The 56880-nt window shown below is 63.7% G+C and carries 51 protein-coding genes and 4 pseudogenes; 24 read left to right on the forward strand and 31 right to left on the reverse strand.

Features of this window, described 5'->3' with window-relative positions; all coding sequences use genetic code 11:
• Positions 1–1338 (reverse strand): FUSC family protein (locus AB3X99_RS24065; RefSeq protein WP_368618369.1); only part of this gene is annotated, 1338 nt, incomplete at its 3' end.
• Positions 1339–1727: 389 nt separating this feature from the next.
• Between AB3X99_RS24065 and AB3X99_RS24070 the strand changes: the two genes are divergently transcribed.
• From AB3X99_RS24070 to AB3X99_RS24100, 7 genes are all read left to right on the forward strand, one after another.
• Positions 1728–2693 (forward strand): LysR family transcriptional regulator, encoded by a 966-nt coding sequence (locus tag AB3X99_RS24070; protein ID WP_368618370.1) that lies wholly within the window; start codon positions 1728–1730, stop codon positions 2691–2693.
• A gap of 189 nt (positions 2694–2882) precedes the next feature.
• Positions 2883–3242 carry a response regulator transcription factor gene (locus AB3X99_RS24075; RefSeq protein WP_368618371.1) on the forward strand — a complete coding sequence of 120 codons (360 nt, stop codon included), beginning with the start codon at positions 2883–2885 and terminating at the stop codon, positions 3240–3242.
• Entirely contained in the window at positions 3212–5455 is a 2244-nt protein-coding gene (locus tag AB3X99_RS24080; protein WP_368618372.1) for a PAS domain S-box protein, read from the forward strand. The genes AB3X99_RS24075 and AB3X99_RS24080 overlap by 31 nt, the downstream gene beginning before the upstream one ends.
• The gene (locus tag AB3X99_RS24085; protein WP_254316569.1) at positions 5452–6108 is read left to right on the forward strand and encodes a response regulator transcription factor; all 657 of its coding nucleotides are present in this window, start codon (positions 5452–5454) and stop codon (positions 6106–6108) included. Before AB3X99_RS24080 ends, AB3X99_RS24085 begins: the two co-directional genes overlap by 4 nt.
• Positions 6109–6525: 417 nt before the next feature.
• On the forward strand, positions 6526–7455 hold the full coding sequence (locus AB3X99_RS24090; protein ID WP_254316568.1) for a helix-turn-helix domain-containing protein: 930 nt from the start codon (positions 6526–6528) through the stop codon (positions 7453–7455).
• Positions 7442–7633, forward strand: a complete 192-nt coding sequence (locus AB3X99_RS24095) for a hypothetical protein (RefSeq protein ID WP_368602962.1) — start codon at positions 7442–7444, stop codon at positions 7631–7633. Before AB3X99_RS24090 ends, AB3X99_RS24095 begins: the two co-directional genes overlap by 14 nt.
• A 100-nt stretch (positions 7634–7733) precedes the next feature.
• Complete coding sequence (locus AB3X99_RS24100; protein WP_368618373.1) at positions 7734–8132, forward strand: DUF3331 domain-containing protein; 399 nt, start codon at positions 7734–7736, stop codon at positions 8130–8132.
• Positions 8133–8235: 103 nt separating this feature from the next.
• Here the strand turns inward: AB3X99_RS24100 and AB3X99_RS24105 are convergent, their stop codons facing one another.
• The 3 genes from AB3X99_RS24105 to AB3X99_RS24115 are packed head-to-tail and all read right to left on the reverse strand — an operon-like array spanning position 8236 to position 12973.
• A complete protein-coding gene (locus tag AB3X99_RS24105) occupies positions 8236–9231 on the reverse strand; it encodes a cytochrome d ubiquinol oxidase subunit II (protein ID WP_368618374.1) in 996 nt (331 codons plus the stop codon).
• Between the two features lie 36 nt (positions 9232–9267).
• On the reverse strand, positions 9268–10665 hold the full coding sequence (locus AB3X99_RS24110) for a cytochrome ubiquinol oxidase subunit I (protein ID WP_368618375.1): 1398 nt from the start codon (positions 10663–10665) through the stop codon (positions 9268–9270).
• Positions 10652–12973, reverse strand: a complete 2322-nt coding sequence (locus AB3X99_RS24115) for an FdhF/YdeP family oxidoreductase (protein ID WP_368602965.1) — start codon at positions 12971–12973, stop codon at positions 10652–10654. Before AB3X99_RS24115 ends, AB3X99_RS24110 begins: the two co-directional genes overlap by 14 nt.
• 351 nt (positions 12974–13324) lie before the next feature.
• Between AB3X99_RS24115 and AB3X99_RS24120 the strand changes: the two genes are divergently transcribed.
• Positions 13325–13804 carry a hypothetical protein gene (locus AB3X99_RS24120; RefSeq protein ID WP_368602966.1) on the forward strand — a complete coding sequence of 160 codons (480 nt, stop codon included), beginning with the start codon at positions 13325–13327 and terminating at the stop codon, positions 13802–13804.
• Between the two features lie 108 nt (positions 13805–13912).
• Here AB3X99_RS24120 and AB3X99_RS24125 read toward each other — a convergent pair whose 3' ends face one another.
• On the reverse strand, positions 13913–14179 hold the full coding sequence (locus tag AB3X99_RS24125) for a XapX domain-containing protein (protein ID WP_368602967.1): 267 nt from the start codon (positions 14177–14179) through the stop codon (positions 13913–13915).
• A 287-nt stretch (positions 14180–14466) separates the two neighbouring features.
• Between AB3X99_RS24125 and AB3X99_RS24130 the strand changes: the two genes are divergently transcribed.
• From AB3X99_RS24130 to AB3X99_RS24175, 10 genes and pseudogenes are all read left to right on the forward strand, one after another.
• Positions 14467–15153: a hydrolase gene (locus tag AB3X99_RS24130; protein ID WP_254316560.1), complete on the forward strand. Its 687-nt coding sequence runs from the start codon at positions 14467–14469 to the stop codon at positions 15151–15153.
• 233 nt (positions 15154–15386) lie between these two features.
• Complete coding sequence (locus AB3X99_RS24135; protein WP_254316618.1) at positions 15387–15554, forward strand: DUF1427 family protein; 168 nt, start codon at positions 15387–15389, stop codon at positions 15552–15554.
• Between the two features lie 19 nt (positions 15555–15573).
• A complete protein-coding gene (locus tag AB3X99_RS24140) occupies positions 15574–17463 on the forward strand; it encodes an amidohydrolase (protein ID WP_368602968.1) in 1890 nt (629 codons plus the stop codon).
• Between the two features lies 1 nt (position 17464).
• On the forward strand, positions 17465–17890 hold the full coding sequence (locus AB3X99_RS24145) for a DoxX family protein (protein WP_368618376.1): 426 nt from the start codon (positions 17465–17467) through the stop codon (positions 17888–17890).
• A gap of 37 nt (positions 17891–17927) precedes the next feature.
• The gene (locus AB3X99_RS24150) at positions 17928–18842 is read left to right on the forward strand and encodes a glyoxalase (protein ID WP_368602970.1); all 915 of its coding nucleotides are present in this window, start codon (positions 17928–17930) and stop codon (positions 18840–18842) included.
• Positions 18839–19534 (forward strand): YoaK family protein, encoded by a 696-nt coding sequence (locus AB3X99_RS24155; protein ID WP_368602971.1) that lies wholly within the window; start codon positions 18839–18841, stop codon positions 19532–19534. The genes AB3X99_RS24150 and AB3X99_RS24155 overlap by 4 nt, the downstream gene beginning before the upstream one ends.
• 155 nt (positions 19535–19689) lie before the next feature.
• Entirely contained in the window at positions 19690–21075 is a 1386-nt protein-coding gene (locus AB3X99_RS24160; RefSeq protein WP_368618491.1) for an alginate export family protein, read from the forward strand.
• A 24-nt stretch (positions 21076–21099) separates the two neighbouring features.
• Positions 21100–21411: a hypothetical protein gene (locus AB3X99_RS24165; protein ID WP_254316556.1), complete on the forward strand. Its 312-nt coding sequence runs from the start codon at positions 21100–21102 to the stop codon at positions 21409–21411.
• A gap of 294 nt (positions 21412–21705) precedes the next feature.
• Positions 21706–22488, forward strand: coding sequence for a helix-turn-helix domain-containing protein (locus AB3X99_RS24170; RefSeq protein WP_368618377.1), 783 nt, complete (start codon positions 21706–21708; stop codon positions 22486–22488).
• 1 nt (position 22489) lies between these two features.
• Positions 22490–22663: pseudogene (locus AB3X99_RS24175) on the forward strand (IS110 family transposase); the annotation flags it as partial.
• A gap of 26 nt (positions 22664–22689) precedes the next feature.
• On the opposite strand, the gene AB3X99_RS24180 reads toward AB3X99_RS24175, so the two are convergent.
• From AB3X99_RS24180 to AB3X99_RS24190, 3 genes are all read right to left on the reverse strand, one after another.
• Positions 22690–23163 (reverse strand): helix-turn-helix transcriptional regulator, encoded by a 474-nt coding sequence (locus AB3X99_RS24180; protein ID WP_368602973.1) that lies wholly within the window; start codon positions 23161–23163, stop codon positions 22690–22692.
• Between the two features lie 384 nt (positions 23164–23547).
• Positions 23548–24732 (reverse strand): endo-1,4-beta-xylanase, encoded by a 1185-nt coding sequence (locus AB3X99_RS24185; RefSeq protein WP_368618378.1) that lies wholly within the window; start codon positions 24730–24732, stop codon positions 23548–23550.
• 239 nt (positions 24733–24971) lie between these two features.
• Positions 24972–28760: an autotransporter outer membrane beta-barrel domain-containing protein gene (locus AB3X99_RS24190; protein WP_368618379.1), complete on the reverse strand. Its 3789-nt coding sequence runs from the start codon at positions 28758–28760 to the stop codon at positions 24972–24974.
• A 629-nt stretch (positions 28761–29389) separates the two neighbouring features.
• Between AB3X99_RS24190 and AB3X99_RS24195 the strand changes: the two genes are divergently transcribed.
• Positions 29390–30109, forward strand: coding sequence for an alpha/beta family hydrolase (locus tag AB3X99_RS24195; protein WP_368618380.1), 720 nt, complete (start codon positions 29390–29392; stop codon positions 30107–30109).
• A gap of 411 nt (positions 30110–30520) precedes the next feature.
• On the opposite strand, the gene AB3X99_RS24200 is transcribed toward AB3X99_RS24195, so the two are convergent.
• The 9 genes and pseudogenes from AB3X99_RS24200 to AB3X99_RS24240 form a co-directional block, all read right to left on the reverse strand.
• Positions 30521–32713, reverse strand: coding sequence for an ATP-binding protein (locus AB3X99_RS24200; protein ID WP_368618381.1), 2193 nt, complete (start codon positions 32711–32713; stop codon positions 30521–30523).
• 231 nt (positions 32714–32944) lie between these two features.
• Positions 32945–33538, reverse strand: coding sequence for a hypothetical protein (locus tag AB3X99_RS24205; protein ID WP_368618382.1), 594 nt, complete (start codon positions 33536–33538; stop codon positions 32945–32947).
• A gap of 32 nt (positions 33539–33570) precedes the next feature.
• A complete protein-coding gene (locus AB3X99_RS24210) occupies positions 33571–33813 on the reverse strand; it encodes a hypothetical protein (protein WP_069266262.1) in 243 nt (80 codons plus the stop codon).
• A 233-nt stretch (positions 33814–34046) separates the two neighbouring features.
• Positions 34047–34355 carry a hypothetical protein gene (locus AB3X99_RS24215; protein ID WP_256094838.1) on the reverse strand — a complete coding sequence of 103 codons (309 nt, stop codon included), beginning with the start codon at positions 34353–34355 and terminating at the stop codon, positions 34047–34049.
• A 105-nt stretch (positions 34356–34460) separates the two neighbouring features.
• On the reverse strand, positions 34461–34742 hold the full coding sequence (locus AB3X99_RS24220) for a DUF6566 family protein (RefSeq protein ID WP_069266263.1): 282 nt from the start codon (positions 34740–34742) through the stop codon (positions 34461–34463).
• Between the two features lie 80 nt (positions 34743–34822).
• Positions 34823–35236, reverse strand: a complete 414-nt coding sequence (locus AB3X99_RS24225; protein ID WP_368618383.1) for an Hsp20/alpha crystallin family protein — start codon at positions 35234–35236, stop codon at positions 34823–34825.
• Between the two features lie 40 nt (positions 35237–35276).
• Positions 35277–35564 (reverse strand): annotated as a pseudogene (locus AB3X99_RS24230) (Hsp20/alpha crystallin family protein); the annotation flags it as partial.
• Positions 35565–35600: 36 nt separating this feature from the next.
• Positions 35601–36008, reverse strand: a complete 408-nt coding sequence (locus tag AB3X99_RS24235) for an Hsp20/alpha crystallin family protein (protein ID WP_069266266.1) — start codon at positions 36006–36008, stop codon at positions 35601–35603.
• A gap of 15 nt (positions 36009–36023) precedes the next feature.
• On the reverse strand, positions 36024–36464 hold the full coding sequence (locus tag AB3X99_RS24240; RefSeq protein WP_368618384.1) for an Hsp20/alpha crystallin family protein: 441 nt from the start codon (positions 36462–36464) through the stop codon (positions 36024–36026).
• Between the two features lie 246 nt (positions 36465–36710).
• On the opposite strand from AB3X99_RS24240, the gene AB3X99_RS24245 reads away from it, so the two are divergent.
• Positions 36711–37094, forward strand: coding sequence for a hypothetical protein (locus tag AB3X99_RS24245; protein WP_368618385.1), 384 nt, complete (start codon positions 36711–36713; stop codon positions 37092–37094).
• Between the two features lie 193 nt (positions 37095–37287).
• On the opposite strand, the gene AB3X99_RS24250 is transcribed toward AB3X99_RS24245, so the two are convergent.
• The gene (locus AB3X99_RS24250; RefSeq protein ID WP_368618386.1) at positions 37288–38508 is read right to left on the reverse strand and encodes a sensor histidine kinase; all 1221 of its coding nucleotides are present in this window, start codon (positions 38506–38508) and stop codon (positions 37288–37290) included.
• A 774-nt stretch (positions 38509–39282) separates the two neighbouring features.
• Here AB3X99_RS24250 and AB3X99_RS24255 point away from each other — a divergent pair.
• Positions 39283–39423 (forward strand): hypothetical protein, encoded by a 141-nt coding sequence (locus AB3X99_RS24255; RefSeq protein ID WP_368618387.1) that lies wholly within the window; start codon positions 39283–39285, stop codon positions 39421–39423.
• 254 nt (positions 39424–39677) lie between these two features.
• Positions 39678–40160, forward strand: a complete 483-nt coding sequence (locus AB3X99_RS24260) for a hypothetical protein (RefSeq protein WP_368602984.1) — start codon at positions 39678–39680, stop codon at positions 40158–40160.
• Positions 40161–40344: 184 nt separating this feature from the next.
• Here AB3X99_RS24260 and AB3X99_RS24265 read toward each other — a convergent pair whose 3' ends face one another.
• The 10 genes from AB3X99_RS24265 to AB3X99_RS24310 all read right to left on the reverse strand — a co-directional run bounded on the left by AB3X99_RS24265 (position 40345) and on the right by AB3X99_RS24310 (position 51526).
• Positions 40345–41223 carry an amidohydrolase gene (locus AB3X99_RS24265; RefSeq protein ID WP_368618388.1) on the reverse strand — a complete coding sequence of 293 codons (879 nt, stop codon included), beginning with the start codon at positions 41221–41223 and terminating at the stop codon, positions 40345–40347.
• A 61-nt stretch (positions 41224–41284) separates the two neighbouring features.
• Complete coding sequence (locus AB3X99_RS24270; RefSeq protein ID WP_368618389.1) at positions 41285–42613, reverse strand: MFS transporter; 1329 nt, start codon at positions 42611–42613, stop codon at positions 41285–41287.
• Positions 42614–42630: 17 nt separating this feature from the next.
• Positions 42631–43875: an MFS transporter gene (locus AB3X99_RS24275; protein WP_368618390.1), complete on the reverse strand. Its 1245-nt coding sequence runs from the start codon at positions 43873–43875 to the stop codon at positions 42631–42633.
• A complete protein-coding gene (locus AB3X99_RS24280; RefSeq protein ID WP_368618391.1) occupies positions 43872–45149 on the reverse strand; it encodes an MFS transporter in 1278 nt (425 codons plus the stop codon). Before AB3X99_RS24280 ends, AB3X99_RS24275 begins: the two co-directional genes overlap by 4 nt.
• A complete protein-coding gene (locus tag AB3X99_RS24285) occupies positions 45150–46193 on the reverse strand; it encodes an amidohydrolase (protein WP_368618392.1) in 1044 nt (347 codons plus the stop codon).
• A gap of 11 nt (positions 46194–46204) precedes the next feature.
• A complete protein-coding gene (locus tag AB3X99_RS24290) occupies positions 46205–47377 on the reverse strand; it encodes a porin (protein ID WP_368618393.1) in 1173 nt (390 codons plus the stop codon).
• Between the two features lie 74 nt (positions 47378–47451).
• Positions 47452–48828 (reverse strand): MFS transporter, encoded by a 1377-nt coding sequence (locus AB3X99_RS24295; RefSeq protein WP_368602989.1) that lies wholly within the window; start codon positions 48826–48828, stop codon positions 47452–47454.
• Between the two features lie 82 nt (positions 48829–48910).
• Positions 48911–49849 carry an SMP-30/gluconolactonase/LRE family protein gene (locus AB3X99_RS24300; RefSeq protein WP_368618394.1) on the reverse strand — a complete coding sequence of 313 codons (939 nt, stop codon included), beginning with the start codon at positions 49847–49849 and terminating at the stop codon, positions 48911–48913.
• A 19-nt stretch (positions 49850–49868) separates the two neighbouring features.
• Positions 49869–50825: a hydroxyacid dehydrogenase gene (locus AB3X99_RS24305; RefSeq protein WP_368618395.1), complete on the reverse strand. Its 957-nt coding sequence runs from the start codon at positions 50823–50825 to the stop codon at positions 49869–49871.
• Positions 50825–51526, reverse strand: coding sequence for an RraA family protein (locus AB3X99_RS24310; protein WP_069266278.1), 702 nt, complete (start codon positions 51524–51526; stop codon positions 50825–50827). The genes AB3X99_RS24305 and AB3X99_RS24310 overlap by 1 nt, the downstream gene beginning before the upstream one ends.
• A gap of 195 nt (positions 51527–51721) precedes the next feature.
• Between AB3X99_RS24310 and AB3X99_RS24315 the strand changes: the two genes are divergently transcribed.
• Both AB3X99_RS24315 and AB3X99_RS24320 read left to right on the forward strand, forming a co-directional pair.
• Entirely contained in the window at positions 51722–52462 is a 741-nt protein-coding gene (locus tag AB3X99_RS24315) for an IclR family transcriptional regulator (RefSeq protein ID WP_069266279.1), read from the forward strand.
• 349 nt (positions 52463–52811) lie between these two features.
• Entirely contained in the window at positions 52812–53051 is a 240-nt protein-coding gene (locus AB3X99_RS24320) for a hypothetical protein (RefSeq protein ID WP_368618396.1), read from the forward strand.
• Positions 53052–53076: 25 nt separating this feature from the next.
• On the opposite strand, the pseudogene AB3X99_RS24325 reads toward AB3X99_RS24320, so the two are convergent.
• From AB3X99_RS24325 to AB3X99_RS24335, 3 genes and pseudogenes are all read right to left on the reverse strand, one after another.
• Positions 53077–53202 (reverse strand): annotated as a pseudogene (locus AB3X99_RS24325) (nitric oxide dioxygenase); the annotation flags it as partial.
• Positions 53203–53247: 45 nt separating this feature from the next.
• Positions 53248–53919, reverse strand: a pseudogene (locus tag AB3X99_RS24330) (substrate binding domain-containing protein); the annotation flags it as partial.
• Positions 53920–54036: 117 nt separating this feature from the next.
• A complete protein-coding gene (locus AB3X99_RS24335; RefSeq protein WP_368618397.1) occupies positions 54037–56844 on the reverse strand; it encodes an ATP-dependent Clp protease ATP-binding subunit in 2808 nt (935 codons plus the stop codon).
• Between the last annotated feature and the right edge of the window lie 36 nt (positions 56845–56880).

The following is a 56880-nucleotide window of genomic DNA, read 5'->3' on the forward strand; positions in this document are numbered from 1 at the left end:
CAGCGTACTCGTGATGGCCACCGCGACGATCGCGGTCGCGCCGCCAACCCAGCCCGAGGCAACCCACACGGCGCCGACCAGCAGGACTGCGAGCGCCGCGCGAGCGCCTGCGACCAGCGCGGCCGTGCGGTTAGCCACCGCGTGCTGGCGCGCGATACGGCTGATCGCCTGAAGCACGGAGACGTTCCAGGGCAGGCGGTCGGCGTTGCGCGCTTCGATATAGCGGCGGCAGAGCAGGCGCAGATCCGCTGTCATGAAAAGGAGCGCGGCACCGGTGCTCGCCACGACCCGGCGTTGCGATGGCGGCAGATCCGCGAGCGCTTGCAGTTGCGCGGCGAGCCGCGCGGGCAGCGCCGCTTCGAACGCGTCGAGTTGGGGGAGCAAGGCGGCCACGGCGGCGTCCGTGATGCCTGGCGCGCCCGCCTGCGCAGGCATGAGCGCGAGCGTCGCGTCGGTCAGCGCCGCGATGGCGGCCTGCGCGCGGGGATGCGCGTCGGCGATCGCGTGCGCCTTGAGGCGTTGCAGTGCGTAGAGCCACGTGACAGTGTCGAGAAAGCTGCGGTCGAGATCGAGAAAAACGGAATGCAGGAACCGCATCGACGGATCTTCGAATAGCGCGCCGGTGCGCAGCAACTCGACGTTCGCGCGCTCGCTGATAAGGCCCAGCAGCGCGTCCGCCTGCGGAGCGGCCGACGAGGGCGTCTGCGGCATCGACGTCGCGTGTTCGAGCGTCGTGCGCAGGGCGCCCAGCAGATGCGTGAAGCTCACGCGGCTTGCCGCAGCGAGCGCCGGCGCGACGTTACGCGGCAGCACGATCGAACTCACCACGCTCGCGCACACCACGCCGATCACGACCTCGCTGATCGTATAGACCACGTTGTCGAATACGCCGTACGGATTCGATATCGCGGGCATCGCCGTGATCGCCGTGGCGAAGCCGGTGAGCACGAGACCGTAGGACTGGAAATTGCGAAAGTACGCCGAGCCAAACGCGCACAGTCCGATCCACGCCGCGAGCGCGAGAAAGAAGGGCAACGGCTGCTGGGCGAATAACGCGATCAGAACGAGGCCCGCGAGGCTCCCGCCCACCATGCCGAGCCCGCGATAGAAACCGCGCGCGATCACGATGCCGCTTTGCTGGTGCATCATCACGATTACACAGGAAAGCATGGCCGTGGCCGGCGAGCGCAACTCGAGGCGCATGCACAGGCCCATCGAAAGCGCGACCGCGAGGCCCACCTTGACGATGTGCAGAAAGCGCGGCGCGTCGTCTTTCCAGTACGCGAGCCATTCGTCGCGCAGGCGCGGCGGTGTGGCGCCTGCGGGCGTCACGTTCATGGGTGTCCTTTTCAATGTCGGTTGCGCGTGCGTCATGCCGGCGTGGTCCGCCGGCAATTCAACCTGTCCGGTGCATCAGTCGATGCGCGTCCGGAAGAATTGCACAGGGCAAAAATGTTTGCGCTTAAGCGCCGGGCGCGGCTTCGGTAGCCAGTCCAACGATAGCAACGCGCTTGCGCCGGCACCATCAGCCTCTGATATGTCCGTTTCAGACCATCGATTGACGTTCCATACCTTGGTTTAGGTTGGGCGCACGGCGTCGTTCGAATCTGAAAACGCCGGCAGAAATCACGCACCTCGACTCGCCGGGCTGTCCATCATCCACCTCGTCGCCAGGTTACGAGTCCCGGCATGCGCTACGGCGCCATTCACAAGTGGAGAGTCTCGCTATGGACATGTTCAAGTCACTCAAGGCATTTATCGCTGTCGGGCAACTGGGAAGCTTCACGCAAGCCGCGCGTGCGTCGGGCTTGTCGACGCCCGCCGTGAGTCGTGCCGTGTCCGACCTCGAAGGCGCGCTCAAGGTACGGCTGTTGAACCGGTCCACCCGCAAGGTGAGTTTCACGGAAGAGGGCGCGCTTTTTTTTGCGCCGCTGCTCGAAGGGATTCAATTGATCGAATCGGGCATGAGCGACGTGTGCCGCTCGAACGCGGCCCTGCGCGGCGTGATTCGAATCGGCGCGCCACCGGTGATAGCGGGCACCATGCTCTCGCCGCTCATCGCGGCCTTCAGCGAGTTGCATCCTGAGATTGAATTCGATGTGTCGATCGACGAACGCCACAACGAAACGCTCGACGAACAGATCGACGTGGCCGTGCGCGTGGGCGTGGAGCCGGACTGTAGCTGGATCGTGCGCGCGCTCGGCACGCTCAAGCTGGTGCAATGCGCCGCGCCCGCGTATCTGCGCCGGCGCGGCGCGCCGCGCACGCCCGATGAACTGGCGCGACATCGCTGCATCGGGCTAAGGGGCTCGCGCGGTTCGCGCGGTTCGCTTGCCCAGGCCTGGGAGTTCGCCGCGAGCGGCGTGCCGCTTAGTTGCCCGATCCAGGCGGTCGCCACCTTCAACGAGGTGAGTGCCATCGTGCATGCGGCGCGCGCGGGGGTGGGCATTGCGCAGCTTCCGCAGTATCTCGTGCGCGGCGATCTTGCGGCGGGGCGTCTGGTGAGCGTGCTGCCCGACTATGCGAGCGAGCGCCGCAAGGTGCTGCTCTGCTATCCCAGGCGCGCGCCCATGCCCATGCGGGTGCGAAGTTTCATCGATTTCGCCTTCGCGCGCCTGAGCGACGAACTGCACGGCGCGCCACGACCCGCCATGCTCCCGCAGCACGCGCCGCAGGACATGGCGCTTGCGTGAGGGCAGCGCCGCTCGAGGCCCGACGAGTGAAACGTTACCCGCTTCATACTTAGATATAGTTGTCACACATCGAGATATAGTGTTACTCGACGACGCCCCTATCTAAGATAACGAACATGAGCGGTCAGCACTTCTCGAGCCCCGCCCGAAACGCTGTACTGGACGAGGACCATTCGCTTGCAAACCCCCATGATAGTTTCCATCGTCGACGATGACGAAAACGTGCGTCTCGCGACTTGCAGCCTGCTGAGGTCGCTGGGTTGCGACGTTCGGGTGTATGCATCGGCTGAGGCGTTTCTGGATTCCGGCCGCCTTGGCGACGTAAACTGCGTGATTTCCGACGTGCAGATGCCCGGCATGGGCGGCATCGAGATGCAGCGCAAGCTCGCCGAACTGGGGTCGGCCGCGCCCATTATCTTTATCAGCGCATTCGGCTCCGAGGCGCGGCGCAAGGAAGCGCTCGCCAATGGCGCGCTGTGTTTTCTCGACAAGCCGGTCAACGGGGATGCGATCCTCGCATGCCTGGAAAAACTCAGTCGTTCCACTTGAACGCCACGCTCATCCGATCCGACGCCATTCGGCATCGGCCCGAAGGGGGCCTGGTCCTCTGGCTCGCCGCGCTCGTCGCGCTCGGCGTATTCTGCGTCGACGCGTTCACGCCGCTCGATATCGCCGTGGCCGTCTTCTATGTCGTGGTCGTGCTGCTCGTCGCGTCGAGCGGATCGAGCATGGCCGTGGTGGGCACCGCGGTCACCGTCGGCGTGCTCACACTCGCGGGCTTCCTCTTCTCGCACGGCAGCGACTATACGGGCAGCTCGATCGCGCGTTGCGTGGTGAGCCTGCTCGCGATTGGCTCGACCTCGTTCCTCTCGCTGCGTAATCTCGCGAAAACCGCGCAATTGCACGAGCAGATCGATATGCTCAACCTCACGCACGACGCGATCCTCGTCTACGACCTGGGCGGCAAGATCATGTTCTGGAATCACGGCGCGGAAGCGCTCTATGGCTGGAGCGCAGCACAGGCCGTCGGCCAGCGCATCCACGATCTCACGCAAACTCGAGCCGCCGCGCCGCTCGACGAGATTGACGCCGCGCCGCTGAGCAACGGTCACTGGTCGGGCGAACTGCAACGCGTGCGCCGCGACGGTCGCGCCGTGAGCGTCATGAGCCGGCTTGCCGTATGGCGCGACGCCAAGGGCGAGCCGCGCGCGATACTCGCGACGAACAACGACATCACGCTGCAAAAGCAGATGGGTGAGGAACTCGCGGCGCAGCAGAGGGAATTGCGTGCGGCGATTGACGCGATTCCGGGCATGGTTTGGAGCGCTTCGAACGAAGGCGACGTGGTGTTCGTGAACCGGCGCTGGCAGGAGTCCGGCATCGACACGAAGGACCGGGACATGGACCTGTGGGCGGCCCTCGTGCATCCGGACGACTTGAGCCGCATGCGCGGCGACTGGCGGGCCTCGGTCGCTTCCGGCCGGCCGCTCGACAATCTCTCGCGCGTACGCCAGCGCGACGGGCGCTACCGCTGGATGCATATCGCCGCCGAGCCGCAGCGCGACGCGAGCGGCGCGGTGCGCCGCTGGTATGGCGTGAACACCGATATCGAGGCGCGCAAGCGCGCGGAGGATGCGCTCACGCGCAGCGAGGCCTTCCTCGTCGACGCGCAGCGGCTGAGCAAGACCGGCAGTATTGGCTTCGCGCCCGCGAACGGCGAGATGATCTGGTCGAACGAGGCCTGGCGCATCTTCGGCTACGACCCCGCATCGGAGATGACGCCAAGCCTTGCGCTCATTTTCGCGCGCACGCACCCCGACGACCGCGCCCAGGTCGAAGCCGCGCACGGCGGCGGCGCCACGCTCGCGCCGCTGATCGATCTGGAGTACCGGCTGGTGATGCCGGACGGCGCGCTCAAATACGTGCACTATGTCGCGCATCTAGGGCCGCCTGCATCGACCGGTCTCGCCTATGTGGGCGCGCTCATGGACATCACCGACTCGCGCCAGACGCAGGAGGTACTCGCGCGCTCGATGGCAGAACTCGCGCACGTGACGCGCATGACCACGCTCGGTGAAATGGCGGCCTCGATGGCGCACGAAGTCACGCAGCCCATGGCGGCCGTGGTCACGTCTGGCGACGCCGCGCTGCGCTGGCTCAACCGCATCGAGCCCGATGTCGACGAGGCGGCGCGCTCGATCGGGCAGATGATCAAATCGGCGCGGCGGGCCAACGAGATCGTGCGCCAGATACGCGCCATGGCGCAAAAGTGTCCTGCAGCATTCACCTGCATCGCGCTGGACGACGTCGTGGACGAAGCCGTGGAACTGATGGCGCGCGAATTCCAGCGCAACGGCGTGTGCTGCGACGTGCAGCGCGCGCGTGAAAAAGCATTCGTTCATGCGGATAATGTCCAGTTGCAGCAGGTAGTCATCAATCTGCTGATGAACGCGGTGCAGGCGATGGCCGAACGCGAGCGCGCGCCGCGCCGCGTTGTCGTCGCAACCCATAGGCTGAACGAACAGGAGGTGCAATTGAGTATCGAGGATTCCGGCCCCGGTATCCGCGAGCAAGATCGCGAACGCCTGTTCAATCCATTCTTTACAACAAAGGCAAACGGCATGGGCATGGGACTGTCAATCTGCCGCTCGATCGTCGAAGCGCATGGCGGCAGCATTGGCCTTGACGCGCCGGCGGCTCACGGGGCGCGCTTTTTGATTACACTGCCGCTGGAATCCGCACAAGAGGAGCTTGTCACATGAACGTTCAGCGCGATGCAGGGGGCTTGGCGCCGGGCCGGCTTGTCTACGTGGTCGACGACGACGACTTGATGCGCGAGGCCGTGGGCACCTTGCTGCGCTCGGTTGATCTGCCGGTGCAGACGTTCGCATCGGCGCGCGAATTTCTCGCCTTCGAGCGGCCCGACGTACCGAGCTGCCTGATTCTCGACGTGCGCCTCAAAGGGCAGAGCGGCCTTGCGGTGCAGGAGCAGATTGCGCAGAGCGATCTGCGCATTCCCATCATCTTCATGACCGCACACGGCGATATCGCCATGACGGTCAAGGCCATGAAGGCGGGCGCCACGGACTTTCTCGCCAAGCCGTTTCGCGATCAGGACATGCTCGACGCCGTCGATCACGCGCTCGCGGCCGATGAAAAGCGGCGCAGCGCCGATCGCTCCGTTTCGGACCTGCGCAAATGCTATGGATCGCTGACGCAGCGCGAGCGCGAAGTGATGGCGCTGGTGGCCTCGGGGCTGCGCAATAAACAGATTGCCGCCGAAATGAATTTGAGCGAAATCACCGTGAAGATTCATCGCGGCCAGGCGATGCGAAAAATGGAATCGAATTCATTCGCCGATTTCGTGCTCAAGGCGAAGACGCTTGGCATTAGCGCGTCCGCCGACGAATCCTGAATCGCAACGCTCCTCATATCTCCCGTTTTCCACGCTTGCACGCCCGCCGATTTCCGCCAATGCGCGAATGACCGGGCGCGCCGCCGTTCATGGAATTTTCAATTCCTTCTACCACGCTTTTTATCGGCGGCTCATACCAAGGTATGAGCGGATCAGTGCACGGGGAATAAGCGGCCGACGGAAATACGGCGCGCGTGGGGTACCTCGTCCTTCATTTCGTACTACGGGATATTTAGACGGGCATTGGGTTAAACGTCGGTATGAGTGCCTCAAACATTCACGCCAAAGGCGCAATCCATTGTACGACTAGTGGGCGCGATATTCGTCGGGTAAGGTGGAGCCTGATCACATTACTCATCGTCGTGGCGCTTCAGGTCGGAACTTGGACACGACGGCGGCGAGAAAGGAGCGAATCTCATGAGCAATCTGTCCGACTGTCTTGTGCCGTCGCGCGCGGCGCGCCAGCCGATCGACGCGGAAGCCGAATGGCGCGTACCGGGCGACAAGCTGCAAACGTCGCCCGAGATGCGGGTCCTGCGCTGGTCGCGCAGGCCGCGCGTGCCGCTCGATGTCGTGAGCGATGGGCATGCGTCGATGCATTGCGTGGCACTCAATCTCAAGTGCACCGTGGTCGATTTCGATTACGGCGCGCGTCCGCTGATTCGTGGGCGCGTGTCGGCGGGCGTCGCGCATGTGGGCGCGCCCGGTGTTGCCGCGCGGGCGTGCTTTTTGTCGCCATGCGACGTGCTGCATCTGTACGTGGCGCAAAAGGTGCTCGAGGAATGCTACGCGGACCTGTTCGAGCACGCGCACAACGGCGACCTCGTGCTTGGCGACGGCCGCTTGCTGCGCGACCCCGCGATCGAGCGCCTGAGCCAGGCGCTAGCGGTTTCGCAGACCAGCGACGCCGCGCTTGGCAAGGTCTTTACGGACAGCGTAAGCCTCGCCATCGTTTCTCGCCTCGTGAGCCGCCAGTACGCGGGAACGTCGCGCAGCGCGCGCGTCGCGGCCGAGTTGCCGAAATGGCGCATGACGCGCGTGATGGAGTACGTCGACGCGCATCTCGGCGACCCCATCGGGCTCGCGGAAATGGCGCAGAGCGCGGGTCTTACGCGCATGCACTTCGCGGCGCAGTTTCGCGAGGCTTGCGGCCTGCGCCCGCATGAATACCTGCTGCGCCGGCGCATCGACCACGCACAGTCGCTGCTGCTCGGCTCGCAGCACAACGTGCTCGACGTCGCGCTCGCCTGCGGCTTTCGCTCGCAGGCGCACTTCACGACCGTCTTCAAGCGTTTCGTGGGAGAGACGCCATATTCCTGGAGGAAAAGCAACGATGGGCTTCGATAGCGACCTCGTGCGCTTCATGGCGCACAGCACGCAGTATCTGCTCGGTCATCTTCCCACGGAAGCGGCGCACGAGCCGAAGGTGGAAACGGCGGTGCTCCCGTCGCCCGCCGAGTGCTTGCCGGGTGTCGAGTCGCCGCATGGATTTGGCGGCATCGAAGCGGAACCTCTCCTCGTCTGAAGCTTGACCGTTTACGCTGCCGCCGCGAATGGAACTTTGGCGCAGCGAGATCCCAGAATCCACAGCAAAGTTGAACGCGGTTACAACAGGAGTCCGAAATATGGAAGCGCAAACGCAAGTTGTCGACCCGTGGCAAATGACGATTGGCCTGCTTGGGTTGTTGTCGGGCGAGACGTGTCCGAGCCAGCCTGTTCCGGCGGCGCGCAAGCCCGCTTCGCGCCGCAACGCCGACAAGCCCGTGCCCGGCCTCACGATCCGTGTGCTGGAGCGCGCCACGGCCACGCGCGTCACGCTCGCCTGGCGCGATCCCGCGCGGTGCGCGTATTGCGATCAGGAGTGGTATCGCACCCGCGCGCGCCGCTCGGGCGTGTGCGCAGTGAGCGGGCGCGAGATCCGGCGCGGCGAGCACGTCTATCGCCCGCGCCCGATGCGTCCGCAGGCGCTCAACGCCGACGCGATGATCCATAGCCTCGTTCTCGACGAAGCGGCGCGCACTTGAGGTGGAAACCACGCCCTAGCGCGATAAGAGGCGAACATGAAAGAGGGGCGCTCCGCACGGAGCGCCCCTCTTTCATTGGGCGTTCGGAACAAACGCCCGCGTCTCAAGCGTTTTCCTCCGCGTGTGCGGGCATGCTGACCTTGCCGCGGAAGATGTAGTACTGGTAGAGGTTGTAGCCGATCATGACCGGAAACACGAAACCGATGCCGATCAGCATGAAGGTGAGCGTCGCGCTATCGGAAGCGGCGTCGATAATGCGCAGCTTGCCCGGCACGAAGTCGGGAAAGAGGCTGATGGCGAGACCCAGAAACGAAATCAGGAACATCGCGATGGTGGCGCGAAACGGCAGGGCCGACGCCGTGCGCCGCAAGCCGACCAGGATCGCGACGAAGGCCAGCGCCGCGAGCAGGCCGAGCGCGCCAAGCATGTGCACGACCGGTGCTTGCGACCAGCGGTCGTGGCCCACGCTGCTGTAGAGCCAGGTCGCGGCGCTCAGCGCGAGTGCCGCCGCCACGCACACCTTGGCGTACACGTTTGCCGCGCCGCGCGCCCACTGCTCGAGCGGGCCCTGAGTCTTCTGGATGAGCCATGTTGCGCCCAGCAGACAGTAGCCCGCGATCACGCCCACCGCCGAACAGGCGACGAAGAGCGCGCTCACGGGCCCGGGTTCGAGCGCGGTGATGACCTTGCCGAGAATGACGCCCTGCGCGGCGGCCGCCACGACGCTGCCGAAGCCGAACACGCGGTCCCAGAGGGCGCCGCGCGTCGCGCTGTGGCGGAATTCGATGGCCGCGCCCCGCATGATGAGGCCCGCGATCAACACCATCACGGGCACATAGAGCGCTTGCATGAGGAGGGCGTAGGCGAGCGGAAAGGCGCCGAAGAGTGCGCCGCCCACCACGACGAGCCAGGTTTCGTTGGCGTCCCATACGTGGCCGATCGAGGCGACCATCACGTCGTGATCGGCACGCTCGCGGCGCAGGATCGTGAGGATGCCGACGCCGAGATCGAAGCCGTCGGTGACGACGTAGAACGCGAGCATGAGACCGATGAGGCTGAACCAGGTATAGGCCAGCATGACATGCGTGGAAGTATCCATGAGGGTTCCTTCGTCCTTCAGCGAGAGGCGGTGGCTTCAGCCCACCGTGGTGTGTGAATCGGCCGCTTGCGATGCGGCGCGCGTCGGAGCGATGAGCAGGTCCGGTCCCGTGCACAGCCAGCGGCGCGCGAGCAGGAAGAACGTGAGGATCAGCACGAGGTAGAACGAGAGGAACATGACGGTGCTGGCTGCGACATGGCCGGGCGGCACGGCCGAGACGGCATCGCGCGTGCGCAGCAGGCCATAGACGACCCACGGCTGGCGGCCCACCTCGCGCACGATCCAGCCCGCCTCGACGGCGATATACGGCAGCGGGATCGCCGCTACCCACGCGCGCAGCAGCCAGCGGCGCTGAAGCAGCGCGTCGAGCCTGCCGTGTACGCGCCGCAGGCACCAGGCGGTCCACAGCGCGAGCGCCACGAACAGAAAGCCGATGCCCGCCATCACGCGAAACGCGTAGTAGAGCAGTGGCAGCATGGGCGGCTGGTCCTCGCGCGCGAAGTCGGCGAGCCCCTTCACGGTGCCGTGCAGCGTATGGGTGCCCAGCACGCTCAGCATGCCCGGCACCTCGATCGACCAGTCGTTGCGCTGCGCAGCCTGATCGGGCCAGGCGAGCAGCGACCACGACGCGCCCGTGCCCGGCGCATTGGTGTGCCAGTGGCCTTCGATCGCCGCGCCCTTGGCGGGCTGGGTGGCGAATACGCTCACGCCGCTCGAATCGCCGAGCCACACCTGCAAGGGCGCCGCGACGAGCAGCACCGCGAGCGCGAGCTTGAACGAGCGCGCGAAGAATTCGGCTTGACGCGCGCGCAGCATTTGCCACGCGGAAATACCCGCGACCACGAACATGCCCGTTTCGATCGCGGCCACCCACATATGGCCCACGCCCCAAGCGACATCGGGGTTGAAGATCGCGTGCAGATAACTGCTGACGACGATCTTGCCGTCGACGACTTCGATGCCCGCCGGCGTCTGCATCCACGAGTTCGCGACCATGATCCAGAACGCGGAGAGGCTGGAGCCTAGCGCGACCATCGCCGTTGCGAACAGATGCACGCCACGCGGCACGCGGTCCCAGCCGAGCAGCATCACGCCGATGAAGCCTGCTTCGAGCATGAAGGCCATCGCGCCTTCAAAGCCGAGAATGTTGCCGATGAATTGCCCGCTGTACTGCGCGAAGCCTGCCCAGTTGGTGCCGAACTGGAACTCCATGGGAATGCCGCTCACCACGCCCACGGCGAAGTTCAGGATCAGGAGCTTCGACCAGAAGCGTGCGTGCCGGTAATACGCGAGATCGCCCGTGCGCAGCCACAGGGCCTTCACGAGCAGGACGAAGGCCGCGAGGCTGATCGTGAGGATCGGCCAGAGAATGTGGAAGATGGCCGTGAGCGCGAATTGCAGGCGCGAGAGGGCGAGCGTGTCAAACAGTTCCATGGAGGCTTCCTTGTTGCGCAGCGGCGCCGGCACGCCGGATCTTCACGGGCACGCCCTTATAGGAAGGCGTGCGGCTTTGCGGGTCGTAGGCATAGAGCGGCACGAGCGGATTCGCCTCGGGGTAGTAGGCGCCGCAGCAGCCGTCGGGCAACGCATATTCCACAAGCGTCAGGCCGCGCACGACGCGCTCGATGCCGTCGTGCGACAGGGCGACGAGGTCCACGCGCTCGCCCGCGTGCATCTCGCGGCGGCGCAGTTCCTCGGCGTTCACGAAGACCACGTCGCGTTGGCCAAATACGCCGCGATAGCGGTCCGAATGCGAATAGAGCGTAGTGTTGTACTGGTCGTGGCTGCGCATGGTGGTGAGCCAGAGCGCGTCGGAGTCGCCGTGCGCGGGATCTTCGTCGAGCCCCTGAAACACGAGAAAATTGGCCTTGCCCGTGGCCGTGGCCCAGATGCGATCGCGTGCGGTCGAGCCCAGATGGAAGCCGCCTGGCACGCGAATGCGCGCGTTGTACGCCTGGAATGCGGGAAACACGATTTCAATGGCCTCGCGAATGCGGTCGTAGTCGGCCACCAGGTGCTCCCAAGGCACGCGCGAGCGCGCGCCGAGCGTGGCGCGCGCGATGCCCGCGACGATTGCGGGTTCGCTGCGCAGGTCCGGCGAGGCGGGCGGGTTGCGGCCCGCCGAAGCGTGCACCATCGACATCGAATCTTCCACCGTGATCGATTGCGGGCCGTTCGCCTGCACGTCGATTTCGGTACGGCCGAGGCAGGGAAGGATCAGCGCGTCCTTGCCGTGCACGAGATGGCTGCGATTGAGCTTGGTCGCGATGTGCACCGTGAGCGCGAGGTTGCGCATTGCCGCCTGTACGCGCGGCCAGTCGGGCACAGCCGCCGCGAAGTTGCCGCCCAGGCCGATGAAAACCTTCGACTCGCCCTTGAGCATGGCCTCGATGGTCGCGACGACATCGCGGCCATGTTCGGCGCTCGGCCGAAAGCCGAAGGCGCGCTCGATGCCGTCGATGAGCGCCGCATGCGGCTTTTCCGTGATACCGACCGTGCGGTTGCCTTGCACGTTCGAATGGCCGCGCACGGGGCACAGGCCCGCGCCTGGGCGGCCCACATTGCCGCGCATGAGTGCGAGGTTCGCGACCTGCTGCACATTGGCGGTCCCGCAGTGATGCTGGGTGATGCCCATGCCGTAGACGAGGATCGCGTTCTTCGCCGCCGCGTAAAGGCTCGCGGCCGATTCGATGTCAGCCTGCGCGAGGCCGCTATGGGCGGCGATCGATTTCCATGACGTCGCGCGCAAGTCCGCTTCGAGCGTCTCGAAGCCCAGGGTATGGCCCGCGATGAATTCGGTATCGAGAATGCGCGGGCGGTCGTGTGCCACAGCGGCGTCGTCCATTTCGAGCAGCGCCTTCATCATGCCTTTGAGCACGGCCGCGTCGCCACCGACCTTCACTTGATAGAGACAGGTGCTGATGGGCGTCGAGCTGAAGGTGGCCATTTCGATCGGGTTCTGCGGCGCTGCGAAGCGCTCGAGCGCGCGCTCGCGAAACGGATTGAACGAGACGATGCTCGCGCCGCGGCGAGAGGCCGCGTGCAGGTCGCTCATCATGCGCGGGCTGTTGGTGCCGGGGTTCTGCCCGAAGATGAAGATGGCGTCCGCGTGCTCGAAGTCCTCCAGCAGCACCGTGCCTTTGCCGACGCCGATCGACTGCGGCAGGCCCACGCTGGTCGCTTCGTGGCACATGTTTGAGCAGTCGGGGAAGTTGTTGGTGCCGAATTCGCGCACGAACACCTGGTAGAGAAAAGCGGCCTCGTTCGAGGCGCGCCCCGACGTGTAGAAGTCCGCTTCGTTCGGGCTCTCCAGCGCGTTCAGATGCGTGCCGATCAGCGCAAATGCTTCGTCCCAGCCGATGGGCACGTAACGGTCGGTGGCGGCGTCGTAGCGCATGGGGTGGGTGAGGCGGCCGACCATTTCAAGGTCGTAGTCGTCCCACGCGGCGAGCGCACTCACGCTGTGCGCGGCGAAAAATTCCGGCGTGCAGCGCTTGTCCGTGGCCTCCCAGGCCACGGCCTTCGCGCCGTTCTCGCAGAATTCGAACGAGGAAGTGTGCTTCGGATCGGGCCACGCGCAGCCGGGGCAGTCGAAGCCCTCGGGCTGGTTCATGCGCAGCAACGTGCGCGCGCCGGAGACCGCCACGCCCTGCAGCGCGAGCGCTTCGCCCGTGGCGCGCAATGCGCCCCAGCCGCCCGCCGGTTCTGTATAGATGCGGATTGTTTTTTTGTCGCTAGCCATGTCGATTCCTTCGCGGCGAGGGAGGACGCCACGTGTGCGAAGGGTGACGCGTTTGCGCCGCCGCAGCTTGCGGCGCACGGCTGGCGATTTCGAAATCGCACGGCGATGCATGCGGGGGTTTTCGAGCGGGGTTGCTCAGGTGTGGGCTGGCGGCCCAGATGAGCGTGCGAATCCTGAAAGACATCGTGCATTGAGAACACCGGTCCAGTTGCGCGCGCCGATACTGCAACGCAATGCCGACGCGACCGATCCTTGAAAGTCGCGGCTCCGGCCGTTAAAGACCGAAGCAACCTTACCTGGCTTATCTGGCTGACGCTTCACGCGCGGCGATCACGGTGCGGAGACACGACTATGAATCACGATGAAGCTTTGAACCGCGCCACTGCCGACGCGCGCACGATAGATGAAGCGCCTGAGTTCGCCCGCTTCTCGGCGTGGCTGCGCGGGCGCGGAACGGCTGTTGCAAGCGACGCAAGGGCGACCGGGCTCACCGGCGCGTGGACCCGCAGGCTCGTGAAATTCTCGGCGCTCTGGGCGCTGGTCGAGTTGCCCGTTGCGTACTGGAGCGCGGCTGACGACCTGGAGCGCGCGGCGCTCGCGGCGTCGACGGTGATCTGGCTTGCGATCGTGGTTCGCGTGCTCAAGGGCGGCGTAACGGCGCGCGGGGTATTCGTTTTTCTCTGTGCGCTCAGTCTCCTTGCCGTCGCGCCCGCGCTGCCCGCCGAATACGCGAACTTTCGCATCGCGTTCTGGCTCTCACTCGTGGAATGTGCTGTGAAATGCGGGCTGTTCGTGGTGTTCGTCTCGCGCTATATCGCTATGGAGCCGTGAGCACGAGAGCCGCGGTAGACCGAAATAGGCAAAACGCATGGCGTCATAGATCATTATGACGCCCGTATGTCACACAGAAAAAGCGATTGCCAGGACGCCTCGTGAAGATTATCGATCTTCCTTTCCTGCATCGGGGATACGACCGCCGGGCAGCGCGCCAAACATGTGCTGGCTGCATTTCGCCTCACGCCATGCTGCACCGGGCTTGAGCCCCGATATGATTCGCCTCGCAACGGGCAGTATCTGCTCTCCAGCCAGAATGCCAAGCAGGCCTACCAGAGCAATAGCGGGAGGGGCGGGCGATTGCACGCCGATCAGACTGTAAACGACCCCCGCAAGAATGCCTGCGAGGAGTGAAAATAAGTATGCGTTCATCGGACGATTTCCCTGTGTCGCAGTGAAAGTGATATTCGATAATGTTCGATAAAGGTATCAGATTGCTTTTGGATGGAGGAGGCTAATTCAGAATACTTCAGGAAGTTTGCGCTGGCCGGGAATTCAACATCAGATCTCTTCAGAATTCTTCAGAGCCACTGGCTGGTGATTGCGTGTCAAATGGCGGCTAGCTGGAGTGTCGAACTCCAGGCAGAAGACAGACGGAAATTCGGCTGTCCCGCCCAAGAGGCGGTCTACCTATTCCTCGATCAAAGGACGCAAGCACCATGAGCAACGCCAAACTTGAAGTACTCACCCCGCAAAACAGCCAGATGATCTTCATCGATCAGCAGCCGCAAATGGCCTTTGGTGTTCAGTCGATCGACCGCCAGGTCCTGAAGAACAACGTCGTTGGGCTGGCCAAGGCGGCGAAGGTCTTCAACATTCCCACCACGATCACGACGGTCGAGTCGGAGAGCTTCTCCGGCTATACGTACCCGGAACTGCTCGACGTGTTCCCGGACCACAAGCTGCTCGAACGTACGTCGATGAACTCGTGGGACGACCAGAAAGTGCGCGACGCGCTTGCCGCGAACGGCCGCAAGAAGGTGGTCGTTGCCGGTCTGTGGACGGAAGTCTGCAACACGACCTTCGCGCTGTGCGCGATGCTCGAAGGCGACTACGAGATCTACATGGTTGCCGACGCATCGGGGGGCACCTCGAAAGACGCGCACGACTTCTCCATGCAGCGCATGATTCAGGCCGGCGTCGTGCCGGTCACGTGGCAGCAGGTCATGCTCGAATGGCAGCGCGACTGGGCGCGCCGCGAGACCTATGACGCCGTGATGAAGATCGCGAAGGAGCACTCGGGCGCGTACGGCATGGGCGTCGATTACGCGTACACGATGGTTCACAAGTCGCCGCAGCGCACGTCCGCGCCGCATGAAATTCTCCCGGCGGTTCCGGCCCGCTGATCGGCGTCTCTGTGATTGTGGACATTGATGCGGCGCGCTCCAGGCGGGGGCGCCGCGTCTTCTTCCACTAGTTGGCAGCGTGCTCGCGCTGGGTTCGGGATTCGATGAATCTCCGGCGCGCCTGTCACATCAATCAGGACAACCAACCGATGCCGGAACTGCTGCAAACGGAACCTCCGTGGGTTCCCCGGCAGCCATGTCCCGCATTCCAATCCGACCGCGAGGCCGACCGCATGGAATCTTATCTGGTGTCACTGGGCGCGGGCGTGCTCATCGGCGTGATCTACAGCGTGATCAGGGTCCGCTCGCCCGCGCCGCCGCTGATCGCCCTGGTTGGCTTGCTGGGCATGGTGATCGGCGCGCAGGCCGTTCCCGCCCTGAAGCCGCTGCTGGGTCTTTAATCAACGTGAGGAAACGCCCGTGAGCGCAACCGACAGCCACCCCGATCTCATTCTTCATAACGCACGCATCACCACGCTGGACCGCTCCAACCCGCTCGTCAGCGCCGTGGCCATCGCCAACGGCCGCTTCGTCGCGGTTGGCGGCGAGGCGGACGTCATGCCGCTCGCGGGACGCGGCACGCGCGTCATCGACTTGCAGGGGCGCCCCGTGCTGCCCGGCCTGATCGACAATCACCTGCACCTCATCCGCGGCGGCCTGAACTACAACATGGAACTGCGCTGGGACGGCGTGCGCTCGCTCGCCGTTGCCATGGAGATGCTCAAGCAGCAGGTTGCGATCACGCCCGCGCCACAATGGGTGCGCGTGGTCGGCGGCTTTACGGAGCACCAGTTCGCCGAGAAACGCCTGCCCACGATCGAGGAACTCAACGCGGCCGCGCCGGACACGCCCGTGTTCATCCTGCACCTGTACGATCGTGCGCTGCTGAACGCCGCCGCGCTGCGCGTGGTGGGCTACACGAAGGACACGCCGGAGCCGCCGGGCGGCACGATCCTGCGCGACGCCACGGGCACGCCCACCGGCCTGCTGCTCGCCAATCCGAACGCGACGATCCTCTACGCGACGCTCGCCAAGGGGCCGAAGCTGCCAGCCGAGTACCAGTACAACTCGACGCGTCATTTCATGCGCGAACTGAACCGCCTGGGCGTGACGGGCGCGATCGACGCGGGCGGTGGTTCGCAGAACTATCCGGACGACTACGAAGTCATCCGCAAGCTGCACGACGCGGGCGAGATGACGGTGCGCATCGCGTACAACCTCTTCACGCAGAAGCCGGACGCGGAAAAGGAAGACTTCGTGAACTGGACGCAGAGCGTCAAGTATCACGATGGCTCGGATTACTTCCGGCATAACGGCGCGGGCGAGATGCTCGTGTTCTCGGCGGCCGACTTCGAGGACTTCCGCGTGGCGCGCCCTGAATTGCCGCCGGAGATGGAGGGCGAGCTCGAAGGCGTCGTGCGCGTGCTCGCGCAGAACCGCTGGCCGTGGCGTCTGCACGCCACTTATGACGAAACCATCAGCCGCGCGCTGGACGTGTTCGAGAAGGTCAACCGCGACATTCCGCTCGAAGGGCTGAACTGGTTCTTCGATCACGCGGAAACCGTTTCGGATCGCTCGCTCGACCGCATCGCGGCGCTGGGCGGCGGCATCGCCGTGCAGCACCGCATGGCGTACCAGGGCGAATATTTCGTCGAACGATATGGTGCGCGCGCGGCCGAGGCCACGCCGCCCGTCGCGAAGATGCTCGCCAAAGGCATCAAGGTCTCCGCGGGCACCGACGCCACACGCGTGGCGTCGTACAACCCGTGGGTGTCGCTTGCGTGGCTCGTGAGCGGCAAGACGGTGGGCGGCCTGCGCCTGTATCCGCAGCGCGATCTGCTCGATCGGGAAACGGCGCTGCGCATGTGGACCGAGTACGTCACGTGGTTCTCGAATGAAGAGGGCAAGAAGGGCCGTATTGCGGTGGGGCAGCTTGCCGACCTGATGGTGCCGGACCGCGACTTCTTCGCCTGCGCCGAGGACGATATCGCCGACACCACAGCGCTGCTTACGGTGGTGGACGGCCGGATCGTGTGGGGCGCGGGTCCGTTCTCGGAGCACGACGCGCCGATCCCGCCCGCGATGCCCGACTGGTCGCCGGTGCGCCAGTACGGCGGCTACGGCGGCTGGGGCGCGACGCAGCAGACTGGCGCGCCATTGCAGCGCGCGGCCGCGGCGGCGCTATGCGCCTGTGCGAGCGCGTGCAACCTGCATGGCCATGCGCACGGGAGCGCATGGGGCAGCGCGCTGCCGACCTCGGATGCGAAGGGCTTCTGGGGCGCGTTCGGTTGTTCGTGCTGGGCGATCTGACGTGGCGGCGTTCACGGGCCGGGGCAACCCGGCGTGGATTCGCGCGTTGCTTGCGCAGCCATGGGTTGCGCCGCTCGTGCGCGTTGCGCTGGTTTCCGCATGGCTGATCGGTGGCGTGGACAAGCTGCTGGACTTCGACGCGGCCATTGCGGAGCAGGCGCATTTCGGCCTGCATCCGCCCGCGCTGTGGGCCGCGCTTGCGATCGTGGTGGAGATCGGCGGCTCGCTGTGCGTGGTGTTGCGCCGCTTCACGTGGCTCGGTGCGGGCGCGCTGGGTGTGCTCACGCTCGTGGCCATGCTGGTCGCCAACGACTTCTGGAACCATACGGGCGCCGCGCATTTCATGGCGCTGAACAGTTTTTTTGAGCACCTCGGGCTGATCGCGGCACTCGTGCTGGCCACGCTGCTGGAAGATATCCGCGACTGACCGGCACAAACCAATGATGAAACAAGGAAATCCGACGATGAAAGCACTTCGTTCCGCACTGCTCGCGCTGATGGTGGCGGGCGGTCTTGTCGCCGCACCCGCGTCGTTCGCGAAGCCGCCTGTGATGGAGTCCGAAACACCGGCCGTGGCCGTCGGCCCGCAGTACGATACGACGCACGTGTACGTTGCCCCGGAAGACTTCGACCGCTTCACGGACAGCTTCGTGGCGACCTTCGGCGGCAGCAAGTCAAAACAGGGCGTGTTCCAGGTCACGCCCACGCCGAGCCAGACAATGTCGCAGCTCGTGTTCACACCGTCGGGCACGATCTCCGTGTTCGGCTTCAAGACGCCGGTGCCGTATCCCTTCGGCTCGGAGCGTACCGGCTACCTCGTGACTGACATGGACGCGGCAGTGAAGGCGGCGCGCGCGCATGGAGCGGACGTGATCGTCGACACCTTCCCCGATCCGATCGGGCGCGACGCGATCATCTCGTGGGCGGACGGCGTGAACATGCAGCTTTACTGGCACAACCAGGCCCCGCACTACGACGCGCTCCAAATGGTTCCCGAGAACCGTGTGTACGTTTCGCCGAAAAGCCTGCACAAGCTGGTGCATGACTTCGTGAAGTTCTCTCACGGCAAGGTGGTGTCCGATGAGGCGAAGGCGCCGGGCGTTGAAATCGGTCGGCCGGACGAGACGTATCGGCGCGTGCGGATCGAATCGGGCTTCGGCAAGATGACCGTGCTGGTGACGGACGGCCGTCTGCCGTATCCGTTCGGGCGCGAAACGACGGGCTACGAAGTGGCGAATCTCGACGAGACGCTGCAAAAGGCCCAGGCCGCGGGTGTGAAGGTGCTGGTGCCGGCGTTCACCTCGGACGGTCGCAACGCGGCGATCGTCCAGTTCCCGGGCGGGTACATCGCCGAAATCCACGCCAACGCGGCGAAATGAAATACGAGGACACGATCCTGGCGGCGGTCGCGGGCTTTGTAGACACGCTGAGTTTCGTGGCGCTGTTCGGACTCTTCACCGCGCACGTCACGGGCAACTTCGTGCTGATCGGCGCAGGCGTGGCTGGCTACGGGCAGGGCGTGCTCCTCAAGCTGATCGTGTTCCCGGCGTTCGGCGCGGGCGTGGCAGGCAGCAGCCTGCTGTTGCGCTCGCTCAGCGGGCAGCACGCGCGCCAGGGCGCGCGCCTGCTTCATGCGGTGCAAGCAGTGCTGATGCTCGGCTTTTGTCTCGCGGGCGTCTGGGCATCGCCGGTCAGCCAGCCCGACACGCTGCCGGTGGTCGTGGCCGGCGTGCTCGGCGCGTTCGCGATGGGCGTGCAGAACGCGCATCCACGCCTGATCGTGCGGGCCGCCGTGCCGAATACGGTGATGACGGGCAACGTCACGCAGGCGATTCTCGACGTCGTGGACATGGTGCACACGGGCGCGCCCGAGAGCCTGCGCGCCGCGGCGCGCGCCCGGTTCGCGAAGATGATGCCGGCCATCGCGGCGTTTGCGGCGGGGGCGGTGGGCGGCGCGCTCGGCCTGCGCTACGTGGGTTTCTGGGCGCTGCTCGTGCCCGTGTGCGCGCTGGCTGCGCTCGCGTTGACCACCGGAGAGCACGAGCGCGCGGCAACCGCCGACCCGGCATAACGCGAACGAATCGAAGCGGCGGGGCGCCTGCCCTTCGTACGTCTCGCGAAATCAAACACACGCCGTCAACGGCAAGGAAAAACATGGTGTCGAGCACGACGCGCGGGCGTCGAAAGAAAAGGGCCGCGGGCGTTGCGGCTGCCGCCGGGCTGCTGATGATGAGCGCCCATGCGGCATTCGCAGAGACGGGAACGAACGCGCCGGACAATACGCCCACGTGCGACGTCAAGCGCCCCGTGCCTGGCTTCAACCGCTGGCAGGAAGACTGGGGCGTGCTCGCGAATCCGTGCCTGCCGCGCAGGCCATTCGACGGGCTCAAGTACATCCCGCTTTCGAAGAGCGATCCCACCTGGTATCTCTCACTGGGTGCGAACCTGCGCGAGCGTTTCGAACTCAACAACACGCCGCTCTTCGGTCTTGGCAGCGCGCGGCCCGACAGCTGGGTGATCCAGCGCGCCGAAGTCCACGCAGACGCACACTTCGGCGAGCACGTGCAGGCATTTTTCCAGCTCGAAGACGCGCGGCCATTCGGTAAGGACTCCGTCACCCCCGTGGACAAGAACCCGCTCGATATCGAGCAGGCATTCGTGGCGTTCGTCTACGGCGTGGGCGGCGGCACGTTCAAGGCGCGCGTGGGCCGGCAGGAAATGGCGTTCGACTTGCAGCGCTTCGTTTCCGTGCGCGACGGCCCGAACGTGCGCCAGGCCTTCGACGCGCTGTGGGCTGACTACGAGATCGGCAAGTGGCGCTTCATCGGCTACCTCACGCAGCCCGTGCAGTACCGCGACACCGCCGTGTTCGACGACGTCTCGAACGGTCACCTCACCTTCAGCGGCGTGCGCGTGGAGCGCGCGAACACGGGGCCGGGCGATCTCTCGGCGTACTGGTCGCGCTACGAGCGCGACAACGCGCGATTTCTCGATGCGAGCGGCAAGGAGCGGCGCGACGTGTTCGACGCGCGCTACGCAGGCAAACAGGCACAGTTCGACTGGGACGTGGAAGGCATGGTGCAGACCGGTCGCGTGGGTGCCGATACGGTGGGCGCGTGGGCATTCGGTGCGCTGGGCGGCTATACGCTCGCCGCGCTGCCGGGCACGCCGCGTCTCGGGCTCCAGGTTGACGGCGCATCCGGCGACCGGCATCCCGGCGACGGCCGTGTGGAAACGTTCAATCCGCTTTTTCCGAATGGTTACTACTTCACGCTGGCTGGCTACACGGGTTACAGCAACGTGATTCACGTGAAGCCTTCGCTCACGTTCAAGGTGACGCCGAAGGTGACGCTGCTCACGGCGCTGGGCTTCCAGTGGCGTGACACGACGGCGGATGCGGTCTACGGCCAGGGCACGGCGGTGGTGCCGGGTACGGCGGGCAAGGGCAATCGCTGGACGGGCATGTATGCGCAGGTGCGCGCGGACTGGCTGGTCAGCGACAACGTGGCACTCGCACTCGAAGCGGTGCATTTCGAGGTGGGCGATTCGCTGCGTGCGCTCGGTGCACGCAATGCGGATTATGTCGGCGTGGAAGCGAAGTTCGGCTGGTAATGAAGGGTATCGACAGGGGGCGCCATGAGTACGCATCTGCATGAACTGGAACTCGCGCGGTTGCGTGCCGCCGTGCGTGCGAATCTCGACGACGCGCGCGTATGGCGCTGGTACGCGGATCTTATGGAGGACGAGCGTGTGAGTTGCACGCGCACACGCGACGGCTGGCAGATCACCATCGATGGGCGCTGCACCGTGGAGGACGAATCGTTCGATCGTGCGGTGCGGCTTGCCGCGCGCACGTGGCTCGATATTCCGCGCGCGCCGCTCACACTGCGCCGCCGTCGCAAGCGCGCGATGAAGCCAGGCGTGGCGCTCTTTCCACAGATCATCTAGTGCGACTGTTAGCCATAGGCAAAGCACCGACGCTGTGCGCTTCCATTCGCTGCGGCTCGCTATGACCGGCGCCAAACAGCGTGGGGAACATCACACGCCGCCGCAGCGGTTATTTCGATTTGGTAGACTCTCGAACACCATCCTTGGTTTCTTCGTCCAGCCCCTATGAGCGCTACCCAGCCGGACTTACCGTCCTCCGATTTCATTCCGGCAGACGTACGACAGAGGGTGGGCAGCCAGGTATTGCCCGGTGGGCAAATGGGCATTAGCCGGCTGAAGAGCGCGCGCCGGAACATGGGGCGAACCGCGCCATACGAACTCGAGAACGCCGATCTCATCGTCTTGCAATTGCGCGCTTTCGGCGAACAGGAATTATGGCTCGACGGGCGTCCCGCACCGTTCGTGCCGTATGACGCAGGGACTGTGACGGTCCACGACCTCGACCGCAATTGGGTGGCGGACCTCAAGGGCGTATTCGATTGCATTCATTTTCATCTGCCCCGCGAGTCGCTCGAGGAGACGGTCGATGACGTTGGCGGCCGCGGACGCCCACAGCTTTATCTGCCGCCTCATCGAAGCGTCGTCGATCCTGTGATCCACGGTCTTGGTCAGGCGTTGCTGCCCGCGCTGGCTCGACCGGACGAAGCGACCCAACTCTTCGTCGATCACGTGGCGCTCGCATTCCAGGCTCACGTCGCACACCAGTATGGCCGCGTCAACGCGCGCAGGGACAAACTGCATAGCCGGCTCGCGCCGTGGCAGGAGCGTCGCGCGAAGGAACTGCTGCTGGCGCACCTGGACGGGAAGATCTCGCTTGCCGACGTGGCGCGCGCATGCGGCTTGTCGCGTGGCTATTTTCTTAAGGCTTTCCACCAGACGACGGGACTGCCGCCTTATCGCTGGCTCGTCAGTCAGCGCATCGAGCTGGCCAAAGCGTATCTGCGCGATGCTCAGATGCCTTTGAGTGCGATTTCGCAGGCTTGTGGCTTTGCGGATCAGAGCCATTTCACGCGAAGCTTCACGCGGGTCACGGGCGTGAGTCCTGGACGGTGGCGCTTGGGGGCTCTGTCGCAATAACGCGGTCCGGTATGATGTGCCGCAGGCCGTGCTTGCGCTGCATCGTCGTATGCGTCAGCAACTCGTGAAATTCCGCACGATGCAGTTCAACAGTCTTCGCGGGCTGTTGAGCGAGTATGGCGAAGTGATGGGATGCGGTAGGGCAGCGCTCGACAAGGCAATAGTCGAGATTCTGGAAAGGTTGTCAGGGGCGGGCATTAGTCACGTAGTCAAGGTCATGACCGGCGCTTCGTTGGCCAGCCACGAGGTAGGTGTTTTTCCGACGAGTCTTCTGAAGACACGCGTGAAATGCGCTTGATCGCTGAAGCCATATCGTTGCGCAATCTGCGCGATCCCGTCATGGAGTTCAATCAAATCGATCTGCGCGGCGGCAATGCGAATTCTTAACCTCCATTGATGGGGCGTATATCCAACGCTTCGCCTGAAAATGCGAAAAAAATAGGATTTCGACAAGTTCACGGAAACCGCAATATCTGTCATTGAAAGCTCGGCAGTCGTATCGGCTTCCAAAGCCTGTAGAACGCTGTCAAGCCATGGAGGCGGTGGTTCCGGAAGTGCCGCAGTCGGACCTTGTGTGGTTCTTTTCGGCTTAATGCTCATCGAGTTCCCCTCGAATTGTTTTTCTTCACAGATGGCACGAGCGGCAGTGTGCCTCATTGGAAGGGAAATTTGCATATACGTAAAATCAATACATCCTTGAAAAAAAATCAAGAATCGGCCGACTGGGTTTCGCTGTGTCAGGTTGGGTGATGTCCTCTCTAATGAGCGGATCGGAAGCGCCCGCGTGCCATTTTCTGGCCTGTCCAGGCGATTGATTTTGCTGTGTGGGTAGGATGATGGGTACGGGGTAGTGCGGTCGGGTGGGAGTCAAACCTGGCGCGGCTTCGCCGGCAACTGAGGAGTCGGCTGCCTTCCGCCACATGGGCCTTCCGGCCTGCTCCGATCTCTCTTCCGATGGCCCCCAGACGACCGCATTCTGTTCGAAGCTCTCTCGCCGCAATATGACGGATGCCTGGACGTCGGCGGAAAGATCGTGGACTATCAATTTCGCCATCCGCCTTACGGCTGCCACGACGAATCGGCTATTGCCCAGAACGCGGCTTTCGGTTTCAGGTTCGCGTCGAATAGCAGCGGCAGATTGGTACGCGGCACCGGTATCGAGGTCAGCCACGTGTGCTTGTCCGAATAGCCCCAGAAGCTGACGGCCTTGATGCTTGGCTCGTGCTCGAACAGATCGAACACCGCGCGATACCGCTGCGCCTGCGCACGCATCACGTCGTTCGGCACCGGTTGGCCGAGATCGGGCAAGCACGCAGGCGGATGGCTCCAGCATGCGCCCGGGTCGCTGTAGAGACTGACATCGAGTTCCGTCACCTGGTTTTCGAGTCCGAGGGCGGCGACGTCGTCGAAAGCCTGCTTCATATTTTGCAGCGGCGGCCAGTTGATGCTGATATGCATTTGATGCCCGACGCCATCGATCGGCACGCCCTGAGCACGCAAATCGCGTATCACGGAGAGCAGCTTCGCGCGCTTGGCCGCGTCGTCCGTGCTGTACTCGTTGATATAGAGCTTGACGTCAGGGTCGGCCGCACGCGCGGCGCGGAACGCAATTGCAATGTAGTCCTTGCCGAGCGCGCGATACCACGGGCTGTCTTCGCGATAGACCTGATGCGGGTCGTCGCTGATGACTTCGTTCACGACGTCCCATGCATAGACCTTGCCGCGAAAATGCGTGACGACATCGGTCACATAGCGTTGGAGCCGTGCCGCGACGATATCGTGATAATGCGGATCTTTGGCGTCGCCTGCAAAGAACCAGTCCGGCGCCTCTGTCCATTCGCCGCTCCTGTAATGCCACACCAGCGTGTGCCCACGCACGGCCAGGCCATGCGCCTGCGCGAACGCCACGATCTGGTCGGCCGGCGCGAAGTTGTACTCGCCTGCGGCCACGCCTATCGTGCCCGGCTTCATTTTGTTCTCGGCGGTCAGGCTCGAGAACTGGACGGCCAGCAGCGCGGCATCGGCGGGACTGTCGATGGAATCGGGTTCAATCGCCGCGCCTACCTTGAAATGCGCGGCCATCACGCTTTTCAGTTGCGGCACGGCTTGCGTGGGAGCGACTGCGAGCGGCAATCCATCGGGGGTGGCAGCCGTTTGGTTGTGCGCGCAACCTGAGATCGACGCAATCGTGAGCAATGTGACGCCGGCGTACAGTGCACGCACGGCGACTCCCGATGGACGCATTCCCGTCTCCTTATAGTGATGTGCCTGGCCAGAAAGCATGTTTGCGTACCATGCGACGTTACCGGTAACGTCGTGGGATGTTAAACACCGGACTTCAAGGTTGCCATGCGGGGTTTACCTGACGCGCGCGAGGTGCAGCGGCGGCCTTTGACGAGAGAACGAGAACTGCGCATCGATGTCGAGTACGCGCGACATAGACTGCGCCGCTCGACACGTCGCAGCGCTAGTTACAGCGTTACCTACCAAAGAAAGCGCACGCCGAGATCGCCCTCGACGCCACTGCGGCGGACATTGCTACTTCCACTTACGGCGAACTGGTAGCCGAACTGTCCGTAAAGGTTCAGCCGATCCTTGATCCTGGCGGTGACACCGCCGGCGAGCTCGAGCCGCGTGGCCTGCACATTCAGCGGCACCGGTTCATTGCCGAAGGTCGTGGTGGCCTGGGCATTGAAATCCCGCCACAGGTTGGCACGCATATAGGGCTGCCATACCGCTTCATGGCTGCCTTCGATGGTCCATTTCGCGCGCACGCCGAGACGGCCAGTCGCGCCCGACGTGCAGCCGAGGGACACGTCGCCCAGACCGTCGTTCGTGTCGGAGAACGACACATGCTGCCAGATGATTTGCGCCTGCGGCTCCAGCTCGAAACCCGGGCCGAGCGGCAGCGGGATCGGGTAGCCACCCTCGAGGGATGTCACGAAGCCCGTACCCTGAACCGGCAGATTCGCGAACTGCGTGGTCGCGGCGCCGTCGTAGTGCGTACCCTGCACGACTGCATCGAGATACCAGCCGCTGGGGCCGTAGTGCGTCCAGTAGCCACCGCCTGTGTAGGCATTCAGATGCATCGAGCCGGTGTGCTCCAGCACGTATCCGGTTGTCGCGGCGTTGGTGACGAGGCCATCGACATCGGCACTGCCGTAGCCGTATGCAAAGTAGACGCCTGCCGCATCGCGATGGCCGGGCAGGAAGCTTCCTCGCCATACGTCGAGACCCGTCTGCAAGCCTCCGACTCCGCCGCTCGCGCGCGGATCGGCGTAGGCCTCGTAGTGGTTGTCGATCTGGCCGCCGAACACGCGTCCCCATGCGGAGCTTGCCCAGCCCGAACCGCCCGCTGCGCCGCTCTGCGTCGTAAGCGTGTCGCCGATGCGCTCATGCAGCGTCCCGAGCATCTCGACACCCATCTGCCGGGCGACCGGTTGCACGACGCCGTAGGTGGCGAGTTCCGGCCCGATGATCGGGTAGATGCCAGGCGGCAGCGGATCCGGTGGGGGCCCGGTGCCGGTTCCCGGTTCCAGTTCCTCTTCGCCTCCCCCCGGTGGAGGCGGCACGACGAACGAGGAGCGCAGAAACCAGTCCTCGGGATTGCTGCTGTTGAGGCCACCGCGAAACAAACGATAGTCTTCCGCGCCACCGCGCGCCTCGCCAGCGAGCGTAAAGGCATCCGACGCCGTGGTGCCACCGTTGGTTGTCTCGACGACGAGAATGCCGTTGCCCGTCGTCAACCCACCGGAGCCGCCGGCGTTCGTGACGCGTACGGCTGAAGGGTCGGCGCGGCCGCCGTTGATGACGAGCTTGTCCGACGGCGAGCCATCCAGACCGAGGAACGTGCGCAGCGCGAGCGTGCCGCCGGCCCCCACATAATTTTTGACGGTCATCACACCGAATTGCCCCGCTGGGAGACCGAAGCCCGGCTCAACCGTTCCGGCATTGGTGACGGTGTTCAAGTCCGTTCCTGCCCCGCCCAGGGTTCCGTTCGCTTCCACATTGACCGGCGACTGCAACGAGCCGGTCAGATTGAGCACGCCACCGCGAACGTTGGTCACACCGGTATAGGTGTTCTGGCCGGACAATGTGAGCACGCCGTTGCCGACCTTGGTCAGCGCGCCGCTTCCCGAGAGCACGCCGGACCATGTCGCGCCGATGCCGTTGGTGTCGATGGTCGATGTCGTGCCGCCGACCAGCGTTGCGTTGACGCCTGCGTTCAGCGCCGAACCCACCACCTGGATCGTTCCACCGCCGAGGTTGAATGCATACGTGCCGCCCAGATTGTTGAAGTCGCCGAACAGCGAATTCCCGCCAATCTGCAGTGTCCCGCCCAACAGCTTGTACGTACCGTTGCCGGCCGCCGCGAGGAACAGTCTCGACCCGCTGCCGATTGCCAGGGTGCCGCCGGTCTGGTTGATCGTACCGGTGCCCTCGCTACCCGTCGACGCGACGTTCGAGCCGAGGAACAGCGACCCGTTGGCCACGTTGAAGGTGCCGCCGCTCAGGTTGAGCGTGCCGTTGCTCGGGTTGCCTTGCGTATTGCGCCCGAGCGTCACGAAGTCGGTGACGCTGTTGCCGAACGTGACCGTTCCGCCCATCAGGTTGTAGGTGCCCGTTCCGCCCTGATTGCCGATATTCAGCGACACCGGCGTGCCCGGCGTACCGAAGACGACGTTGCCCGCGGTCTGCGTCACCGTGCCTGTGCCGCCGAAGTCGCCGACCTGAAGCGCGGAGTTGAACGTGAGCGTGCCGCCGCCCACGTTCAACGTGCCCGACGACGTCGATCCGGGCACCTGCGTCGCCAGCGCATTGCCGAGGCCCAGCGAAAGATAGTCGATCGCGGCGCTGCCGCTGGTGAGCGCCAGTCCGCCGCCCACGACAAAAGCCGAGCCGGCCTGAATCCGCGCGCCGTTGATCGTGAACGTCCCTGTGCCAGTCTTGACCAAGATGCCGTGCAGCGCGTCGTTCACCGTGCCGGTATTGACGATCGTGCCGGAGAAGGTGGTGTTCGTGTTATCGGTGCCAACCACCAGGATGTTCGTGCCATCGATCACGGTGCCGCTGCCGGACAGGTTCGGCAGCGGCACGACACCGGTCGGGATCCCCGGTATCGGCGTGGTCGTGACGCCCGAAATGTCGAAGGTGCCGTTGTTCAACATCCCGCTGGTCAGATTGATGCTGCCGTTGCCGGTCAGCGCTAGCGTGCCGGCCGAGATGGTCGTCATGCCGGTATAGGTGTTCGCATTGGTCAGCGTGAGCACGCCGTTGCCGGCCTTGGTCAGCGCGCCGCTTCCCGAGAGCACGCCGGACCATGTCGCGCCGAGGCCGTTGGTGTCGATGGTCGATGTCGTGCCGCCGACCAGCGTTGCGTTGACGCCTGCGCTCAGCGGCGAACCCACCACCTGTATCGTTCCGCCACCGAGGTTGAATGCATACGTGCCGCCCAGATTGTTGAAGTCGCCGAACAGCGAATTCCCGCCAATCTGCAGTGTCCCGCCCGACAGGTTGTACGTACCGTTGCCGGCCGCCGCGAGGAACAGTCTCGACCCGCTGCCGATTGCCAGGGTGCCGCCGGTCTGGTTGATCGTACCGGTGCCCTCGCTACCCGTCGACGCGACGTTCGAGCCGAGGAACAGCGACCCGTTGGCCACGTTGAAGGTGCCGCCGCTCAGGTTGAGCGTGCCGCTGCTCGGGTTGCCTTGCGTATTGCGGCCGAGCGTCACGAAGTCGGTGACGCTGTTGCCGAACGTGACCGTTCCGCCCAACAGGTTGTAGGTGCCCGTTCCGCCCTGATTGCCGATATTCAGCGACACCGGCGTGCCCGGCGTACCGAAGACGACATTGCCCGCGGTCTGCGTCACCGTGCCAGTGCCGGCGAAGTCGCCGACCTGAAGCGCGGAGTTGAACGTGAGCGTGCCGCCGCCCACGTTCAACGTGCCCGACGACGTCGATCCGGTGCCCAGCGAAAGATAGTCGATCGCGGTGCTGCCGTTGGTGAGCGCCAGTCCACCGCCCACCACGAAAGCCGAGCCGCCCTGGATCGTCGCGCCGTTGATCGTAATCGTCCCGGCCCCGGTTTTGACAAACTGGCCTTGTAGCGACACGGGATCGCTCGCAACGCCAGCGTTGTTGATCGTGCCGGAGAAATCGGTGTCGGTGCCATCGGTGCCAACAATCAGGACGTGGTTGGGGGGAGTGTCGATGGTTCCGCTCCCGGAGAGATTGGGCAGTTCAGTGGGTATCTGCTGTGCCAGCGCCGGCACGGGTGACAGGCCCAGGAGCCAGATGGCATGTAGGATGCTGAGGGGGTTGAGCCGCTGATGCCGCGTCGTCAGCGATGTCGCCAATTGACCGCGCGCGACGCCTGCAAAAGTGTTTAACGATGCGCGACGAATCGATCTTGCAGCCATGCCAGCCCCTCCAATACCCGCCGGTGGAAGCTTGCCAGGTCAGACGAACTCGACCTCGACCTTGGGAGACCGACCCATCGACGATAAATGTTGGACAGCGAGGCCCCGAACAGTCATTGCCCTACTAGTTGTGCCCTGTCGGTTGAGTTGTAATTAAGCCTCGCTAATAATAGGTAGGCAGATCGAATTGTCAAGAAGAAACCCGGAAGGATTCGATTGCGAATCTACCATCTCCTAAACACACGTGAACGCAACCAAAATGCATGCTATTCAATATGTTTGCATTCAGTAAATTGGATACCTAAATATTATTAGCGGTGGCGACGATTGGCCGCTTCGCCCTTTAAATGAACTGCCCTTCGAGAACCTCCTTTGACGCTGATTGCAGTGTCGTAACAGTTCGCTGACAATGATGCAGGCGTGCAATTACACCGCTTGATGCAGAATCGGCGCAATGGCCACAACGACACGACCTGAATACCATGGACGACCCAGAATCGCTTTCCCTGGCACTGCCCGACGGCACCAAGGTCTCTGCGCTCCTCCGAGTGCCGGAGGACGCGCGAGCCCTGTATGTCTTCGCGCACGGTGCCGGGGCGGGCATGCAGCATGCCGGCATGTCGACATTGGCCGACGCGCTTGCGTCGGCCAATGTCGCCACACTGCGCTACCAGTTTCCGTACATGGAGCGGGGCTCCAGGCGGGTGGACTCGCCGGCCGTGGCACATGCTGCCGTGCAGGCAGCAGTCGCAGAGGGCCGCCGGCGGCTGCCAGACCTGCCGCTCTTCGCGGGCGGCAGGTCGTTCGGCGGCCGCATGACGTCCCAGGCCCAAGCCATCGCACCGCTCGACGGCGTGCGTGGCCTCGCTTTCGTCGCATTCCCGCTGCACCCGGCGGGCGCGCCCGGCGTGGAGCGGGCACGGCACCTGGCGGACGTCACGGTGCCGATTCTCTTCCTGCAGGGCACGCGCGACAAGCTGGCCGAGCTTCACCTGCTGAGGTCGGTCGTCGAGACACTGGGGCCACGCGCCACGCTGCATGTGGTGGACGACGCAGATCATTCGTTCCACGTGCGCGCGTCCTCCGGCCGGACCGACGCGGAAGTCGTGCTCGAGTTGGCACGGACGATGTCGGCGTGGTTCTTCGCCGAAGGAGAGTTCGTGCCAGGTACCTGGTCCAGCAAATCAGGCGCGAGTCGATAAATCTACAAAGACTTCAACTGAACCGAAGACCGGGTAGAGCCCGATTGGGAGTGCGTGAAGGTCCGTTCGTCGGGGCGACGCGGGGGTACGTTCCTACGGTTTAGATAGGAATACTTACTCAAGGACCACATTGAATGTCGATTTTCAGGAAAACTAAAACTCATGAAGCCTGCGAGGAGTCGCGCAGATCGGGGCGCGGGTAACAGGCGAGGGCGCCGGAAGACCGTGTACTGTCCCGAGGCGTCCCGATTGGACGCTCCCATGCGGGCGGCGTGCGTCGCGGAGCCGCCTTGCCGTCCGCGATATTTCCCGGCGAGCTTGCAGATACGGCTCGGAGGGGCGAGGACCCAGGCTGTGAGGAATGAACGTCGGTGTGCGCGCGAACGAACCGCAATGTTCGGCGAGATGGCATCACTTTCGCTCCCTGCCTGCTGGCGAGGCCAGGATCATATCCAGAAGCAGGGGCGGCTGCAACGGCTTCACGAAGTGGTGATCGAAGCCTGCGGCGCGGCTGCGCGCCCGGTCGCCGTCCTGCCCGTAGCCGGTCAGCGCCACGTACGTGCGCGCCCGCGAGACGAGTAGGGTGCGTAAGCGCCTGCACAGTTCGTAACCGTCCATGCCAGGAAGGCCGATATCGAGCACGACGACGTCAGGATCGATTGACGGCGCGCATTGCAGGGCTGCGACCGGATCATGAAGCGTCTCTACGATATGACCATGGATCCGCAGCCACTCGGCGAGCGCAAGGGCCGCATCTTCATTATCGTCGACCACGAGGACCCGCCGCCCCGCGGCTGCCGTCACAGTCGCCATACCGCCCTTCGCATCGGCAGGCAGCGGTTCGACGTTGCCGCGCGGCAGCTCGACGGTGAATTCGCTGCCGCATCCGGGCCCGTCGCTCGTCGCGCGCACCGAGCCGCCGTGCAGCTCGACGAGATTTTTCACGAGCGCCAGACCGAGCCCCAGTCCGCCTGCACCGCGTCCGTCGGCTGCGTTGCCGCGATAGAACGGCAAGAAGATTTGCGTGAGCGAGTCCGGTGCGATGCCCATGCCGTTATCGCGTACGCGGATCTGGACATGTTGACCGTCGCATGAAGCTCTTACGCTTATCTTGCCCGCCGCATCGGTATAACGTGCCGCGTTCGTAAGCAGATTGCTGATGATTTGCGCGAAGCGCACGGGATCTGCGTCGCAGATCATGTCGCTCCCGATATCGACCTCGAGGGCGTGCCCGCGCAGCTCGAGCAACGGGCTTGCCATTTCTACTGCCTTCGCGATCGCCTCCCGAACATTGACGGCTTCCTTTTTCAGCACCACGTCGCCGCGTGTGATGCGGGAAACATCCATCAGGTCATCGACCAGACGGACGAGGTGGTCCACCTGGCGCTCGACGATCAAATGCTCGCGGGCCACTGCCGTTTCTCCGCGCAGCCGCATCAGCTGCAGCGCGGTGACAATCGGTGCCAGCGGGTTGCGCAGTTCGTGACCCAGCATGGCGAGGAATTCATCCTTGACGCGACCTGCCTGCTCGAGATCAGCGACCAGCGTGGCCCGTTCCGCATGCAGTCGTTCCAGCCGTTCACGCGTACGCACATGCTCCGTAACGTCAACGGCCGTCAGGATCAGGCTGTCGACAGGCTGGCCGCTTTCCGGATGCAGCGGATTGATGTGCACGGTGAACACGCGCCCAGCGCCAGCGGCTCCGTGACGGCGGTGTTCGTCGATGACGACCGCCTCGCCGCGCGCGAACGCGCGCCGCAACGCCTGTACGATCTCATGATCCCCGGGAAACACGTCGGCGTAGCGGCGACCGATGACGTCATCATGACCCGCCAGCGCCGCGTAGGCGAGATTCGCGAGGCGGAAGCAATGATCGGGACCGACGAGCAGTGCGGAGGCGACAGGTGAATTCATCAGCATGCCGTCACGCTGTCGCTCGGCGCGCTGCCGGCGCAGGATTTCCGCCTCCAGGGCGCCCGCTTTTTGCCGCCAGAGCGCAGTGTGCCGGAATGCCTCCGCTGGCGAATCGGCGGTGAAAATGTCGTCTGGCAGCACGCGCGTATGGGCGTCGCAGATGTGCCGGAAAACGCCAGTTTCTTCGCCAGTCGGAAAGAGGCGTTGCGGGTAGGCGCACATCAGCGAGAAGTGGTACCGGGTGCCCAGCGCGTTCCACAGGTGCTCGAGCCGCAGGGCTGCGTCATGCCGGCCCTGCGCGGACAACAGCGCGACCATCTCGCCAAACGCGTGCACGGGTCCGCTGCGTCGCGCAGCGCGGGCGACAATGGCACCGACCGTCGAATCGAACAGACGCTCGTCCGGCCAGCCGTCAACGCTCAGACCTGAGAGCGTCGTCTGCGCATCGAGCATGACGAGTGACGACTCGCGGGCCTCAGGATCGCCGCGGACGCTGCGACCGCTCAGGCGCGCCCGAAGCGCGGCGAGATGCGGCTCCGTTGCAATCAGGATCGCGCTGCCGCCGGCGTCCAGCCCTTCTTCCGCGAAGTCCGCGACGCGCCGGATCAGCGGCGCATCGTCTTCATAGAAGTGCACGCAGTGGTCGGCATGGCCGCCTGATCCTGCCGTCAATACGTCGGTAGTTTTCATCGATGACACCGGAGGTATGGATCGCCTGCGCGCTTGCGCATCGGAGGCCCCGGCCGCCGAAAGACCAAAGCGGTGCGAGCAACGTTATGCCCAGCAAAAATCGTTCCGCTGCATACACTCCAGTTCCGTGCTGATCGGTTTCCAGTGACGCATCAGCCCGATGATTTCGGTGACCGCTATGACATGAAGCGAAGTTCCCGACACGGGATATTTGGCTGTACGACGCCTGTGCTAGTTGCGCTGGAGCGAGCGACGCACTCGCGAATTCATGTCGCGGCCGACTGGCAGCCCAATAGCCGAAAGAAAGTATCGTGCCTGCGGGAAGCCGCTTTCGGGGTAGCGCTCGAAAATTCGGTTGAACGCCTCGACGAGTGGACGGGCACGCACCGGCACAGGGGCGTCAGGCCCCAGCATCAAGGCAGTTTGTCCAAACTTGACCGGTCCAGCCTTGATCAAGGCACGCAGCCCGGAATTCGCGCTGCCGCGCCCGAACAGCTCCATGCCGTATGCGCGGATCATGGCGCGCACGATCGCTTCCGCAGCGGGCGTAAGCGGCGGCATGGCCTCGACCAGGTGCAGATGCGGTGAGCGCACATTCGGCGTGGTGAAACGTCCGATGTCGTCGATGTCGGCTTGCAGACGCTGCACCGGCAGGTCAGCGCTGAAGAGCAGGAGCCGGATGCGTTCATAAAGCGCGTCTTCGTCGTCGGGATCGATGACTGCAATATCTGTCATTCTCTTTTCCTTGATGTGGCTTGTGCCCAAACAGTTCCGGAAGCACGGCGAACCGGACTCGGATCGACCCTCGAATCCGCCGTTGTTCACCGTGCGTCCGGACGGCAGTTGCTGATTGGCGGCTAGGTTCGTCGGACATACCGGTCTGAAACGACCGAGCGCTGCTGGATCCACGCGACGGCAAGCTCCAGCGCTTCATCGCGTGCCTCCTGGGCGTTGGCAAAATCTCCATCGACACCGAGCGTGCGTATTTCGCCCGCCCGGTCGGTGACGACGGCCGCGGCTGCGTAACGGCCACTCCCGGTGGCGGTGACCACCGGCCGGACCTCGCAGCCGTGATACTCGATGACTTTGTCCGTTTGCATATGACATCTCCAGCTGAGCATCATTTCCAAAACATCACCGGACACGCGGAATTCGCGTCCAGTCCGTCAAGCGCAGCACGTGTCATTCCCCGACCTGCACGCTCGGGTGGCCATCGGTTGGACGCCCGACGACGACCTGTATCGCACCGGGGTTACCGGAGAATTTCACGGTAACCTCGCGCCCACACGCGACCGCGGAGATGACAAGCCAGGCGTTGTGATCGCACACCCATTCAGCCTGCATGTCCCGGCAACACGATATCCGCCGGTTGGCTGCCCGGCACGAGGGACGGCTCCGGCCTCTCCCCACTGCCGTTGCCGGCGGTCTTCCGGCTTCGGCGGGCTGCGTCGCCCGGGTGAAGCGCGTCGAGGAACGTTCGGCCCTTCCCGGTCAGGTATGCGCGGCGTGCGCCCTCGGCGCAATGTTCCAGCATGACCAGCTGGCGTTCGAGCAGCGCGTCGAGTTCGGCGCGGTCCATGTCGAGCTGGTCCGGCGCCTGACGAACCAGCATCAGGGTCGCAAATTCGTGTGGACTGAGCATTTTCTTCTCCCGTAAGGCAGGGTCCCGAAAGCAGCGGTCCCCTGCAGAAAAACGAAACGTAGTGCAAGCCGGAAAGGGGCTGCGCTACCATGCAACGCGGCGCGCTCACGCGAGGAATCGCGCCGGCGAACCCGTGTCGTTCAGACAGCCTGCGTTGATGGCGCGTATCGCGTACTCGACCGTCTCCCGATGCGCCTCGTCCACGCTTGCCCAGTGCTGGGCGTAGCGCGGCAGATGCCAGTCCGCGACCATCTGCTCCGCGTGCCGGATGCGGACGACGGCCACGTACGTATCGCGGCCGGCATGAGGCAGCGCATAGTGCCGAACCGGAAACGCGCGGGTCTCGATCACGAAGCCCCTCCAGCATTCGCTGCGTACGTCGTCCATACATACCTCCGCGTGACAGGTCACGCGGCGCGGGCCGCCCGGTCCACGCCGCATGACCGGCCTTGCCCCTGTGCATACGCCTAGCCAACGTTCACCTCAATGCGTCGCGGCTTTGCCTTCTCACGACGAGGAACGGTGAGCTTCAGGACGCCATCGCGCAACTGGGCGTCGATGCGCGAGGCGTCGAAATCGGGGCTAAGCGTGAAGGCGCGCCTGAAGTGCGGGTGGACCACCTCGCCATGCTGCAGGCGCAGTCCTGATGGAACGGGAATCACTGCCTCGGCCTCGATGTTCAGACTGCCGTCCTGCACGCGCACGTCGAGCTTTTCGCGCGGCACACCAGGCAGGTCGGCATATAGCGTGATGCCGCGGCTGTCCTCGAAGATGTCAACCGCAGGTGAGATCCGGGTCAGCTGCTTCGCAGGTTGCGCACCCTCGCGCGAGGCAACGTCAGTGCGCGACTCACGGGTGGCCAGTTCAGTGCTGTCGTTCATGATGTCCTCCGTGCTTTCACGTACCCCATTTGCGCCCGGCTCACTGGACGGCGATGGCGCGTGGCTTCGACGCCTCGGAACGTCCGACGCTCACCGTCAGGCAGCCGTTCACATAGCGCGCAGTGACCTTGTCGGGGTCCGCGTGCTGCGGCAGCTCGATCACGCGCCGGAATGCCCCCATGAAGCGTTCCGTGGCGTAGACGCGGGTCTGATCGTCCGCTTCAGGTCCGGGCGGCTTGCGCTCGCCACTGATCGCAAGCACCCCCTTGTCGATCGAAACGTTGATGGCGGCGGGATCGAGTCCTGGCGCGAACGCGACGATCTCGAGGCCGCCACCCGGTGCTTCGTTGCCCGCGCGCCGACCTCAGCCCGTCCGCACTTCGATTCGTCGCGGGCGCGCCTCGTCGCGGCGCGGAATCGTGAGCTTCAGTACGCCGTCCTTCAGGCTCGCCTCGATCTTCGAGGTATCGAAGTCCGGGGAGAGCGTGAACGTGCGCGCAAAGCGCGGCTCACGAACCTCAGCATGCTGCAGCCGCAGATTTGCCGGTGTCGGCACAACCGCCTCAGCCTCGATGGCGAGATTGCCGTCATGGACTCGCACATCGAGCTTGTCCCGGGTAACACCGGGGAGGTCCGCCCACAACGTGACGCCCTGGGTGTTCTCGTAGATATCGACAGCGGGAGTAATCGTCATCCGCCGTGCGGAGGGCCGGCTTTCGCTGCGCGCGACCGCTGACGGGTCGCGCCTGCTCAGTTCGGTGGTATCGCTCATTTTCAGCTCCCTGGATTACTGGACTGTGATGGCTCGAGGCTTCGAAGATTCGCGCTTGCCGATGGCGATCGACAGGCAACCGTTCTCGTAGCGTGCCTGAACCTTGTCGGGGTCCGCGTTCTCCGGCAGTTCGACGACCCGCCGGAACGCGCCAGTGAAGCGCTCCTGCGCATAAACGCGTGTGTCCTCGCCGGTATCCGGTTGTGCCGGCTTGCGCTCACCGCTGATGGTCAGCAGTCCCTTGTCGATCGATACGTTGAGCTCCGCCGCATTGATGCCCGGTGCAAACGCGACAATCTCGATCGAGTCGTCGGTGGCGCCAATATTGACGGGCGGGAACGTGCCGAAGCGGCTCGCCCGGAGACTGGAGGGGAAAGTACCGAGAAGGCTCGCCATCTGCTGCTGCAGCCGGTCGAACTCGCTGAAGAGGTCGGATCCAGAATAGAGATCGCTCATGATGCAGTTCTCCTTGAACGACGCAAGGAGGCGAACGGGCCTACGCGCTCCAGCTCGCCTGCCAGCGTCTGGCAAACAATCGAAACACGCAGCGCACGGGACGCGGAAACCCGCGCGTCTGCCTGAGCGAATCCTAAGATAGGTACTCTTGCGAGGATTTCAAGGAGCAAAAGCAGCGGTGCACCTTGAAAAAATTTTGCCAGCTCATATCATCGCGGCGGAAACATGTAGCAAGCGGAGGACACGATGGAATTCGATACCGACTGGTTGACCCTGGGCCCGCACCGCGTGCGTCTGCGCTCGACCAAAGGTTTTCCGACGGAAGCAATGCGTAAGGCGGTGGACGTCATCCGGACTGCGGTCGACAACAACATGAGCGCCCGCGCGCGCCTGGTGGATGTGGTCTGCCGGCAGGAAAAAAACTATGAAGTCACGATCGGGACGACCGTCGCCAAGGACAAGGTATGCGCGCCGCAGCTCGAAACGTTTATCGCAGGCGTGCTTGGTCTCCTGCCGGACCAGATCACCCTGATCGTTACCGCAGTCGATCAGTCTGAAGTGGACCTGCACTTCGGCGTGTACGAGCGGATGCTGGCCGAAAAGCTGGGCACCGCACCGCCGATCCAGTGACAGGGCTGCAGACGGGCCGGTGGCAGCCGCCGGAGTGTGCCCCCGGCGCGACAAGGACGTGAGGCGTCGGCCGAAGGCCGTCCTGCGGAGCAGGTCGGGCTGGATCCGCGATATCGACCCCGCCGGGAACACTGACCGAAAGGCGCTCACCCTGCTTACATCCGTTCGGATCACGAGCCGGGCGGGCGCCGCGTCAGCCTTGCGGCTTCAGGTCGACCGGAAAGCGGATTTCGAAGGTCGTGCCTTGACCCTCGCGGGACTCGAAGTGGATCTCGCCCTCGAGTGCGTGGCACAGCTCCCTGACGATCGCCAGACCCAGGCCGGCGCCCGGGATGTCGTCGCTGGCGGCCCGCTCGAACTCCCTGAACACGCGCTCCGTATCTGACGGCGCAATGCCGACACCGGTATCGGCCACGCGCATGAACCACCGGCCGTCACCGCATCTCGCGATGACCAGTTCGATTCCCCCCTCGCGGGTATATTTCGTTGCATTCGACAGCAGGTTCAGCGCAACCTGCTTGAGCTTGATGCGGTTGGACTGCACACGGACCAGTCCGGCCTCAAGCGAGGCGGACAGACGCAGGCCTTTTCCTTCGATCGCTGGACGGGCGTTCGTGACCAGTTCGTCAAACAGCATGGGCAGATCAACCGGCTCGATGCAGATCTGGCTGCTGTCGCCGACGACAACCGAATATTCCACCATTTCGTCGACCAGCTGCTTCATGTCCTCCGCCTGCCGGGTCGCGAGCGCAAGTCCGGCCTCGGCTCGGGACGGAACGCGCGCAATCAGTTGCAGGTCGATCGAAAAGGCGTTCAGAAAGTTGCGCAGGTCGTGCACGAGGCCGCGCGTGACCTGCATGCGCGACCGGTACAGTTCGCCGACCTCGCGTTGCTGCTCACGCAGTTCCTCGTTAGCACGCTCCAGCTGGCTCGTGTATTCGGCGATGGTCCGGTCACGCTCGCCGATGACCTCGCGGATCGATGTCAGGGTGACAAAGCTGAGCGCCTCGTCGATCAGATGCAGGGCGCGGGATTCGTGGTCGCGTGTGAACGTGTCGTCGGACGCCGCGAATGCCCGGACGGCGGCGGCCAGTTCCTGCCGGAACAGCTCCAGTTCACGCACGAGTTCATCAACGCGGTACCCCTGCTGCCAGCGCACGTTCCCGTGCTGCCTCGCATTGCGTTCAATGGCCCGCTCGACTGGTTGGAGATCCTGCTCTTCGAGCGCGATGCAGATGCCGCTCAGGATAGCGGGCAGGTGATCGGCCAGCTGCTCCCACGTCAGCCGGTCGGCTTCGATGAGGTCGGCATCGGCAGCGACGGCCTGCATCCATCTTTCCGTCAGGCGCGCCTGTTCCCGTCGTAGAAATCCGGCGAGGGCCTGCAGGGTAGTTCCCGTTTGAGAATCGGTCATGATCCGTACCAATGCGTGACACCATTTCGAAAGACCTGCGTGGGAGGACACATTATCGTTTCCTCGCACCGTCTATGGACAATGACCAGGATGGCAGCCGGGAACGCAATTTGCTCCGCCTGGCGGAAACAAGTCCACCGACCAGCAGAATACCTTCTATCCTGCCTGTCAACGACCCGCCTGAACTGCCCGACGCCTACTGCCTCATGTTCACCCTCGAACGGGTACGGCGTGCACTGCGCACACAAAGGCGTGGAGGCCCTCAACCATGCCCTGCGCCAGCCACCGATCTGATCATAACGGACCGGACGATGTCGCTGACCGGTGTGTGAGCTGTGCCGCCAGATCCGGGCGCATCCTGCGCTGGCACACATCCGGATTCTGCTTCCTACGGCGATGCCACCTTCGATGCCGGGGCCGCTGCAGTGGAACGACTGTCTTTATCAAGCCGGTCCCGGCTGCGCTCAGGCCCGCCACCGTGAAAAGGTGGTGTCCTCCGTGAGCCACGGGCGGATATCCTGACGCGATCCGTCCGACAGGCAACGCCGGCTTTCAGCGTCCGGTAATCCGGGATGTCGGGTCCAGGTGAGCGGGACCCATCGCGCCACCTTGAAAATTTTCATCAGTGAAACTAACTTATATCCAGCTCTGGCAGTGTGCCCGGTGATGGATCGGTTGCATGCTGCGTGTTTCGATTTGTTTGCCCCGCAGCATGGCAGGCGAACTGGAGCGCGCAAGCCCGTTCTCTTCCTTGCTGCGTCGAAGGAGAATACGATGAGCTGCCTTCATTTCCGCCCGGCTTCGACTACGTTGTTCGGGCACGTCCCCCGTACGATCGTCGCCGTGTCCGGCGTTTTCCAGGCGGTTGCGCAGCGTGCCCGGCGCACGCTGTCGGAGCGCATCGCCGCCGGGTAGCTGACGTTTCACCAGTTCACGTCGAGCCTGTGCCGCCGTTGGCAGGGCGGTTGCCCCGCGGGCACCGTTTGCCACGACGGTATGCCGTCGTTGGCGCCGTGCACCCGGTGCCGTCCCACGAAGCGTTCAGCGCCGCGTTCGGAGCGGTTTTCGCGCGAGCACCGCATGGAGGGTGCGATACCGGTACCCGCGCGAAGGTGAGTGCTTCAATGGAACGGCTGAGAGTCGAGATACGCAACGGACTGGAGATCCGTATGCACACGCTCGTCGTGAGGCACGTACGCACGGCGGCATGCTTCAGGGAAGTGAAAGGAAAACGTGACATGCAGGGGAGCGTCACTGGACGTCAAGAGGCTTGCACCATGAACAGACGATTGTGTGCCTTGGTCCCGGCAATTGTGATTGCCGGGTTATGGTCAGAGAACGCCATGTCAGCCAGCCCGCCGCTGCCGACTTTGCCCCTGCAACACGACATCTGGATCACCGGGACTGTCCAGCGTGGCAGCGGGGAGTATGCGCCGGGTGACTATACGACAATCATGCTGGATCGCCCCTCCACCTCGCCCTGCAACCACAAGGTGGTGTCCGACATCCTTCTTGGAGAGGGGGGCGAACCATCCCCCACGCTCCTGCTGCCGTATCTGAAACAGCGGGTTGCCGTCAGGGGACGCGTATCCTGCCCCGACTCGGGCATTGAATTTACGCCGCAACCAGACGTCGTGTTTCCGGTTTGGTGAGGGCGAGGGGAAGCAGGTATTGGACGCCACGATGCTCCCGCAGATCGCCGACTGCAAATCCGTCCATCAAACCGGGCAATCTCAGTGCGCGATCGACAGAGGAAAGCGCCCAATGTTTCGCGAAAAAGCGTGCGGCGGACGTGGCCGTTCCGCCTCAGTACACCCTCACAACCATTTGTTTCGCTCACTCTGCGCCCACGAATCCATAAAGCCTCTCCGGGTTTTCGACGAAGATCTTCTCCTGCCAGTCCGCTCGTCCTATCCACGAAGCCATGACGTCGACCAGCAAGGCATCGTCCGGCTTGCGCGCTTTTTCCGTAGGATGCGGCCAGTCGGTTCCCCACAGCATCCGGTCGGGCGCCATCGCAATGAAGGCCTTGGCGACCGGCGCCACATCCGCATAGGCGGGAGCGCCGGCTTTTGTGTCCACGTATGGTCCGGAGAGCGTGACCCACGTTTTCCCGTTGTCGACGAGGCGCTGCGCGGCCTTCATTGCCTCCGAGCCAAGGCCGTCCGGTTGCGGGATGTGCGCGATGTGGTCGATGACCAGCGGGCACGGCAAGGCGTTCAGGCGTGGTGCGAGTTCCGGCAGCCTGGCACCCTGGACGACAAGTTCGATGTGCCAGCCCAGCGGCGCGATACGCGCTGCGAGAGGCGCAAGCATGTCGATGGTCGTGGCACCTGGATAGCTCAGGTTGAAGCGGATGGCCCGCACGCCTGCCGTATTCATTTCATCGAGTTGCTCGCGGGTCACCGATGTGTCGACGACGGCTACGCCGCGCGCGTTGCCGTCGAACTGCCGAAGTGCGTCGATGAGACAGCGGTTGTCGGTTCCGTAAGTCGACGGTGTAACGACAACGCTGCGATGAATGCCGAGGCGCTTCTGCAGGTGTCGATACTGCTCGACTGTCGCATTTGGCGGCCGAAGCGAAGTGCCAGGCGCAACGGGGAAGCGGTCGTCGTAGATGTGCATGTGGCAATCAATAGCACCTGCCGGCATTTTGAACGACGGCGGATTGACACCCGTCGACCAGACTTCTTTTTCAGCGCCGAACGCGCGCATGCTGGCCGTAATTCCAGCCGCGCCGATCGCGGCGAGAAACTTTCTGCGAGTGGTCTGCATCTCAGGCGATTTCGACTTTGTTCTTGTGGAGTTGCTTGCCCGAGCCGGGGCGCGTGAGCAACACGAGCGTGATGACGCTGACGAGGGTGAGCGCGCCGAGCGGCATCAGCGCGAGCGCGTAGTTTCCCGTTGCGCCCTTCACCCATCCATAGACGTTGACCATAAGGCCGCCGCCCAACAGGTTGGCGATGGCGTTGATGGTGGCCAGTCCAGCTGCGGCCGTGCTGTTCGAAAGCATGCTGGAGGCCAGTGCCCAGAACGGTCCCTTGAAGGCGTACGCGCCGACGAGAACCGCGCAGAGCATGACGATGGTTGGCCCGAGCGAGCCGCTCAGCGACGTGCCGAAGAGGCCGAGGCCGATCAGCAGCATGGGGATGACAGTGTGCCAGCGTCGCTCCTGGCGGCGGTCGGAGCTACGTCCCCAATAGACCATCAGGACGGAGGAAAGCGCGTACGGAACCGCATTGAAGAGGCCGGTCTGCATGACCGTCAGCCCGAATGACTTCAGCAACTGTGGCTGCCATACCGAGAGCGTGCTCCCCGCACCCGACGCGCATACATCGACGAGCGCGAGGCAGAGGACGTAGCGGTTGCAGAACAGTTTCGCGAGGGGCATCTGAGCGACTTTTTTGGGTTCCCGTTTTTCCTGCGAGAGCGCTGCCGTGAGCCATTCGCGCTCATCATCCTTCAGCCAGGTCGCTTGCGTCGGCTTGTCGGTAAGCAGTTTCAGGCAGATCAAGCCGAGAATGACCGTCGGGATGCCTTCAAGGATGAACAGCCACTGCCACCCGCGAATGCCCGCGAATCCGTCCATATGCAGCAATACGGCGGAAATCGGCGAGCCGATAAAGCTTGCCGCCGGGATGGCGACCATGAAAGTCGCGATGATGCGCGCACGATACTTCGCCGGAATCCAGTACGATAGGTAAAGGAGCACGCCAGGGAAGAAGCCGGCCTCTGCGGCACCGAGGAGAAAGCGCAGCACGTAGAAGCTCGACGGCGAGCGAACCAGCGCGGTGCCGGCGGAAACAAGGCCCCATGTAATCATGATGCGCGCAAGCCACACACGCGCACCAAACTTCTGGAGCGCGAGGTTGCTCGGCACTTCGCAGATGAAATACGAGACAAAAAACAGGCTGCTGCCAAATCCGAATACCTGTGCAGACAGACCGATGTCATTGTTCATCTGCAACGAAGCCATGCCGACGTTGCCTCTATCGATGAATGCGAGCAGGTAACAGAGCATGAGGAAGGGGACGAGACGCAGGACGACTTTCTTGATGGTCCGGGTCTCCACTTCGGTTGCGAAATCAGTGCTGGAAATGTTCATACGCGTCTCCAATGCGTTTATTGTGCGCCTGTGCGGCGTTGCTTGAAATGGTGCAGGGCGGTAATGGCGACGACACTCGATGCGAGCACGATCGCCATCGCCGTGAAAGTCGAACGCACGCCCAACGCTTCGGACACGGTACCGACGAGCAGATAGCCGAACGGCATCGTGCCGTTGTAGGCCATGCCGTACATGCCGACGAGTCCGCCGCGAACGTGGTCCGGGCACCGCTGCTGGATGGTGGCGTTTGTAGAGGTTGCTGAAAACGTGAGGCTGAAGCCGAGCACGCAGAAAGCGGGCACGGAAAGGCTGGCATCGTTGGTGAACGCCAGCGTGAAAAGCGCGGTGACAGCGAGCCACGGTGCGAAAGCGAGCAGCTCCCTGGTTGCACGTGGCCCCCACGCGGACGAGAGCAGAATCGCAGCAGTGAGCGAGCCGCCGCCCGCAGCGGCGAAGAAAATGCCCGTATAGCGCGCCGCGTTATGAAAGGCGTGGTCGGCAAGCAGCGGCACCAGCGTCTGATAGCTCGCAGCGAAAAGGCCCATGCAGGCAAGCGTCGGAAGGTAGCGAGCGGAAAACATATCCGAGAGGACGTAGCCCACGGCATTCCGGAGTCCGCCTCCGTCCGCGCGCGAACGCGCCGAAAGATTGGCGGGGTGGATCGAACGCACGCACATCGCCATCACGCACAACGCGCACCCGTACATCGCGAAAGCCGCCGCCGGCCCCAGCAGCGGATAGACGAACCCGGCGATGCTCGGACCCACCATGCGTCCGACGTTGTAGACCATCGTGTTCATGGCGACCGCGTTGGACGTCAGCAAAGGATTGCGCAGACTGCTGACGAGCAGGAGCTGCCGCGCCGGCGCCTCGATTGCGCTCGAAATGCCAATCGCCAGCGCGAGCAGGAGGATGAGCTTCACGCCGAGTGCGCCAGCCAACCACAGAACGAGCAGGATCGACGTCAGCGTCAATGACGTGGCAAGTACGCAGAGCGTGGCGCGGCGTGCATTCGCGGCGCGGATGCGCGAGCCGGCCACGGGTGCGACGATCAGCTGAGGTCCGTAGAGCAGGAAATTCAGGAGTGCCAATACGGAGGCCTTGCCCGAGAGATGATAGACGAGCAGGTTCAGCGTGATGTTCTGGGTCCAGCTGCCGAGTACGGAAAGCACCTGCCCGCATGCGTAGCGACGCAGCGCGGGCTCCGCGAGCGCCGGGAAGAGCCGGTCGTAAAATGCACTTTGACGTGCCGCCGTATTCATGCGAGCGTCTTCCCACGCGTTTCAGGTGCAAACAGAACGACGACCGCAGCGGCTGCGAAGGCAACAATCGTCGTCGCGAGTCCCTCGACGAAACCACTGGGCGTGGTGGCGAGCGAACCGATGATGAGAGGCGCGATAAAGCCGCCGAGACGCCCGCCGTTGTAGGCGAGGCCCATGAGGAAGCCGCGCGAAGCGGTGTCACCAATCACTTCCGCGAGGAATGGACCGGCGCCCGCGAAGATGCCGTTGACGCCGAACCCCGTGAGAAAGATCGCGCACAGAATCAACAACGGCTCCGCCGAGCCGATGTACACGCCGACCGCCACCGCCCCCACGAGGAGATACGCGATGAACATCGGGCGACGCCCGAGTTTGTCGACCAGCGCCGAGAAAAGCAGGAAGCCTGCGATGGCGCCGAACTGCAGTGCAAGCACGAATTTCAGGCTGTGTGCGAAATCAAAGTGCTTGACCGTGACGAGGAAGGTCGGCGTCCAGGTGAACACGCCCCAGTAGAGGTACTGGAGAAAGAAGATGAAGAAGAAAGCTGTGAGCAAGCCACGGACGTTGAGCTGTGCGCGCGGCGCGTTCCGGCTGGCGGCGGCCCGCTGTGCGGATGCCTTGCGCTCGAGCCAGATCGGAGATTCCGGAGTTTTGCGCGCAACCCAGAAGAGGATGAAGAACGGCGCGGCGCCGATGAGGAACAGCGTGCGCCAGCCCTGACCGCCCAATCCGCCATTCAGTTCGGTCACGATGCCCGCGATGCTGATCGCGATGATCGCGCCAATGGGAAGCCCCATCTGCATGAGCGCGCCGCCCTTGCCGCGCCGGCTCGCGTGCCAGGTCTCCGCCACCAGCGCCGCGCCGGCGGTCCACATGCCGCCCATGCCGAGCGCGCCGCACAGCCGCGTGACGGCGAACCAGTGCTCGTTCGGCACGACTGCGAGCAGGCCCGAAAAGAGGGAATAGATGCCGATGCAGAGCAGCGCGGTGCGCACGCGGCCAATTCGATCCGACACATAGCCAAAGAGGATGCCGCCAATGATCTGACCGGCGGCCGTGATGCTCGTGAACACGGCGAGTTGGCCTTTCGTGAGGCCAAACTGCAAGGCGAGTGTCGGCAGCAGGAGCGAGAGCAGGAAGGAGTCGTAACTCTCGAACGTCCAGCCGAGTCCCGCGAGAGACAGCGCCCGCCACTCAGGCGCAGTCACGGAGCGGATGCCGGCGCGCTTCGTACTCGCGGGCGCCCCGCCGGCGATAGGGGTGTTCACTTTCATTTACTCGTCTCCTGGTACCGGGAGGCCGTATGTCGTTGTAGCGGTGCGGCTGAAAAGCGCCGACCTCTCCGTCATCGATCCGCTGGCGGCGAGTCGCTTGAAAGCGTTCCAAAGGACGGTGTAGCTGAACATGCCCTTGTCGACGGGAAAGTTGCTTTCGAACATGCAGCGCTCGGCGCCAAATAGCTCCATGCAGACGTCGAAGTACGGTTTCCACGCGGCTGCGAGCGTTTCCGAAGCAGGAGGACGCTCGGCCTGGGCGAAGTCGAAGCCGAACACGGGCATTCCGGCGCCGCCGAGCTTGAGCCGTGTGTTCGGCAGGGCGGCGAGACGCCGCAGCGATGCCGACCACGCCGCTCTCGTCTGCGTCGTTTGGCCGGCGTGAATACCGACACCGACCGGGCCGCCGAAGTGGTCGATGACGATGGTGACGTCCGGGGCGAGGCGCGCCAGTTCGAACAACGCGTCGAGCTGGGTGTGATAGACCCAGACATCGAGCGAGAGTCCGTACCGGCCCAGCGTGCGCACGCCGTCGATGAACGCCGCGTTCTGCATGAGATCGCGCGGCGGTGTCACCGGGCTCGAGCGAACCCGTTCGTCCGCGTGCCACGCCAACGGGTTGCGGATGCCGCGCAATCTGCCCCCGGAGACCTCGAGCATCGCCTCGATGACTGCAGCGACGTCATGCCCCAGCGCAAGATCCGCACCGGCGACAATGGCTTCGCAGCAGCGCATCGCGCCATACGTCCCGCTCGCGAACATCGCGGCGACGCCATTGGCGAACTCGACCTCGCCCACGGGCTTCATGGCATCCGGGCCGTTGGTTCGCAGCATCGAGCGGCACTGCACGAACACCGTCGATACAATGCGGTGCCCGGCTGCCATGTCTTGCCGGAACTCGTCGGCGAGATAGCGGCCTGTCTGCCGGTCCCAGAGGTGATGATGCGCATCGACGATGGGAAGCTCCGGCAGCAGCGCATCTTCGCGATGCAACGCGAGCCAGGCGTCGCGAACAGGAAGATGCGGGGCGGGGACGATCTGCATGGTTTTCTTGCTCAGAACTTTTTGCGCATGCCGACCACGAAGCCGGTCTGGTCGTAATTCGCCGCGACCGTGCCGTAGCCGTTCACACCGAGCGCGGAGCCGCCCTTGTTGCGTGCGAACGCAGCGGTGGCATAGATATCGGTGCTCCTGGAGAGCAGATAGTCGGCGCTCAGCACGGACATCCACGGATCGGCGCTGCTGCCGTGCACGTCCTGGTAATAGGCGGCCGCCGTCACGAAGAAGGCGGGCGTGAACGCGTAGTTCGCGCCGGCCCACCAGAGATTGGCCGCACCCGACTGCGAGCCGTTGGCGGCGCCGATCGGATTCGCGGGCAGGAAGGCGCGCGACGCCTGCAGGTAGCGATAGCCCGCGAACGCCTTGAAGCTGCCGACGAGCCAGGTTGCGGCGGCGGTGGCGCGGCGCTCCGTGGCAGTGTTGTTCGCGACCGTGTTGCTGTTGCGCTGCTCGTACGAGAGGCTTGCGGCGAGCGGTCCGCCCGCGTAGGTGAGCGAGCCGCCGAAGTAGCGGCCCGTGAGTTGCGCGCCGGGCACTTCGCTACCGTAGCCGGTGTCGTAGCGCGTGCTGTACATCGCAGCGACACTCACGGGGCCGAAGGCGCCCACGTACTTCGCGGAATTGTCCACGCGGCCCGCCGTCGCGTAGTCGATGGAGAGCGTGGAGTAGCGTGAGGATGCACCCATCGGATCGAACACGACGGCCTGATCGTAGAGCACCGAATTCTGGCGGCCGTAGGTGATCTGCTGGCCATGCCACGTGAGGCCCACCCACGCCTGGCGGCCGAACAGGCGCGAGGTGGTCGCCGCGTTCGCGCCCAGGCCCTTGGTCGACTGCGCGCTCGTGCCGTCGTTGACGTTGAAGCCGTTTTCGAGCGTGAAGATAGCCTTCATGCCGCCGCCGAGATCTTCTACGCCTTTGAGGCCCCAGCGCGAACCTGAGAGATTGCCCGACACTTCGCGCGTGGTCGCGCCGCCGCCTGGCGTGTTGTTGATGTGCTCGATGCCCACATCGACGATGCCATAGAGCGTCACGCTGCTTTGGGCGTGAGCGGCCTGCGGCGCGAGGGCGAATGCCGCCGTTGCTGCCGCGGCCGTTGCCGTCGCCGCGAAAGCTCGCGGCGAAGTGCGCGTGAAGGCGTGCGTCGTGTAGGTCTTGTGTTCCTGCATGGTGTCTCCGGTTGTTGGTTTGAGTGCGTGCGGATTTTGGCGAGAAGCGGACAACGAAAAAGCGAAAAAATGATTCAGGCGTTCGGCTCCTCTCCCACGCCCGCGCCGGGGTCGCCAAGCCATGCGATCGTCAGCGCGCCGAGCAGCAGCACGGCGGCCACGGCGAGTAGCGGCACGGTGAAGCCGCCGGACATATCCTTGATGGCGCCGATCATCGACGGTCCGACGAAGCCGCCGAGATTGCCGATCGAAACGATCAGCGCGATGCCGCCCGCGGCGGCGCGGCCGGTGAGGAAGCCGGAGGGAATCGCCCAGTAGGTCGCCTGAAACGCCAGGATGCCGCTCACGGTCACGCACAGCGCGACGAGCTTGAGGAGCGGCGTGTCGAGCATCGCGCTGATCGCGAGCGCGGCGGCCGCGATGACGAGCGCACCGGCCACGTAGGGAATGCGATGTGCGGCACGGTTCGCGAGGCGTGCCCACCAGAGCATCACGACGGCGCCGAGCGCATAGGGAATGGCTGCGAGCCAGCCCACCGTTGCGTGGCCGACGCCGAACTGCTTGATGATCTGCGGCATCCACAGGCCCACGCCGATCGAACCGACAATGCCGCAGAAGTTGATCAAGGCGAGCACGAACACGCGCCAGTTCGTCATGGCGTCGCGCAGGCTGGAGCCGTGTTTGCCGGCGATACTGCGCTGTTCGAGCGCGAGGCGATGCGCGAGCACGTCCTTTTCCTCGCGGCTCAGCCAGCGGGCCTTTTCGGGGCGGTCTGCGAGGATGAAGAGGCAAGCGATACCGAGCGCAATCGCGGGCAGCCCCTCCATGAGCAGCAACCATTGCCAGCTGCGCAACCCGTGCAGGCCGCCGAGCTGGAGCAGCGCGCCGGATACGGGCGAGCCGATCATGTTCGCAACGGGAATGCCGACGAGAAAGGCCGCTGTGACTTTCGCGCGCCACTTGCCCGGGAACCATTGCGTGAAATACAGGTAGATGCCCGGCGTGAAGCCGGCTTCGGCGATGCCGAGCAGAAAGCGCGCGGCGGCGAAGCTTTTCGGCCCGACAACGAAGGCCGTCGCCATCGAGATCAAGCCCCACGTGATCATGATGCGCGCGATCCAGATACGCGCGCCCACTTTCTGCATGATCAGATTGCTCGGAATCTCGAAGAGGAAATAGCCGATGAAGAAGAGCCCCGCACCCACGCCGAATTGCTGCGCGGTCAGGCCGAGATCCTTGTTCATCGTCAGCGCCGCGAACCCGACATTGGTGCGGTCCAGATAGCTGATCACATAGCACGCGAAAATGAACGGCAGAATGCGCCGGAACGCGCGCGCAAGCGTGCGCTCGCTTTCAGCGTGCTGTGCGGCCGACATCGACGCATAAGTCGATTCGGCATCCTTATTGTCCGTAGACGAAACCGCCTCGCGGAGGGATTGGGAGATCTGCATGTGCGCTCCTCAGTTGCTCTTTGCTCGATGCAACTTGCTGTCTCGAAGCCGGCTGGCGTTTGCGCGCTGCCGGCAATTTTCTTCAGGTCGCCTGGTTTGGCGTTTTTGCCTGTTTGGGAAGGGGCCCGGCGATGTCCAGCTCGGCCTTCAGCACGGTGCCGGAGACAGATTCGGTCATGAAAAGTGTCTTCATATCCGGGCCGCCGAAGCACAGGTTCGTCAGCGAAGCGCCCGCAGGGCTGGTCAAGATCAGTTCGGGCTCTGCGAGGTGATTCAGCACCCACGCGCGACCCAGCCCCGGATTGGCGACGAAGAGCCTTCCCGCGCTATCGATGGTCAGGCCGTCCGGGCCGCTCGGGCCATACGACGTGAAGAACTGGCCGACCTTGCTCACCGAGCCATCGGCCTGAAGCGGCGCGCGCCATACGCAGTTGCCGCGGGTCATCGCCACGTAGAGCACCTTTTCGTCGGGCGAAAGCACGAGTCCGTTCGGGCTCGGGCAGTTGCCGAGCAGCATGTCCAGCCTGCCCTCGGGCGTGAGCCGGTAGACGCGCCCGGTCGGGTCGTGCAGGCCCGTCTGGCCCTGGTCCGTGAAATACAGGTTGCCCTTCGAGTCGAACGTGAGGTCGTTGACGCCGCGAAAGCGTTCCGTGTTGCGCCGCTCGAGATATGGCGTGACTTCGCCGCGTTCGATATCCAGCAGCATCAGGCCGTTGCGGTAATCTGTGATGAGCAGGTGGCCGTCATCGACGAGCTTCATGCCGTTCGGCTCGCCGTCGTATTCGACGACGAGCTCCCACTTGCCGTCGGCGGAGATACGGAACACGCGGCCGTGCGGGATGTCGGTCACATAGAGATGGGCGGACGGGCTCCAGACCGGACCTTCAAGGAATGAGTCGGTCGGCTGCCCGCCGCGATTCGCTCTGGACCAATCCGTTTGCACGCCTGCTTTGCGCAAGTGCTCCGGCATGCGGGTGAACACGTCCGCCTGGCGGACTTCCGGCTGCTTGAGATAGAACATTTCGAACCTGCGTTTTCGATCAGGACTGCAAAGCGCTGCGCGTATGCTCTTCGAATACGGCGATCACATTCGCCGCCGCACCCTTACCCATGTTCACGTACGCTGCGTCGCTGACGCCGCCGATATGCGGCGACAGAATGACGTTCGCGATGCCCTGGAACACATGGGGCGAGGGCATCGGTTCGACATCGAAACTGTCGAGGCCGGCCGCGAGCAGCTTGCCGCTCGAGAGCGCCTCGGCGAGCGCGGCTTCGTCGATCAAGCCGCCACGCGCCGTGTTGACCAGAATCGCGCCCGCCTTGAACTTGCCGAGTGCTTGCGCATTGATCATCTTGCGGTTCTCGTCGGTTAGCGGGCAGTGCAGCGATACGATGTCGGAAGAGGAGAAGAGTTTGTCGAGGCTGACGAGCGCAACGCCGGCGGGAGCTTCCTTCGCGTACGGGTCGAACGCGAGCACACGCATGTCGAATGCCGTTGCGGCTGCCGCTACACGCCGCCCGATTGCGCCAAGCCCGACGAGGCCGATGGTGCGACCAGCAAGTTCGAGAGACTTGTGCGTGGACTTGTCCCAGTGGCCCGCACGCATGCGCCCGTCGAGCTGCGGCACCGAGTTCGCGCAGGCGAGAATGAGCGCCCAGGTGTGTTCGGCAACCGCCGCCGCGTTGGCTCCAACGGCGGCGCGCACGGCGATCCCTCGTTCAGCGGCTGCGGTCTGGTCGATGACGTCGATGCCGCTCCCGTGTTTGGAGATGACCCGCAGGTTGCCACCGCAGGCGTCCATGACGCGCGCGTTGATCTTCCCGTAGCGGACGATGATGGCAGCGGGCTTGTGCAAGGCACAGAGCGCAACCAGGTCGCCCTCTGTCGGTTGACGGCCCGCGAATACGACCTCGAAGTCGCCCAGCATCTCGAGCGCTTCCGCTGCGAGATCGGCGCCGGTGACGATAAGGGCCGGCTTTTGCGTCGAAGCGTTCATTACAGGACCTCGCCTTCGGCGAGCATGCCCGCTGCGCGCAGTTCCTTGTCGAGCCACGCCGGGCGCAGCGCCTCGCGCTTGCGGATGGCGGCGATACGCGCGGTTTCCGCGTCGACCTTCTGTTGCGCCAGTACGAGAATGCGCTCGACGTCCTCGCGCGGAATCACGACGACGCCATCGGCATCGCCGACGATGAGATCGCCGGGGTTGATCGTCGCGCCGCCCGCGGAAATCTGGAAATTGACGCGGCCTGCCACGCTTTTGGTCGGGCCGCACGGGTTGAGGCCAGCGGCGAACACGGGAAAGCCGTTCTTCGCCAGTTCGGCAGAGTCGCGCACCGCGGCGTCGAGGACGAGGCCGCCGAGGCCGCTTTCGTGGGCCTGTGTCGTCATGATTTCGCCGATGAGCGCGCACGACAGGTCGCCCTTGCCGTCAACGACAATCACGTCGCCCGGCTTGGCGATGGCGAGCGCGGCGTGAATGGCAAGGTTGTCGCCCTGACGAACCTCCACTGTGACCGCGGGGCCCGCGACCTTCATGCCGGGAGCGACCGGCTTGACGCGGCCATGCAGCGTGCCGCGACGTCCCGCGACGTCGGCGAGAATGGCAGCCTGGAATTGCGACGCGGCTTTGACGAGTTCGGGCGAGACGCGCGTGATGTCGCGAACGATGGCGGGCGTGATGCTGGGAGATGCGCTCATGGTAATCAACCTCTTCGATTGCGTTGCACGTGGTACAACACTGTTGTACAAAGTGAAATCACTATAACGGTGCGTAAGGCGCACCTGCCATCCTCGTTTACCCTCCGCGATGTACAACACAGTTGTACATGGTAAAACATCAGGGCAGAATGTTGTACGATGTACAATCGAGCAACAGAAACTGGAGAGGGGACGATGGGAAACGAAGGGGTGCAGTCTGTCGAGAAGGCGCTTTCGCTACTCGACATCTTCAAGCCGGGTGCCGAGTCGCTGTCGCTCGCGGCGCTGTCGCAAGCATCGGGCATGCATAAGACGACTGTTTATCGCCTGATGAATTCGCTAGAGCGCATGAACTACGTGATCCGCTCGGACAGCGGCTCGTATTCGCTGGGGCCGCGCGTGCTGTATCTCGGCAAGCTCTATGAGCAGTCGTTCCATCTTTCGTCGGTGGTCGAGCCGGCACTTCATGCGCTCGCGACGTCGACGAAGGAGAGTGCGTCGTACTACGTCATCGATCACTCGCAGCGCCTTTGCCTGTTCCGCGCGGAGCCATCCGAAGGTCTGCGCGAAACGCGGCTGCCCGGCACCGTGTTCGCGCTCGACGATACGGCGATCGGTCAGGTCTTGAGATTCTGGGGGCTCGGCGAAGCGATATTCGACACGACGCCTGAGCTGCCGCTTTTCACGTCGGGGGCGCGCGATCTCCATACGGCTGCATTCGCGGCACCCATCTTCGGGTCCGGCGACAAGTTCATGGCTGCGCTCACGCTCTCCGGACCGGCGTCGCGGCTCGACGCCGCGCGTACGTCGGGCGACATCGCGACAGTGATGCTGCGCGCCGCATCGGAACTGTCGAGGAAGCTCGGTGCAAGCGTTGGACTGTGCGAGCGGATGTACGGCGGCCTCGCTCCGGGGAGGGAGGCCGCCGCTGCTTGAGCGTGGCGTTGCGCTTCCGACTGGAGCTTCTGCTGAGGCTCGTGTGTCAAAGTTTCTTTGGTGAAAATCGTACCCGGCTATGCACCGCGGGGGGGAACGTCGGGGCGACGCGAGGGTACATTCCTACGGTTTAGATAGGAATACGTATCTTATCGTATCGATGCATTGCTCATCGAGTCTTTAAGAGGACCGCAAAGCCGGCGATCGACATGAAAGCTACTCATCCAACGGCGTATGCTGCGCCCGAAAGATGTGTCCTCGTCTTTGTGAAAACGATGGCTGACCCAGGCCGGGAAAGAATAGGGATGCGCATCACGGCGTGCTCGCAACACCGCCAGGAGGAGGACTCATGGAACCGCAGCAACCCCCAACGACCCCCGCACCGCAACAGCAGCAGGAGTTCGACTTCTATATCAATCTCGCCAAGCCGACGCTAGGACTTTATGTGCGCAAAGGCATGGGTTTGCCCGATCTTGCCGACCCAAAAGAGTGGCAGTTTTCCGGTCACATCTGGCAAAGCGAGCTCGATGCTGAAACGCTGAAGAACTTGGAGGCGAACGGGCATGCGTTCCAGGAACTCGGGGGATGAGCAGACGGCATTCCTCGCAGTAGGCCAGCAGGCACGAAACAAACCCCGGCGGAATTGTTCCGCCTCCGCCTTCGCATTTGACCGAAATTCGGTAGCGCTTTCCATTGGGCATATCCGAAAGGCTGTACTGGTGAATCTGCCGGAGCCCGAGTGAGAACCACAAAGCGAACTCGCTGTATCCCGGCATGGATCATGCCTAGCCGGCGCGGTATGGTTCGCGCTCAGGGCAGTCGTTCACGGTCAGTGTGCGGAGCAGATCGGGCACGCACTGTTTCATGATCTCGGCGACCGTATGCACGCGCGTGGGAATCGGTCTTTGCGCCCGAATCAGCAGATGCAGTTCCTGGGGCGGGACACAATACTGAGGCAATAGCGGCACGAGTTCTCCGCTGGCGAGCGCGTCGACACACGCAAAGGTCTCGACGACTCCGATCCCCATCCCGTTCCTGATCATCTGATACATCGCCCTCCAGTGGTTCGTCGTAATGGTGGTACGGATCGCGACGTTATCGCGCTTTGCGAACTCGTCGGAAAGCGGTAGGTGATCGGTGCCGAACATCGACTTGATGCGGATGAACGCGTGCCCGGTCAGGTCGGAGGGTTCCCCTATCGGCGCATGCCCGGCGAGACAATCCGGCGAGGCGACAAGAGTTCGTTCCACATGACCCAGACGGAACGCATGGAATGTACCGTCACCCACCGGACCCTGGCGAAACGAGATGTCGATCCCTTCGGTATAGAGTTCGACGACCCTGTCATTTAACGCGAGGTCAATGTCCAGTTGCGGATAGGCTTCGTGCACGAATCCCAGCGCGGAGGGCAGCAGCACTTCGCCGAAACAATGGGGAGCACCAATACGAATGGTTCCCGTGGGGGTCTGTCCATCGCCCGATGTCGTTCAATACCGTAGAAAAATTTGAGAATGGGCGCCGGAGGTTAAAGAATTAACGGTTTAACCACCGGGCGCCACTTCATTCCTGACTATTTAGCTGGCGTTCCGCCCCGACTCTTTGTCGCTACGCTTTTTGCGCCCCTTGCCGGAGGCGGCTCCGGTCGAAGGTGCGGCCTTGTCTGCGTCTTCTTTAGACTCAGCGCCATTGCCTATCTGCGGCTCAGACGTGGCTGCCGGCTCGAGCTTGTCAAATTTCACTTCTTCGCTTTCTTTGTCGTAGTCAATTGCCACGCTATCGCCGGATTTGAGCGTGTCGCCGAGTATTTCCCTTGCAAGGCGTGTTTCCACTTCCTGGCGGATTTGCCGTTTCAGTTCGCGCGCACCGAATTCCGGTTGATAGCCGACATTGACCAGATGGTCCACCAGCGACTCGCTCACCTTGAGCGTGATGTCCTGTGCGGCTGCAGTGCGAACTACGCGATCGAGCTGAATCTGTACGATCGCGCGAATATTCTCCTTTGAAAGGGAATGGAACACGATGATATCGTCGATCCGGTTGAGGAACTCTGGACGGAAGTGGCCCTTGAGCACTTTCATCAGCTCCTCGCGCACCTCCTTTTCGCCCTTGCGCTGCGCCTCTGGCTGCTCGAGGTTATCCATGATGATCGAGGCGCCCAAATTACTCGTCGCGATGATGATCGTGTTGCTGAAATCGACCACGCGGCCCTTGCCGTCCGTGAGACGACCGTCGTCGAACACCTGCAGAAGGACGTTGTAGACATCGGGGTGTGCTTTCTCGATCTCGTCGAGGAGGATTACGCTATACGGGCGCCGCCGCACGCGCTCGGTGAGCTGTCCGCTCTCGTCGTAACCCACGTACCCAGGCGGAGCGCCGATAAGCCGGGCGACGGCATGGCGCTCCATATATTCGCTCATGTCGATACGGATAATTGCCTGCTCGTCCCCAAAAACGCTCTCCGCAAGCGCCTTTGCGAGCTCGGTTTTGCCAACCCCCGTCGGCCCGAGAAAAAGGAACGTTGCAATGGGGCGGTGCTCCTGACCCAGGCCCGCGCGTGACAGGCGAACGGCATCGCTCACCGCCACGACCGCGTCGTCCTGACCGACCACGCGCTCTCGCAACTTGTCTTCCATCTTCAGAAGTTTTTGACGTTCCTCCTGCGTGAGCTCGGCAACAGGAATACCGGTAAGGCGCGAGACGACCTCTGCGACGGACGCTACCGTAACTTCCAGTGTTTCTGTGCCGGTTTTACGCTGCCATGATTCCATCTGCTCATCGAGCTGTTTCTGCTTGTCGTTGATGCGTTCCTCGAATGCCTTGGCCTCATCGAAGCGCTTGCGCGACGACGCGTAGTCCTGCTCGCGCTTGAGCTGGGCAACTTCCGCTTCGAGTTCCTGGATGTCGGCCGGCCGGGACGTGGCGCCGATGCGCACGCGCGCGGCGGCCTGATCGATCAGGTCGATGGCCTTGTCCGGGAGAAAGCGCGAGGTGATATAGCGGTCTGCAAACTCCGCGGCAGCGACGAATGCGTCATCAGAGAACGTTACCTGGTGGTGCGCTTCAAGCTTGTCCCGCAGGCCGCGCAAGATCACGATGGTCTGCTCGACGCTGGGTTCTGGAACGAGCACCGGCTGGAATCGACGTTCCAGCGCCGCGTCCTTCTCGATGTACTTCTGGTACTCGTTGAGCGTAGTCGCACCGATGAGGCTCAGTTCGCCGCGCGCAAGCGCGGGTTTCAAGACGTTCGCGATGTCGAGGCCACCTTCACCGCCGCCCTGTCCGGCACCGACGATGGTATGCAGCTCATCGATGAACAAAATCAGTTCGTCCTGCTTGGCCGTCACCTCGTCGATCAACTGTTTGGCGCGCTCCTCGAATTCGCCGCGGTACTTCGCACCGGCGACCATCGAATTGATATTGACCTCGACGAGGCGTTTGCCCCGCAGCACTTCAGGCACATCGCCATTCACGACGCGTTGTGCGAGTCCTTCAACAATCGCGGTCTTGCCGACGCCCGGTTCGCCAATGAGTACAGGATTATTCTTTTTGCGGCGCGCTAGCACTTCAATCGTGCTTTCAATCTCCTGAGCGCGACCGAGTACCGGGTCGAGCTTGCCCTGGCGAGCGAGCGCGGTAAGGTCGCGGCCGAACTTGTCGAGGTTCGGCGTGCCGGTGGGTGTTTCGACGCGCCCGTCTTCCGCGCCCTTGCCGACGACCTTTACGACCTTCTGGCGCAGCGCCTCAGCCGTTACGCCATACTTCTTCAGCAGCGTGCCCGCAAGGCTTTCCGGGACGGCTGCAAGGCCGATCAGCAGATGCTCCGGGCCAACATAGGAATGTCCGAGATCGCGGGAGGCCTGGAATGCGAACTGAAATGCCTTTTTCAGACGCGGCGATACGGTCATTCTCTCGAGCGATTCGTCGTCGCTGGCGGTCCCGTGCTTTGCGTGCTCGTCGATATAGCTCTTGATGTCCTGGGGAGAGAGCTTCAACTCTTTCAGTAGCGCCGCGCACACGTCGGTGTCGGCGAGCACGTAAAGCAGATGCTCCGTATCCAGCTCGGTGCGGTGTAACTCGTGGGCCTTTTCCGCCGCGCGCTGGAGCAGCTCCATGGTCTGCTCACTGAATGCATCGGTTGCGTCGACGGACTCTCGAGGCACACTCGCGCTCAGTCCGGACTCGTCTCCGAACCCGCTCAGCAGACCGGACAGATCGCCGCCCCCGCCGAGCAGAGAGTCGAACGGATTCAGCATGCTTTGGTGGCGCATCAGCTGTCGATAGTGATAGTCGCAGATCGACAGCGACTTTCGCTCGCCGTTCTCGGTCACAACGACTCGCGCAACAGCGGGGCGAGCGTGGCAGATATCGCAGAGTGTAGCCATGATCGAAGCACCTTTAACCGTTGGGGGTTAACCTGA

It is taken from the genome of Paraburkholderia sp. BR10882 (genome assembly GCF_040948855.1).
Lineage (GTDB): Bacteria > Pseudomonadota > Gammaproteobacteria > Burkholderiales > Burkholderiaceae > Paraburkholderia > Paraburkholderia nodosa_A.

Bases quoted from the DNA above. Each gene is read 5' to 3' on its own strand.
- AB3X99_RS24305 (WP_368618395.1), bottom strand. From the start codon at position 50,825: ATGAACGCTTCGACGCAAAAGCCGGCCCTTATCGTCACCGGCGCCGAT.
- AB3X99_RS24270 (WP_368618389.1), bottom strand. From the start codon at position 42,613: ATGAACATTTCCAGCACTGATTTCGCAACCGAAGTGGAGACCCGGACC.
- AB3X99_RS24070 (WP_368618370.1), top strand. From the start codon at position 1,728: ATGGACATGTTCAAGTCACTCAAGGCATTTATCGCTGTCGGGCAACTG.
- AB3X99_RS24300 (WP_368618394.1), bottom strand. From the start codon at position 49,849: ATGTTCTATCTCAAGCAGCCGGAAGTCCGCCAGGCGGACGTGTTCACC.
- AB3X99_RS24240 (WP_368618384.1), bottom strand. From the start codon at position 36,464: ATGAGCGATCTCTATTCTGGATCCGACCTCTTCAGCGAGTTCGACCGG.
- AB3X99_RS24095 (WP_368602962.1), top strand. From the start codon at position 7,442: ATGGGCTTCGATAGCGACCTCGTGCGCTTCATGGCGCACAGCACGCAG.
- AB3X99_RS24310 (WP_069266278.1), bottom strand. From the start codon at position 51,526: ATGAGCGCATCTCCCAGCATCACGCCCGCCATCGTTCGCGACATCACG.
- AB3X99_RS24135 (WP_254316618.1), top strand. From the start codon at position 15,387: ATGGAATCTTATCTGGTGTCACTGGGCGCGGGCGTGCTCATCGGCGTG.
- AB3X99_RS24130 (WP_254316560.1), top strand. From the start codon at position 14,467: ATGAGCAACGCCAAACTTGAAGTACTCACCCCGCAAAACAGCCAGATG.
- AB3X99_RS24195 (WP_368618380.1), top strand. From the start codon at position 29,390: ATGGACGACCCAGAATCGCTTTCCCTGGCACTGCCCGACGGCACCAAG.
- AB3X99_RS24165 (WP_254316556.1), top strand. From the start codon at position 21,100: ATGAGTACGCATCTGCATGAACTGGAACTCGCGCGGTTGCGTGCCGCC.
- AB3X99_RS24215 (WP_256094838.1), bottom strand. From the start codon at position 34,355: ATGCTCAGTCCACACGAATTTGCGACCCTGATGCTGGTTCGTCAGGCG.
- AB3X99_RS24280 (WP_368618391.1), bottom strand. From the start codon at position 45,149: ATGAAAGTGAACACCCCTATCGCCGGCGGGGCGCCCGCGAGTACGAAG.
- AB3X99_RS24080 (WP_368618372.1), top strand. From the start codon at position 3,212: ATGCCTGGAAAAACTCAGTCGTTCCACTTGAACGCCACGCTCATCCGA.
- AB3X99_RS24275 (WP_368618390.1), bottom strand. From the start codon at position 43,875: ATGAATACGGCGGCACGTCAAAGTGCATTTTACGACCGGCTCTTCCCG.
- AB3X99_RS24220 (WP_069266263.1), bottom strand. From the start codon at position 34,742: ATGGACGACGTACGCAGCGAATGCTGGAGGGGCTTCGTGATCGAGACC.
- AB3X99_RS24235 (WP_069266266.1), bottom strand. From the start codon at position 36,008: ATGAGCGATACCACCGAACTGAGCAGGCGCGACCCGTCAGCGGTCGCG.
- AB3X99_RS24250 (WP_368618386.1), bottom strand. From the start codon at position 38,508: ATGACCGATTCTCAAACGGGAACTACCCTGCAGGCCCTCGCCGGATTT.
- AB3X99_RS24085 (WP_254316569.1), top strand. From the start codon at position 5,452: ATGAACGTTCAGCGCGATGCAGGGGGCTTGGCGCCGGGCCGGCTTGTC.
- AB3X99_RS24255 (WP_368618387.1), top strand. From the start codon at position 39,283: ATGAGCTGCCTTCATTTCCGCCCGGCTTCGACTACGTTGTTCGGGCAC.
- AB3X99_RS24170 (WP_368618377.1), top strand. From the start codon at position 21,706: ATGGGGCGAACCGCGCCATACGAACTCGAGAACGCCGATCTCATCGTC.
- AB3X99_RS24260 (WP_368602984.1), top strand. From the start codon at position 39,678: ATGCACACGCTCGTCGTGAGGCACGTACGCACGGCGGCATGCTTCAGG.
- AB3X99_RS24155 (WP_368602971.1), top strand. From the start codon at position 18,839: ATGAAATACGAGGACACGATCCTGGCGGCGGTCGCGGGCTTTGTAGAC.
- AB3X99_RS24320 (WP_368618396.1), top strand. From the start codon at position 52,812: ATGGAACCGCAGCAACCCCCAACGACCCCCGCACCGCAACAGCAGCAG.
- AB3X99_RS24200 (WP_368618381.1), bottom strand. From the start codon at position 32,713: ATGAAAACTACCGACGTATTGACGGCAGGATCAGGCGGCCATGCCGAC.
- AB3X99_RS24150 (WP_368602970.1), top strand. From the start codon at position 17,928: ATGAAAGCACTTCGTTCCGCACTGCTCGCGCTGATGGTGGCGGGCGGT.
- AB3X99_RS24210 (WP_069266262.1), bottom strand. From the start codon at position 33,813: ATGCAAACGGACAAAGTCATCGAGTATCACGGCTGCGAGGTCCGGCCG.
- AB3X99_RS24245 (WP_368618385.1), top strand. From the start codon at position 36,711: ATGGAATTCGATACCGACTGGTTGACCCTGGGCCCGCACCGCGTGCGT.
- AB3X99_RS24110 (WP_368618375.1), bottom strand. From the start codon at position 10,665: ATGGAACTGTTTGACACGCTCGCCCTCTCGCGCCTGCAATTCGCGCTC.
- AB3X99_RS24115 (WP_368602965.1), bottom strand. From the start codon at position 12,973: ATGGCTAGCGACAAAAAAACAATCCGCATCTATACAGAACCGGCGGGC.
- AB3X99_RS24185 (WP_368618378.1), bottom strand. From the start codon at position 24,732: ATGCGTCCATCGGGAGTCGCCGTGCGTGCACTGTACGCCGGCGTCACA.
- AB3X99_RS24160 (WP_368618491.1), top strand. From the start codon at position 19,690: ATGATGAGCGCCCATGCGGCATTCGCAGAGACGGGAACGAACGCGCCG.
- AB3X99_RS24285 (WP_368618392.1), bottom strand. From the start codon at position 46,193: ATGCAGATCGTCCCCGCCCCGCATCTTCCTGTTCGCGACGCCTGGCTC.
- AB3X99_RS24120 (WP_368602966.1), top strand. From the start codon at position 13,325: ATGAATCACGATGAAGCTTTGAACCGCGCCACTGCCGACGCGCGCACG.
- AB3X99_RS24125 (WP_368602967.1), bottom strand. From the start codon at position 14,179: ATGAACGCATACTTATTTTCACTCCTCGCAGGCATTCTTGCGGGGGTC.
- AB3X99_RS24180 (WP_368602973.1), bottom strand. From the start codon at position 23,163: ATGCAAATTTCCCTTCCAATGAGGCACACTGCCGCTCGTGCCATCTGT.
- AB3X99_RS24265 (WP_368618388.1), bottom strand. From the start codon at position 41,223: ATGCGCGCGTTCGGCGCTGAAAAAGAAGTCTGGTCGACGGGTGTCAAT.
- AB3X99_RS24100 (WP_368618373.1), top strand. From the start codon at position 7,734: ATGGAAGCGCAAACGCAAGTTGTCGACCCGTGGCAAATGACGATTGGC.
- AB3X99_RS24315 (WP_069266279.1), top strand. From the start codon at position 51,722: ATGGGAAACGAAGGGGTGCAGTCTGTCGAGAAGGCGCTTTCGCTACTC.
- AB3X99_RS24290 (WP_368618393.1), bottom strand. From the start codon at position 47,377: ATGCAGGAACACAAGACCTACACGACGCACGCCTTCACGCGCACTTCG.
- AB3X99_RS24075 (WP_368618371.1), top strand. From the start codon at position 2,883: ATGATAGTTTCCATCGTCGACGATGACGAAAACGTGCGTCTCGCGACT.
- AB3X99_RS24225 (WP_368618383.1), bottom strand. From the start codon at position 35,236: ATGAACGACAGCACTGAACTGGCCACCCGTGAGTCGCGCACTGACGTT.
- AB3X99_RS24335 (WP_368618397.1), bottom strand. From the start codon at position 56,844: ATGGCTACACTCTGCGATATCTGCCACGCTCGCCCCGCTGTTGCGCGA.
- AB3X99_RS24105 (WP_368618374.1), bottom strand. From the start codon at position 9,231: ATGGATACTTCCACGCATGTCATGCTGGCCTATACCTGGTTCAGCCTC.
- AB3X99_RS24295 (WP_368602989.1), bottom strand. From the start codon at position 48,828: ATGCAGATCTCCCAATCCCTCCGCGAGGCGGTTTCGTCTACGGACAAT.
- AB3X99_RS24090 (WP_254316568.1), top strand. From the start codon at position 6,526: ATGAGCAATCTGTCCGACTGTCTTGTGCCGTCGCGCGCGGCGCGCCAG.